The sequence below is a fragment of the Gardnerella sp. DNF01205 genome (assembly GCF_049244135.1).
Classification (GTDB): domain Bacteria; phylum Actinomycetota; class Actinomycetes; order Actinomycetales; family Bifidobacteriaceae; genus Bifidobacterium; species Bifidobacterium leopoldii.
On sequence record NZ_CP058378.1, the window covers coordinates 1,210,151 to 1,267,821 of the forward strand.

The window sequence follows — 57,671 nt, forward strand, 5'->3', positions numbered from 1 at the left end:
AATCGCACAATCTTTCCATGATTTGTATCAAATATGTGTAAGCAAACAGTTGTAACTAAAAGCAAAATAAAAACGCCTAAAGCAACACCAATGACCATAGGAGCATTATCTGGCAAAAATGAAGCGACATTACCAGTGTTACTTTTTAAAAAGTTTAAGTCCGCAGGAAGAATAGTTTCATAACGAACATTTACTTTCATATATTCAATAACAGCAATAAGCAATGAAACACTTAGAATTATCGCACTTGATATCCAAAATCGGTTACTAATCAAAAGAATTAAACCGTATATCATCGCAACAACGAGCGCACTAAGAACAATAACAAAATTAAGTTCTCTCCAAGTTTTAGTTATTAATCCCCAACGTCCACCAGACATTGCAGAAGTCATCTCAACTCTTCCAGCGCGCTGCACACCCATTTGCACAATAATTACCGACATGCCGTCAATAACAAAGAAAAGAAATGCATACAGCCAATACGGAACTTTCAAGCGCAAAAATGACTTCATACTATCCTCAATAAATCACACACGTACTAATTATTACTAATAATGTGCAAGTTTACTTATTGCTATCGTCATAACTTTTTAACAATGCATTGAAACAAGAAAAATTGCGATTTTAATACTTAGGACTGATTACAATATATGTTTCGATATTTATTATTTAAATAGAATAAATAATAAAAAATAAAACAAATATTGAGGAAAATTTCAGATACTAGCATTACATTACTAGGTTGGGCAATTACCGTGCGTATATGTCGCTTAGATTGGTAACTGGTACGCAAATTAGACTAGAAAGTATAGGAGTCAAACATGCTGCAATTGGCAAAAGTGAGTCTTTTGCAAGGATGGCTACCAATAAGCCTTTTTAGCGTAAATGGTATTTCTTTAGTCTTGTTACTTTTTATGAAAACAAAACGCGGCAAGAAAATGTTCCACTTACTAATACAGCTTGCAATAGGTGTCATAACATTTTTTGTCGGTGGAATAATTGCTTGGCTTATTTCTGACGTGTTTCTTGTATTCGGAGTAAGTCTTGGATGGCTCGTTATTTTTTCTATTGCATGCGGCTTCGGGCTTATAGGTTTTGCAGCAACAGCACTTGTTTTCTTACACAAATGGAGGAAACTAGTTGCAGTAATAGCTATTATCTTGACGTTAGCAAGCACAGCTCTTCATGTAGACATGATTTATGGGGAATACACGACAATAGGTTCAATATTTGGAATGGGCGGTTTTCCAAAACTAGAAGTTAATAAGCAAAAATCCGCATCCTCTAGTATTAAGCAGTGGAGAGAGTTAGCAGCCCAACAAAAACTGCCAAAACTTCCTAAAAAAGGTATTGTTCGTTCAGTTTATATCCCTAACACTGCTTCACATTTCAATGCTAGAATAGCGAATGTATACTTGCCACCTGCTGCACTTGTTAAAAAACCACCAAAACTGCCAGTTATGGTCATGTTCGCAGGACAACCTGGTAGCCCTAATCACTTTTTTGCAGCAAGCGATATTGCAAATACTTTAGACAATTACGCGAAAGATCACTACGGTCTTGCACCTATTGTTGTAGCTCCTGACCAAAATGGTGAATCTTCGCATAATTCTCTGTGTGCAGATACACATGTGTTCGGCAAAGCAGAAACATATTTAATTAATGATGTTCCTAAATGGATACGCAAACATTTGCCAGTAAGCAAAGATCCTAAAATGTGGCTTATGGGCGGCTTCTCGCAAGGAGGCACTTGCTCAACGCAACTAGTTCCATCCCACCCTGATATATTTGGAAACATTTTTTCTGCCGGAGGGGAACTAGAACCAACGTATAAGAATCGCCAAGAAACAATTAATCATTATTTCAATGGAAACACATCAGAATATGAACGACACGTACCTAGTGTGATAATGCGTAAAAATGCTCCTTTGAAACAAAATTATTACGCTATTGCAGGCTCATGGGATACTAAATCTCAAGCGAATCAGGCAACCATTGCACTAAGCGCACATCGCGCTGGAATGAATGTTATAACCATGCTTTCTCAAGGCAATGGTCATGATTGGCACACAGTAAAAGCTGGATTAAAAATAGCAATTGATCAATTCTGCAAAAAAACAGGTATTTCAAGCACTGCGCCAAAACTTAATACCTACCCAAATGTACAAATTCTTGTCAACCAGCAAGTGAATCGAGACTAATATGATGCTGTCTTTCTTTCATAAACGCTGTAAGAAAAATGATTCTGATTCTAAACATTCAGCAATTCGACATACAAAAATATTGATGCACGATTTCATAGCTTGGATGCAACATAAAGTTTTTACATTAACACTTACGTGCATTTTTATTGTTATAAATTGCATACATTGGGTTGTATTAACGCTTATGCATTTTTATACTTATGGCACAAGCGCTACTCCTGCACAATTGTTTATGCGGCATCATCGCTCAAAAGGTCCAAGCCTATTCTTCGGGCACGGAAACGTCACAGAGCTGCTGATAAAAGTATGTCATTCGCTTATTTTCGTAAATAATATGCCATCTCTTATGGTTAATTGTTTACTTGTTGCCGTACTTATTGGCGTTGCAGAAACTCGTATAAGTAGACTTAATATTATTTATATTGCAATATTTAGCACACTTGTTGGCATAATTGTAGGATTAACAATCATAGGTAATCTTTCAATCATTATTCGAAACATGCATTGGATTACCAAGATTCCTATTCGACTATCTCCATTCACACTGTTTATTGGCGCTTTTATGGCTTCTGCATCTTACGAATCTATTTTGTGGCGCAGAAGAACTTTAGTAATTGGATACGCTACTACTTCAGCAATGCTTCTTTATAGTGGAAATCCTGGCGATTATTGCACTATTATTGCAGCCCTTACAGGGCACATCATCGGCAATATTATGAGCAAAACAAAAGGCGTTAAACGAAGTGTAAACTGGTGGGAAGGTACAGATTACGAAATTCGCAGGCTTTTTGCAGTAGCTCAGAGCATTATTGCATTAGGTCCAGTGTTGGCATTATCTTCGCGCTCTCACGCAGGAATTCTTACTACTCTTGGTTTGTTTATGTCACCGCAACTAGGCTCTAAAACATGGCTTACGCGATGCATGACAAATTACAGTACAAATAATTGTTTTCTTCATTCAGGTCTACATCACGCTGCAATTGGCGGATTATGGATTCGCATTCTATTACCAAGCATCACACTGATGATTATTGCGTGGGGAATGTTACGAGGGCGTAGACTAGCCGCATTAACTTCTATATTTATAAACGCACTAACTGTGCTATATGCAGGAATGTATTTCACTGTTTTGCCTTTAATTGCCACAAAACAAAATATTTTGGAACATCAACATAATGCTGTTGCTGTTGCTTTTATGCTTACAGCTCTCCCACCATTATTGCTTACTATTTTGTTGATAATTAATTTAAAGCATTTTTCTGTTCATACGAGCAAACTACAGGCACGTTTGGGACTAATAGCGATTTTTATAGCATTGTACATAACTGGCGCTGGATATGTTGCTTTTGGTCTTATGATACCTGAAGAATTTACTCCATCTGCTGATGTTTACCACTTATTGCGAGATTTACCAGGGCGCTGGATGCCTATGGGATTTGGAAACAGATCTAACGCAATGCTTCGCACTGAAACACCTCTATCTTCTTTACTAGCACAAAGCGTGGGCGTGATATTCTGGGCAATATTGTTTATTGTCTGCTTTACGTGGTTCCGCAGCAGCATCTCTACAAGCGAAAACGATAGAAAAAAAGCAAGCTCATTAGTAGAACTTGGCGGAAACACAATGAGCTTTATGACGACTTGGGCAAATAACCATTATTGGTTCTCTCAAAGCGGGCAATCTGCAATCGCCTATAGACTAAATTACGGTATTGCACTCACTCTTACAGAGCCTTTTGGAGATGAAAAAGAATATTCGCAAGATATTCGAGGATTTATTAAATTATGCGAACAAAATTCGTGGTCTCCAGCATTCTATGCTGTGCACGATAAAACGCGTCAAGAACTAGAAAAACTTGGATTTACTTCTATTAAAGTCGGAACAGACATGCTAGTAGACCCTAATGCTTGGCAGACGCGAGGGAAAAAATGGCAAGATATTCGTACAGCTATAAACAAAGCAAAACGAGATGGAATTGCCGACGTACTTACAACTTATAACGAAGCCTCTTGGGACATACAGCAACAAATTGTAGAAATTTCAGAAGAATGGGCAGAGTTAAAAGCTCTTCCAGAAATGAAATTTACTCTCGGTGGACTTGACGAACTTCAGGATAACCGCGTCAAAATTTTATACGCTATTAATGAAGACGGCAGGGTACTTGGAGTAACTAGCTGGATGCCAACGTATAGGAATAATAGAATCATTGGTTGGACACTTGATTTTATGCGTCACCGCACAGATAGTCCTAATGGGATTATGGAATTATTAATTGCTAGAATGGCAGAACGTTTAAGAGATGAAGGATTAGAAAACCCAGACTGTTCTGTAGAATTTATGAGCCTTTCTGCAGCACCTCTAGCTGGCATAAACGAAGACACATTGAACGAAAATGGTCAAAAATCTTCTAACGTTATTAATCATGCGCTAGAAATGATGTCTGACATTTTGGAACCAGCTTATGGGTTCAAATCGCTATATTTCTTCAAGAAAAAATTCCAACCATCCGCAAGTTCCGTATATGTCTGCTACATGGATTCTGCAAAATTAGCTCAGATTTCACTAGCTGTGACTCACGCCTATTTACCGGAAGCTAATCCTAAACAAATACTAGAAATGGTAAAATCGTTGCGTCCAAAAAGTAGCGAAGCGAACAAATAATTTGTTAAGTTTTAGATAAACTTCGGCGAGTTCTCCCTAGTGTTGCGTAAAGTAACAAGTGCACGTCAGGGAGGTTCATCGTGTCAGAAGTAAAGCCAACCGTCGCTGTCGTAATGGGATCCTCAAGTGATTGGGAAACCATGCGTCATGCTTGTGAAATTCTAGATAAATTCCAAGTTCCGTATATGAAACGAGTTATTTCCGCACATCGTACACCAGAATTAATGGCAGATTTTGCGCATAATGCTCGCTCAAACGGTTTCAAAATTATTATTGCTGGAGCCGGCGGAGCTGCCCACTTGCCTGGCATGATTGCGGCACAAACCACGCTTCCTGTTATTGGAGTGCCAGTACGCTCGCATGCGCTATCAGGCTGGGATTCATTGCTTTCAATAGTACAAATGCCAGGAGGTATTCCTGTTGCAACTACTGCAGTTGGAAACTCTGGAGCAACAAATGCTGGATTGCTTGCTGTGAGCATTCTAAGCACAACTGATAATCGTCTTGCTAAAGAACTAGCAGAATATCGCAATGAACTAAAAGAAAAAGTCGAGGAATCAAATGCCAACCTTATCTGAAGTAACTAATGGCGCTGTTGAACGTTTAATGCCAGGATCCACTATTGGAATTATTGGTGGCGGCCAGTTAGGGCGCATGATGGCTATTGCAGCTCGCCATATGGGTTTTCGTATTGGTGTTCTTGATCCTACGCTTGACTGCCCTGTGTTCCAAGTAGCAGATTTGCAGGTTGAAGCTAATTACGACGATCCTGAAGGCTTGCGTGAGCTTGCTGAACGTTGCGATGTATTAACTTACGAATTTGAAAATGTTAACGCAGACGCACTTGATAAAGTTCGTCATTTAACCGCAATCCCACAAGGAACTGACCTGTTACGCGTAACTCAAGATCGCGTCAGTGAAAAAACGTTCATTAATAGTCATAAAATCGAAACAGCTCCGTGGCGTGAAGTAAATAATTTAGACGACTTAGATACTGCTATTGACGAAATAGGCTTGCCAGCAATTCTTAAAACTCGTCGCGGCGGCTACGACGGTCATGGCCAAGATGTTTTGCGTACAGAAGAAGACGTTGCTAACATTCACCATCGCTCGGATCGCGGAGGAAAATTCCCTCCTTCAATTCTCGAGGGTTTCGTTGATTTTGCTTTTGAAGCATCGATCCTGGTTTCTGGAAATGGTAAGGATTTCGTAACTTATCCTCTAGTAAAAAACGTGCATCACAATAGTATTTTGCACATGACTTTAGCTCCTGCAGTAGTTGATCCTGAAGTTGAAAAAACAGCTCACGAATTAGCTTTGCGCTTAGCTAAAGGATTCGAACTAGCAGGAACATTAGGAATTGAGCTTTTCATCACTAAAGATAATCGCGTAGTAGTAAACGAACTCGCTCCTCGCCCTCACAATTCCGGGCATTATACGATTGAAGCTTGCGATATGGATCAATTTGAAGCACATATTCGCGGTATTGTTGGTTGGCCTTTAAAGAAGCCTAAGCTACTTTCCCCTGCTGTTATGGTAAATGTTCTTGGACAACATGTGGCTCCTACGCGTTCGCTGATTTTGGAACATCCAGAATGGCATATACACGATTATGGAAAAGCTGAAGTTCGTAAGAATCGCAAAATGGGTCATATTACTGTGCTATGCGATAATCCTGTTGACGCCGCTGCCGCATTAGATGCAACAGGCTGCTGGGACGACGAACTAGACTAAAAACGACGAAAGGATGCGAAATGTCTAGTGAGCCTATGCGTAGACATACAAAACAAAAAGAAATAGTACTCTCCTACTTACGCGAGTCTCGTAATTTTGTTTCTGCACAAGATTTGCACAGAATACTCGCCAAAGACGGGGAGATTATTGGCTTAGCAACAGTGTATCGTCAACTTAATTCTTTAACTCAAAGCGGCGAAGTAGACACAGTGCGTTTTAACGGTCAGCAATTATTCCGCATTTGCGACGAGAATACGCACCACCATCATTTAGTTTGCGAACGTTGCGGAAAAACTGTTGATATTGAGCCGCCTGACGACGAAGGCTGGATTCATAAAGTAGCTGAATCTCACGGGTATACTGTGGTGGATCATACGCTAGAAGTATTCGGCTTATGCGAAAGCTGCCGCGAAGAAGATAAGTAACCTGCACGCGTCTTATTGACGCGTGCAGACCTCACTTGCGTGCAAAGCACACCGTGCTTTGCACCCCGAGCAAGCTCGGCACTATGAAATCTTGAAATGCACTATGCGATTTCAAGATTTCATAGTGAACACGACTCACACAAAACTTACTCGTCCACACCTACGAATTCAGGAGAATTTCCTGCAAATATTACATACTAATCTGTTCTGCCTTCGTCTTTACTGACGAAGGCAGACCTCGCTTGCGTTGAAAGCACACCGTGCTTTCAACCTTGAGCAAGCTCGGCACTTTTAAAAAGCCCGAAATTCTTATAATTTCGGGCTTCGTAAAAGTGCCCCCGACGCGACTCGAACGCGCAACCAACGGATTAGAAGGCCGTTGCTCTATCCTTTGAGCTACAGAGGCAAACAAATGGTTATTATACCAAAAAACTACTATCAACGCGCCATAAAATTATAAATATCAAACGTTTATATAAAAATTGTTATTCAATAATCCACGCAAGTGACATCAACACTGCAAGGAAGAACACATTGACAATAGTATACGTGAGCAAATAACGCCCACGGTAATGCGAATACTGGTGTGTAATTCCCTTATAAGAAATAAGCGAAGCCATAGAAGCAATCAAAGTACCCATTCCACCAAGATTCGTGCCAATAATAAGAAGCTTCCACTGATCACAGAATCCAGAAAGCAGAATCGTCGTCGGCACGTTGCTAATAAATTGGCTTGAAGCAATAGAAACTTCCATCGGATGCGTACCAACCCACATTTGCGCAAGATCGCTAAATCCAGAAACTCGACGCATATTGCCAATAAAAACAAAGAACATAATAAACGTAAGTGGCAAAGCCCAATCTAAAACACGGAATACGTGGCGGTCGCAAACAAGGAAAGCTGCAACCATAATGAGCACCATAATCCAGTCAGGAATCCATCCACTAACACCACACAAACAAACAACAAACAGCAAACTATAAACAGTAACACGCCAGCGAGTAAAACTCATGCCGTAACCCATAACACGAATTTCATCAGGCTGCGGATGACCATGTGAAGGGGCCAACACGCTTTGCTCAATATCGTCACCATGCAAACCTGCAAACTGGTCAACTGTGCGCGACTTAAAGAATACGAATGCAAATACAATCATCAACAGTGCTGCTGTAATCGTATAAGGCGCCATAATCTTCAAAAAATCTTGCGTAGACATATGAGTCAACGCCTTTAAATACAGATTGTGAGCATTGCCAATAGGAGTGAGCATACTTCCAACATTGGCACCAATAGTCATAAGCGTAATTACAAGAATTGACTGCTTTTCAGCATTCGCCATTACGAGCACAGATAGTGCAAAAGGCACAAAAGTTACGAGAGCAACGTCGTTCGTAATCCACATTGCCGAAAAGAATGTTAACGACATAAGCACGAGCACCAAGCCGCGCTCAGTGCGCACATGCCTTAGCAAACGCGCACCAATAGATCGAAACACACCAATGCGCTGGAATCCGCACACAACCATCATAAGGCACACTAATTGCGAAATAGTGTTGAGATGAATATAACTCAAATATTGCGGATCTGGAGGTACCAAAAAACAGGAAATAACTGCCAAAATTGCGGCAACAATAAGAATGGTTTCACACTTGACCACATTCAACAGCCAGCGCTTCATCATTCCTCCGTAACGCAATAGACATAATGACTCTATTATACTAGAAACCCAGTCCCACAATCGGGTTAAATTCCCGACAAAATCGTTGCAATAACAATAAATTAGCAACTATTAATAGCGTGATTTAGCCTAAAGTAGCTAACATAAAATTCCGCCCTTTTTTATGACACGCGCATCGCAAAAATTGCGTTTAAAGACAAGATTGCGTATATCATATTAAAACAAAGAATTTGTTGTCTACACAAGAAGCGAATTATGGCAGAAATAAACAAAACAGAAGATCAAAAGCTTGAACAAAAACTTGCTCGTCAAATGCATCTTCGTGAAAACCACAAGCGCAATACTGCAGATTTAGTTGTTGAATGCTTGGTAAACGAAGGAGTTGAAGTAGTATTCGGTATTCCAGGTGAGGAAAATATTCCGCTTCTTGAAGCAATTGAGCGCGATGGACGAATTCGTTTTGTGCTTACTCGCCACGAGCAGGGCGCTGGTTTTATGGCAGCGACATACGCTCATATTACTGGAAAACCAGGCGTATGCTTGGCAACTCTAGGTCCTGGCGCATTGAATTTAACACTTCCTGTAGCTCAAGCAAACGCAAGCACCACACCGCTTGTAGCAATTTGCGCACAAGGTAACGTTTCTAGGCTTTATAAGGAATCTCACCAAATTATTGATTTGGTTGCACTCTTCCAGCCAATTACGCAATGGTCTTCTATGATGCTTGCTCCAGAATCTGCGCCAGAAATGGTTCGAAAAGCTTTCTCAATTGCCGGTCGCAACCGTCCGGGAGCCACATGCCTTGTTATTCCGGAAGATATCAGCGAAATGCCAGCACCTGACAACGCAAAGCCTCTTCCACTTCCACATCCGCTGCATATTATGCCAGCGCCAGACACTATTGAAGAAGCTGCGAAAATTATTAGTCAAGCAAAGCAACCTATTATTTTGGCTGGAAACGGCGTTGCGCGCTCTCACGCTGAGGATCAGCTTCTTGCGTTTGCTGAGCAGCTTAATGTGCCAGTTGCAACTACTTTCGAAGGTAAGGGCGTTTTCCCAGATAATCATCCGAATGCACTTGGCGTAGTCGGCTTCATGCATCGCGATTACGAGAACTTCGCGTTTGACACTGCTGATTTGATTATTGCTGTCGGCTTCTCAATTCAGCAGTTCGACCCGAAGAAAATCAACCCAAATATTGATAAAACTATTATTCACATCAATACTTTTGTGGAAGATACCGACGCACACTACCCTACTGCGCTGAATATTATGGCGAATATTGGCCAAACGCTTAAAACTCTTACAGAAGTATTAAAGACACGAAACATTACTTTTGACGTAAGTCACCCACGTATTCGACAACTACTTACGGAAGAATTACATTCTTGCGAAAACGACGAAAGCATGCCAATGAAACCACAGCGCGTAGTTTACGATATTCGCCGCGCTGTTCCTGAAGGCACGAAGGTTCTTGTAGATACAGGCGCTCTTAAAATGTGGATGGCACGATTGTACCCAACTATGCACCCGAATACTTGCATAATCGACAACAGTCTTTCAACTATGGCTTGGACGCTTCCAGGTGCTGTTGGAGCTTCGTTTATTCGCGATAATTCCGGCAAAATTAACACGAAACCGGTTTTGGCTGTGATGGGCGACGGAAGCTTTATGATGAACGTGCAGGAAATTGAAACTGCAGTGCGCGTTGGCAGCCGAATGGTAGTTCTTGTTTGGGAAGATAACGCGTACGGCTTAATCAAGTGGAAGATGGAGCTTCATGCAGGCGAGCACGAGTACGTTGATTTCCATAATCCGGACGTGCCAAAACTAGCTGAAAGCTTTGGCGCGCGCGGTCATGCTGTTAAAAAACCGGAGGATTTGTACAACATGCTTCGTGAAGCGCTGGATCAGGAAAGCGGCGTCGACGTGATTTCTTGCCCAGTTGACTACAGTGAGAATATGAAGCTTATTGAAAAGCTCGGCGATATTGACTTTAGTAACTGAGTTTCAATAAATTTTTGCAGACAAAAGGCTACGTAATCACGCTAGATTATGTGGTCTTTTGTTTGTTAGTACAGTTTTGTACAAAAGATTGCATGAAAGGCTACATGATTTGCGATTGCAAGTTTTTACGAGCAGCTTCCATTGAAGTAATTTTTCCTAGAAGCTCAAGCTTTTCCTGACCATCCTTGAGTTTCGCCATACGCACTCTAGCAGCACCGATTCTACGCATATAGCCGATATCAAGAAGGCGAATAAGCAGCTCGTTTGCATACTTACTTTCTGCACTCGTAGCTTTCCGCAAAAGATCTGAAGGAGATCCGTTTGAAACTTGCTGATTCTGTCGATTGCCGGTATCTTCCAATGTATCTGCAGGAGAAGGAAGCGGCAACGGCATTACAGAAAGTTCTGTAATAACGGATTCAAGCAAAGGACCTGCAGCTTTTGTCATCATATGCAGCCACAATCCTTGCGAAACATTGCCAACCGGCAATCCACCTGCAGCTACAAATGCTTGAAACAGCGTACGAAATACTGGTGTAATAAAATTATTCAAAGTCAATTGCGCAAACAATTTCTCATCAAAAGCAAGCGGAACTTGCAAAAGTAATGCCATAAATTGTTGTTCGCACATAAATACAGCATCATCCACACGATAATAATGCTGATTTTTAGCAGAACTTTTAATAATTTCCATGCGCGAAGCTTTAAAACCTGCATTACGATCGTCATTAATTTGCTGACCAAAAGTTGGAATAACGTTATGCTTTTGCGCATAAGCATCGTCGTCACGCACTTTCAAACGTCTACGTGCAGACTCAACTTCATTGCGCATAACAGCTAAATCAACGCCAATTGAACGCACGGCTTTGCGCATATACAAGTCAAGCAGCGAACGGTCTCGAATTTGCGCAATAAGAGGAGCGACAGCCTTTATAGCGCCCATTTGACCAGTAGTGTACGAAGTCTCAAAACGATTAATTACTGTGTCAATAACGAAATCGTATAGCGGACTTGCATGTGCAACAAGCGAACGCACAGCCTCATCACCGCGCTGAATACGCAAATCGCAAGGATCGAGATTATTGTCTGCTACAGCAACAAAAGTTTGCGTCAAAAACGCAGAATCCAAACCAAAAGCGTGTAGCGCAGCCTTTTGACCTGCAGCATCACCGTCGAAAGTAAAAACGATGCGCGAACTTACAGACTGTCCATCCACCTTCAGTGGGCCAACAAGCTGAATTGCCCCCAAAGAATCGTCTGCAATAAGGCGGCGCACAATTTTTGCATGCTCAACGCCAAACGCAGTTCCGCAAGTTGCAACAGCAGTATCAATACCAGCCAAATGACATGCCATTACATCTGTGTAGCCCTCTACAATTACAACTTGACGCTTTTTTACAATATTTGCCTTAGCTAAGTCAATTCCGTACAGAACTTGCGTTTTTCGATACAGTGCAGTATCGGGAGTGTTAATATATTTCGCGCTAATAGAATCGTCATCATAAAGCTTTCTTGCACCAAAGCCAAGAGTTCGACCAGTCGAGTCGCGAATAGGCCAAGTTAAGCGGCCACGGAAATAATCATATATTCCGCGCTGACCGAGTCTAGCGAGACCAGCGTCGAGAAGCTCTTGACGCGTAAAACCTTTATTCGCTAAGTATCTAACTAAATTATCCCAGCCTTTAGGCGCGTAACCGCAAGAAAAACGCGCACTTTGTTGCGGAGTAAAGTTTCGCCCTGCAAGTAATTCGCGCGCAGGAGCTGCCTCTTGAGTGCCGAGATTTGAAACGAAAAACTTTTGCGCTTCTTCATTTGCTTCTAAAAGCCTGGCTCGCTTAGAACCGCGCGATTGAGAATCACTATTTTGCTCCTGCTTATAATGCATCTCAATGTGGTAACGATCTGCTAAAAACTCGACCGCTTCACGAAAATCAATATTCTCTTTTTGCTCAACGTACTTAAATACGTCGCCGCCAGCGCCGCAACCAAAACAATGCCACACTCCCAAGCTTGGTCGCACACTAAAACTTGGCGTTTTTTCATCGTGGAATGGGCAAAGACCTACAAAAGTGCCAGTTCCGGAAGGCTTAAGCGTCACTGTTGCAGACACAATGTCATACAAATCTGCCGCAGCGCGCACGCGCTCAATGTCTTCTTTCACAATCATTCCAACCATGCTATCTAGCTTATCGCAAATCTGCGGCGAGTGGTATTGCGCATATAATTTTAGTGTTTCAGCCACTTTTCACCGTTTTTCCAAAGCATAATACAAAAATAGGCGATGCGAACACAGGATATACTGCGTTACGCACCGCCTTAAAATCAATTACTTGATTACAACAGATACAAATGCAATTTATAAATGCAATTTATAAGCATTAATACCTAAAAATAACTAGAGAAAAGATTAGCGAATAAACTATTTAGTGACGACTCTTGCAAAGAACAGCACCAATACCGGCAAGCATGGAAGCAGTGACAGCAGCCAAAACTACAGAAGAACCAGTATTAGGAAGTTTAGCAGTCTTATTGCTATCAATCTTATTGCTATCAGTCTTATTGTTATCAGCTTTACTATTATCGACACGATGCGGAATAGAAGTATCTACAGATTGAGTGTCAGCCGATTCAGAATTTTTTTGAGAATGTCCGAAGTAATCAATAGCAGCTACAAACCTATTGAGCGCGCCATCAAACTTTGGATGGTGCAAACTAAGATAATAAGATTCAGCTTCATCTGCCTTATTCTGAGCTGCGGCTTTTTCTTCTTCTGTAGAAGCGTTATCAACTTCATCTAAAGCTGCAACCCACTTAGCCTTAGCTTCGCAAATCTCATGATTTACTTCCAACAATGCTTTAGCTTCGGCGTACCCCTTAGCATTCGTATCGCCTGCGGAAACGATTTCATTTGCGCGAGACAATACTTCCAAAATCAAATTATCAACATCTTCTTCTTGACTATCATTGGAATAATCATCAGCCATCGCTGGAGTAGAAAAAGCTAATCCGGATAGCAAAGTTGCAGCAGCAGCGAATACTGCGATAGCTTTCTTGTTTAACATAATTTTCCTTTCTTCTTCCTTCTCACGTACAGCGTGCGAAGAATTTTGCACTAAAATATGTTAGTGTAACTTTGGGTCAAACATGTGACCTATATCACAAAATACCCCCCCCTAGAAAATGAATGAAGTAGAAGGAAAAATAGAACAAAGCTATATAATTTTCAGGCTAAATTAATGACAGCAAATTTGCGAGAATTCACCATATAACTGATGCAAAACCGTCGAAAACACATAATCACTTGGTGAAATAAACAAAACGAGACGAAACTGTCGAAAACACCAAATCAACGATAATATCGACAAAATACGCTACGAAATCAGCGGAAGACGCACAAATCGCAAATAGTTGCGCAAGCCGCATCTTCCGCAATCTTTCGTAATCTTTTGCTACTTTACAATTCCCGATCTTTAATGAAACCAGTAAAATCAAACGGCTTCTCAACTAGGTAGTAAACGTTTGAATCATCCGGAGCTGGAGCAAAAGGTATTGCTTTATGTTTAGAAGTTGGAACAAAAGGATTGTCTCTCATATCACCATCTTTTGAAGCAACTGTTATCTCTGATTTACTGTAATATTTAGGATCTCTGCGCAAAATAAACGGACGATCCATATCCGGTTTAGTCTTGCCTTTGCCTTTAAAGAATCCGCTTGCTTCTAGTTCGTCGAGCTTTGCACTAACCGGAACAAGCACAAAATACGCGCGCATCTTATACGTTATACCCTTATTTACTCCCGGCACATCAATAAAGTTATTGCTAGAATAATCTGGATAATTGCTATCTAAATCTTGGTAATCTTGGAATTGTCCGTTAACACACAACCCCGAATGCACATTGTATACCTTATTGCCACAATAAGGATCTCCACCATCGCGAAATATTTCAGTCATGCCAGAATCACCAAAAATCAATGTATTGTGCAAAGGAAGAGAATTCTTATCTTCATCACTATCATCAGTATCAATTGCATCACCCAATAATTGCTGTGTATACTGCCACATTCCGAAACTGTGTGCATAATCTTTATTATTTTCATCATCTACTAAATCATCCATAGCATGAGTGCCACGAAGAAGCACTCTAGTATTCTCGCCTATTTCTGTATCATAATTTGTAGGTTCAAACTCTAAGCAATCTCCAGATTTAGTGCACCATTTTCCAACAAATGGAACTAATGTAGAAACTACAGTTGCTTGATTACTTTCACCATATCCACGCTTGCTAGTAAACATTTTCTTAGTTTCAGAAGCATCAGCGCCATAGTAAAGCGTTATGTCGGTATCTCCCCTATGTGATTGCCCTAATCCAAGATTAGACCCAACAATTTTGCCTAAGTGTTTTCGGGATGAATATTTTGGTACAAGTCTAACTTTGAATCCTTCATCAGACATCATTTTGTACGCTTCGTCTTTATCTTTATCGAATAATTCAACAGGAACAGACCTGCCGCTATCAGGATATTTATCTTCTTCTCCAACGCCTATGAAGATTTCTTTATTTTCATCTAAAGGCTCGCCTGGCATTGGGTTAGTTGCAGCAATTTTTCCAGGATGAAGTGAGGCTACTTTGTAAACTTTTACTGGAACTCCCATTGATTTTAATAGAGGCGCTGCTTCTTCAACAGTTTTTCCAATCACTCCCTTTTCCGGAATTCCAGGACCTTTGGATTCAACGACCGTTACAACGTGATTTCCGTGAATAACTTGCCCAGGTTTTACGTTTTGATACCGAGCAAAATTACCTGGTTTACTTCCTCCGAAATCTTTTACTAAGTGAGTTTCAACACCTTTTTCTTGCAGTTCGCGTACAACATCTTGCGCAGATTGTGAAGTTTTTGCTTTAGGTACGACTATGCGTTCAGATGGCGCTGCTTTACGAAAATGCGGAAAAGTAAAGAAGAAGACTGCCGCCGCAATAATTGCAACCGCTGCTATAACGCATGCGCTTATAATAATTAGTTTGCGATTTTTTATAAGCGGAGTTGCATATTCAGGCTGAGCTATTTGAATTCCAGGCTGCATCACTTCCGTAGGCTGCTCTACTCCAGTAGGCTGCATCACTTCCGTAGGCTGAGATTGTTCAACGTTATTCCCGTATGAAACAGAAGCACCACAGTTACCACAGAATTTTTCTCCAGGAATAATATTATTCCCGCAATTTGCACAAAACATCGTAGCCTTCTCTCGTGCGCGCAACAATCTCATCTACAGAAAAATCTAATTTCTATACTACAGCTACTTGCGCAATTTTTTAATGCGACAACAAACGCCGTGAATATTCACAGCAAATGTTTCCACATAACGCCGAAACGGCAACAAACGCCGGGAAAATAACACGGCAAATGTGGTTAGACGCGGCCAAATCACAGTGATTCGCCAGGAATTGCACTCCAGTCGAAAGGTTCTTCCACAAGATAGTACGCGTTTGAATCGTCCGCAGCTGGAGCGAACGGAACCGCGCGACTACGCTCCGTAGGTACAAAAGGATTAACCCAATCGCTTCCTGCTTTCTGGTCCATGCGCGTTTCTTTGTATAGCTTAGGATTTCTGCGCAAAATAAACGGTCGTGTCAAATCAGGCTTATTCTCAACTTTTCCAACGAAATATCCGCTATTTACAAGCTTATCGAATTTCGCACCAACAGGCACAACTACCATAAAATCTCGCATTGTATAGTAGAAACCAACACCATTGCCTGGATCATCTTGAATACGGTGATATTCGTCTGGATCGTTATCTGGATACTGAACGTATTTTCCATTCAGGCATGCGAATCCAGCACCCATAATAAAAGTATCCTCACCGCCGCATTCTATAACTCCTCCACCAGAATACAGTTCAACAGCACCAGTATCACCAGAAATAAGGTGATTTCTCATCATTGAACTATTTGGAAGATTCTTATCAAATACAGCGTAATCCGTAGGATCTTGGCCCGTTGAATTTAGTGTAAGAACACCTTTCATATTTATATAATCTTTGTGGTCTTTATCAGGTATTCTACCGTTTTTATCAGCAATATCTGCCGGTATAAGTTCCGTAATGTCCTTCTCTTCCGTGTCTAATTCGGAAACTCCACTCATAAAACGCGGAATAAGATTTATGCAATCGCCACTCTTCGTGCACCACTTGCCAACAAAAGAGCCTGCTCGAGTTACAAGATAAGCCGTTTCGTCTCCGAAAGTCATCGGCTCAGTCACCACATCCTTAGCTTTGGACGCGTCAACACCATAGTAAAGCGTTACGGCTTTAGGATTGCCTTTAGTGCCCAAAGCTGGGTAGGCGCCAACGATTTTGCCAAAATACTTTGCAGACGAGAACTTCGGGCGAAGATCCACGCTGAAAGGCTTAGAAGATAGCATGTCCTTGGCTTTGTCTTTATCTAATCCAAACACGTCAACTGGCACGCCATCGCACTTTTCGCCAACCGCAATATTTATTACGCCGTCTTTGCCAACAGCATTTCCAGGCATAGGGCTAGACGCAACAATCTTACCGTCTGCAGTATCGGTGGAAGGAACGTGATGCAGTTTTACTGGAACGCCCATTGACTTCACAATTTTCTTAGCATTGTCCAGACTTGCGCCAACAACGCCTTTTGCAGGAACACCCGGGCCTTTAGATCTTAGAATTTTTACAACTGTTTTAGTTGACACTTTAGAACCCGGCTTAACGTTTGCGTATCGAAGGAAGTTGCCCTTCTTTTCGGCGCCAAACTCGTCTATAACTTTCGTGCGGAAACCGTTATTTTCCAGGGTTTTTGCAATATTATCCGCATTGTCTCCAGCTTTTGCTTTAGGAATTTCAGCGTAGGCTTTTGCACTGGTTAAGTTTGCGATTGAATTAGGATTTTTTACGCAATATAGAACAGTGCCTGTAATTACAAGCGCGATTGCAAGAATAATGCTCGTAATCATAATTATGAGTTGCTTGCGATTATGAAGAGGGTCGAATTTGAAGGAATTATGAGATTGCGACGAGCTTGATAAGTTGGACGAGTTTAATGAGCTGTATGAATCAGCTACATCGCTTTCAACAACAGCTCCACAAAAACTGCAGAACTTGTTACCTTCATCAATCTTATTTCCGCAATTTGCACAAAACATTCTCAACCTTCTTCGCACACTTTAGTCTTTACAACAAATCTACACTCACAGCTCACCCAGAACAAAGCACTTAGCAAAAGCACCTAGCACAAAGCCGCGTGAAGAGTTGTAGCAGAACCGTCTGTAAGACTTGCCACCTGGTCGATTGCAACACGAAGACGCTCATCATCGTTAGTGCACTCGTTCCAATCTCCCACGAATACTTCCTCCATTGCATCGTGCGAGCGCGGCGACTTGCTCATAAATACTTCTACTAAATCTGTCAAAATTTTCTGTTCGCGCTTATAAACTTCACGCTCGCGAGGAGCGATTATAAAGTGCACAGCTAAGCTTTTCAGCATCACAATTTCGTAGGAAGTATTTTCCGGAATCACAAGGTTTGCGCGGTAGCGAACAAGCGGACCGTTGCCATAACGCTCACGCGTAGCGTGCTCAACAGAGCTTGCAAAACGACCAATAAGAGCACTAGTAATATTTTTCAACTGCGCTAGCGCTCGACGAGAACCGTCGAAAGAATTAGGAAACATGTGAAGCGAACGCAAACGTTTCAAAGCATCCAAAAGTTTATCTACATCCCAACGTTCACCATACCATGCATGGGTTTCTTCAATAACTTCATCTACAACTTTTGAATCCGCAACTAAAGCAGGGTTAAAAGCGCCAGTTACAATCGCATCCTCAATATCGTGCACACTGTAAGCAATGTCGTCTGAAAGATCCATTATTTGACATTCCATTGGTTTTGCTTCGCGTGGAGCACCAATTTTCAGCCATTCAAACACATCTCGATCATCCGGATACACACAGAATTTCAAATCACGCTCGCCTTTATCGTGCGCTTTTGCTTCTTCTAATCCCCACGGATACTTCACTGCAGCATCTAATGCTGCGCGCGTAAGATTTACTCCTGCACTTCTACCGTTTTCGCGAAAAACTTTCGGTTCTAAGCGCGTAAGTAAGCGAAGAGTTTGTGCGTTTCCTTCAAATCCACCAATATTTTTCGCTAATTCTGCGAGCGCGCGTTCTCCGTTATGGCCAAATGGTGGGTGCCCTAAGTCGTGCGATAAGCAAGCGCAATCAACAACATCCGGATCGCATCCAAGCATTGCTGCAATTTGCCTACCAATTTGCGCAACTTCCAAAGTATGTGTCAAGCGAGTTCGAGCAAAATCATCCGAACCCGCAACTAAAACCTGGCTTTTTGCACCCAATCGACGTAGCGCAGATGAGTGTATGATTCGCGCACGATCTCGTTCAAAAGGCGTTCTCACACGAGTGTGATGAGGCTCACTCGCCCAGCGCTCAGTATCATGCAAATCGTATTCGCCAACGATCTCATTATCCGATGCAATTACTTCGTTGCACATACAGCACCTCTTTTATTTGCAATTAAGGCTAATTTAACCTTCTAAAAAACCAAGCAGCAACAAGCTATATAAGACTTTTTGCGTCCAATTTTGCAATATCGCTAGAAGATAGCACTTCGTAAGCATTGCGGTAAAGCCGCGGCACGCGAGGTCCGATTCCAGTCATGATTTCGTAGCTGATTGTTCCTGCAGCTTCTGCCCAATCGTCGGCAGTAGGCTCAGCAAATTCCACACCTCTTCCAGGACCAAAAAGCGTTACAGTATCGCCTTCTCGGACGCCTAACTCTGCAGCATCGCCTTTTAAATCAACTATGAACTGATCCATGCAAACTCGCCCTGAAACATTCAAAATTCGCGCACCTTTATTGGTTTCTACTCTAACCGGTCCGCCCTGCTTATCAACATGACGCGCACCTTGCATATCAAATCCGGAAGCAGATCGCAAAATTCCGTCAGCGTAACCAAGCGGCACAATAGCAGTACTCGTATTATTTGGAGTTAAATACGTGCGCCCGTAGGAAATTCCATGCCCTTCTTCTACAGCTTTTACAGTGCCAAGTTGCGCTTGAAGCGTCATAGCTGGTTGCAATCCATAAGTTTGAGAATCCCCCATTGCAGGATCCGGCTCGTATCCATACAAACCAATTCCTGGTCTAACAAGCTCAAAACGAATTTCTGGACGATTAAGCGTTGCAGCAGTATTCGCTAAATGGCGGATTTTAGGTGCCACAGATGCTTCTTTCATGCGATTTGTAAACTCGTGGAATTGTTGGATTTGCCGGTCGGTTGCATCTACAAATTCTGGAACATCAGGAGAATCTGCCACAGCTAAGTGACTCCATTGGCCAATAACCTCAATTACGCCTTCACTAGAGTATTGTTGCAATTTTTCTAGAGCGGCACTAAAACCTTCTGGCGTAAAACCGTTTCGTCCAAAACCAGTATCGACTTTTACGTGCACGCGAGCAGGTTTACCTAACTTTCGTGCAGCAAAAGCTACAGCATCAAGAGAGTCAACAGAGCCTACTGAAATATCGATATCTGCTGTAATCAGATCTGCAAATCTCGTAGTTGGAGCGCTAGTAAGCCAAGTGAGAATATGGCAACGGCTAGAATCAATACCAGCTGCACGCAAACGCAACGCTTCGTACGGTTGAGCTGTGCCAAGCCAAGTAGCACCTCCAGCCAAAGCCGCGAGCGCACTAGGAACAAGCCCGTGACCGTATCCGTCTGCTTTTACGACTCCCATAACTTCCGGCGCATTCTGACTAGGCTGCAAATCTTGCGAAACGCGCGCAACCAAAGTGCGCATATTGTCTCGAAGCGCCTTCAAATCGACGATTACTTGCCCAGGGTATACGCTTAACGCGCGAGCATAGTTTGCTTCTAACATTGCCGCATTACGTGCACTATTACTTGCCGCATTACTTAAATCTGTACTCATAACTCACCTAACTGATTTAGTATGCTTTTAATGCTACATGCTCTTTTGCATACTCTCCATAAGCTTTTTAAGAACACATGCGCATTTCATATGACATGATTAAGTGTTTGCACCCATTGGTATGCAATACGTACTGCACTGTGCGCACGATCTGGAATAACGACCAATCCACAACGACTAAACCCTGCACGCGTAATTACTTTTTGCATAATCACGTTATCTGGATGCGTATCAATGCGTACATTATTATAGTTTTGCTGCACCCAATGCAAGCACGCTGTTGCCATTTTTGGTTTTATTCCCGAAGATGCTAAGCGGTGAATTGTTACATAAGAGGAAATATCATCAAGCCATGCACCGTCAATACTGGCATACACTTCATCAACACCTTCGCATAATGCGAATTGCGCTAAAATACGCTCGTTATGCGATTCTGGATCCTCGTCAACAATCAAATAGAAACGTTTTAAACGAATATCCTCAATAACACTTGAAACAAGTGGAAAACTATTCCCCCACTGATGAGGATTGCCTGTAACACGCATAAATTTGCGAGCATTTTCATAAATATGCTCAATATTTCGCAAGTCACCAAGAGTTGCTTTTCTCAATGTTATATCTTCCATGCCAACCTCTAAAAGAAACCAAATAAAATCACGCAAAATTAGCTAATTATTACTTACACAAGTTTGCGCTCAAAAGGATCCGAACTAATTCCCTTCGCTAGAATATCTTTACACCATTGACTAGCACCAAATAAACTGTGGTCTCTATAGTTGCCGCAAGATTCAATAGTTGTTGCAGGAACATCATCCCAGGTGGCATTAAACGCAATAAACTCAAGAGATTCCTTTAAAGCGCGCGCCACATCTTCTGTGCTGTGTTCGCCCCAAGTTAGCAGATGAAAACCAGTTCTGCAGCCAAAAGGCGAGCAATCAATATAGCCATCAATACGCTCACGAAGTAACACTGCAATCATATGCTCAATTGTATGCAAAGCTGCAGTAGGAATCGCTTCCTCATTAGGCTGCGTTAAACGAATATCATAGTTGGAAATAACATCCCCATTAGGACCTTTTTGCGTATTGATATAGCGCACATAAGGTGCTTTTACTTTAGTATGATCTAGTTCAAAACTTTCTGGTCTAGGTCTAGACGCATCCTGCTTATTCATAAGTATTCCCTTCACTTAACTACACAATAAACAACGTACTCTTTAACGTAGTGAGTACTTCTATAGTAGACGGTAGTTGCCTAATTAGTTGAAAGATTTATTAGTAGAAAGATTTATTTACATGATTGCTGCGTTTACAAGAGCACGAGTGTAGTCATTTTGTGGATTATTGAGCACATCATTTACACTGCCACATTCCACAACTTTTCCTTCATTAAGAACAATAACTCGCGTTGCTAAATGCCGGATCATACCCAAATCATGACTTACAAATATGCATGACATGCTTTTACGCTCGGAGCGAATGGATGCAAAAGCGTCTAAAATGCGAGTTCTTTCCGCAACATCAATTGCACTCATAGGCTCGTCAGCAAGCAAAACTCGAGGATTATTGATTAATGCGCGAGCAATACAAACACATTGCGCTTGACCGCCAGAAAGCTCGTGAGGATGACGTTCCAAAAAATCTTCAGGTTTTAAGCCTACTAATTTCAGCATTTCACAAACACGCTGCTCAATAGTTGCATCGTCTAATTTAAGCGATTTTTGCCATATTCTAAGAGGCTCAGCAACACTTTTTTGAACTGTCCAGCGTGGATCCAATGCGGCAAACGGATGCTGAAATACAAGCGACGATTCGCGTCTCATAAGCGTACAAGCATTTTTATTTACTTCTAATAAATTGGCATTATTTACAATTTCACCGCAATAAGTAACGTTTCCTTCAGAAAGAGTTTCAAGCCCCAACATAGCGCGTATAAGAGTTGTTTTGCCGGAACCAGATCCGCCAATAATCGCCAAAGATTCGCCGATATTAAGATTTAAATCTACGCCTCTTAACACTTCAGCACGAGTTTTTGCGCGACCTAAAATAACGTGAATATTTTTTGCATTTATAAGCGAATTTTCTTCACTATTGCCAATACGGGAATTAAATTTCTTAGAATCAACGTTTGCAGAACCAGTATTTACAGAACCAGTATTTGCAAAATCAACATTTGCAGAACCCACTTTTACAGAATCTAAATTTTTAGAACCTAAATTTTGCGCTCTAAAAGTCAACTTTTTAGCAGCACTCACTAATTGTTTAGTAGAAGAAATACGCGGATTATCAAGCAAATTCTTAATATTTTCACTATCGACCACACGCCCAGAATCAAGCACATAGCAACGATTAGCAGCATGCGAAAGCACAGAAAAATCGTGCGTTACAAAAAGCATTGAAGCGCCCATATCATCTACAAGTGAAGCAAGCATTCGCACAACTTCACTTTGTGTAACCGAGTCAAGCGCGGTAGTAGGCTCATCAGCCAAAATCAAACGCGGAGAAGTAATCAAAGCTGTAGCAATACCAACTCGCTGCTGTTGACCTCCAGAAAGCTCAAACGTGCGTTTAGATGCGAGATTTTTCGACAACCCTACTTTTTCAAGCATCATGCATACTCGATTGTGAATATCGTCATCATCTAGATTGTAATGTATTCGCAAAGGCAAAGAAATTTGTTTTTCAACGCTTAACATTGGATTAAGCGCTCTATTAGCCTGCTGAAATACTACACCAACGTATTTTCCGCGAATAGAAGCTAAATTTTCATCTTTTGCTTTCACTGTTTGAAAATTGCCAAGCATACAAGAGCCTGAAATTTCAGCATTTGACGGCAATAATCCAGTTATAGCTCGAATTAGCATAGATTTGCCAGAGCCAGAAGAACCAACTAAGCCAACACGCTCACCGTCAGAAATCTCAATTGATACGTTGTCAAGAATTAGTTTTCCGCCAAGTTTTAGCGTGAGATTTTGAATATTTAAGCTCATTTTTCCCCTACTTTATTCGTACTTTTTGATGAAGGATCTAAAACTTTGCGCAATACGTCACCAAAAAGATTAAGAGCAACAACAACCACAGTCACAATCAAACCCGGCCAGACAACCGATAAAGGATTTACGTGAATTAACGAAACAGAAGTAGCCAACACGCGCCCCCAGCTAGGAACTCCAGAAGGAACACCAATACCCAAGTATGTTAAGCCACTTTCAGCCAAAATAACAGTTCCTGCAGAAAGAGAAAGCTCAACAAAAGCAACAGGAATAATATTTGGTAAAACATGATGAATAAGAACATATTTACGCGAGGAACCTTGCAAAACAGCTGAAGTCACATAATCAGATTGCAACGCAAGCTGCGCACTAGGTCGTACAATACGTGCTAAATTCAAGCCATAGCCAGTTCCACAAGCAATAACAATCACAACAACACTAGCTCCAAACGGAACTGCAAGTATAAGCGCAATTAAAACAGTTGGAATAGAAATCAATGCGTCAACAGACATAATGCTTATTGTGCGAACAATTTGTGAACTAGAAATCATAAAGCTCAAAACAATAAACCCAATACAAGTAGCAACTAGAACAGTAGAAAAAACGAGAATCAGCTCAATTCTTGAACCTGCCATAAGCCAACTAAGCATATCTGAACCAGTGCCGTCCGTGCCAAGCCAATGCGAAAAAGACGGCTTCTGCCATACTTTAAAACCATTAGTTTCTAAAAGTGAGTACGGAGTCCATAAAAGCGAAAGCAAAGCAACAAAAAACCATATTGCAAACGTTAAACACACAAATTTACCGAAAGTAGCATTCCATATGCGCTTAAACAAAGTAGATTTTACTTTGATACTTTTTTTAGACATATTGCACATAAAAACTCACCTTATTCGCATGTTAGATTCAACAATAGGAAATTAATTCAAACTATCTTTAGATAACCTAGGGTCAAGTAGTCGATGGGTAATGTCAACTACAAAGCCGATTAGTAAGAACAGCGCAGCAAGCATAAAAAGCTCACCTTGCACTGCAATTAGATCGCGCAAACCAACATCTCGAACCATTCCCGTACCAATACCAGGTAAGGAAAACAGGTTTTCAATAACCATCACGCCCATAACCATATGAGCGAAAGTTAAACCAATAACAGATACAAGTTGAGGAAGAGCAAGTCGCAAACCAACACGCCACACAACTTGTTTGCGAGTCATTCCGCAAGCCATAGCTTGAGAAGCTACTTCACTTTTAACAATATTTTCAACAGTTGCAGCAGTGTAACGCATAAAACTAGATCCAACAATAAGTCCTACTGTAAGAGCCGGAATAAGAAGAGACGCAAAAGCTTCAGGAAATTCGCTCCAGCCATCTGTAGGGAAACCTTGAGTTGGCAACAAACTGAACACACCAATACCGCGTCCTAATAGCAAAATAAGTAGCATGCAACCCCATAATGCTGGAACAGAGCCTGCTGTAATAGCCAAAAAGCGCATAATTGCCTGTGAAAATTTGCCTTCATGAGTAATTTGCAAACATCCAAGTGAAATACCAACTACTAAAGCAATAAACAGACCCAAAAGAATCAGTGGAAAAGTAATAGAAGCACGCATCGCAATAGTTGAACTTACGGAACGACCAGTTAACATGGACACGCCAAAGTCACCGCGGAAAACACCACAAATCCAGTCAACATACTGCGTAAAAAGTGGTTTATTAATACCAAGTTCTGCTCTAAGCTCCTCTGCTTTTCCGCTAGGAGCGTTTAAGCCGGCCATAACTTGCGCAACATCGCCCGGAAGTACACGTAACGATATGAAAATAACTACAGAAATACCAAGTAAAGCAAGAGTAAACAGCAATACTCTGTAGCAAATCATGCGAAACATAAAATGCCTCCTTTCTATGTTCTTCTAGTCGAAACGCACCACAAATACACAAATTCGGGCACTAGTGCAGTTTGCGCGCTGCGCGAGTGTCTCATTTTGCATGTTTTGGGACACTCGCGCAGATTACGCTCGCGCGCGCTTTGACCGAGCTTGAAATCAACAGGATTTCAAGCTCCTTCAAAGCGTGATTTGGCTCAATTGTGAAGCACGGTGTGCTTCACATGCCAAATCAGCCGAACGGCTATGCCGTGAGGAATATGCGCGAAGACAGGTCGTCAGCGCACACAAACCACAACCAAATTCCCAATGTGCCCACATGTGAGTCTTCCCTGCCTTCGTCAATCGAGACGAAGGCAGACCTCGCTTGCGTTGAAAGCACACTGTGCTTTCAACTTGAGCAAGCTCGGCGCTCCGAGTTGCCTTCGCGCGCTACGCTCTATGCGCGAAGGCAGGTCGTCGCGCACAGCTAACACAAAATCAGTTAAGTCGCAGGTTGTATAGCGGCAAAATCTCTTGATTCATGTCAAAAGGCATTCCTTCAAGATTCTTCACTTTCGCAGTTACAACGCGATAGTTAAACAGCCAATCAGCAGGAGCATCCTCGCTAATAATTCGCGCAGCTTTAGCAAGCAATTTATTTGACTCTTTAGGATCCGCACAAAGCATAGCTTTAGCATACAAATCCTGGACTTGCTTATTGTCGTAACCGTAGTAATACGTAGGATCCGCCCACTGCCCAAAATCGTGACTCTCATTGTGATCAACCATCGACAAATCATACTGCTTATTCTTATAAACATCTTGAAGCCAAGTAGTAAACTCAACAATATTAACTTTCAAATTGATTCCAATAGGCTTCAATTGCGAGCGCAGCTGATCGCCAATTTGCGTGCCGTAAATATTCGGATAAGTAAGCGTCAAATCCATAGGATGAGATTCGTCAAATCCGACTTCCTTCATTAACTCCTTAGCGCGCTGCAAATCATGAGGATACAGCTTAGTTAAATCCTCATAACCAGGGTCAAGAGAAGGAATTGGACCACCAAGAGCTAAATCCGTGCCGCCACGAGATGCAATAATTTGCTTGTGATCAATCGCGTAACGAATAGCTTTGCGCACGCGCTTATCCTTAGTACGTTCGCCTTTCATATTCATAGCTAGAACAAATTTATCTGTGCCATTACCTGCACTGACATCGTAACGCTTGGAATCATCTTTAAAAGGCTTAGCAAGTTGACCAGAAATAGGAGCTAATGCTTGCACAGAACCGGAAGAAAGTGCGTCAACCGCTGCGTTATCGTCAACAAAATAGCGAACTACTATCTTATTAGTTTGCGCACGATGAATACCTTTATAACGCGGATTTGCTTTTAAAACAACACGATCATTTGGCACAAATTTGTCAATTAGATACGGTCCAGAACCGACTGCTTGAGTTTTTGCATCATACTTTGCGCTTTTATCAAAAACTAAACCTGAACGACTGCAAAGTGCCCACAAAAGCTTAGCATTTGGCTCTTTAAGAGTGATTTCAAACGTGTAATCATCTTTTGCTTTAGCAGACTCAACTTTTCCAACCATGTTAGAGCCGCGATATTTTTTAGCAATAAGCTCGCTAAACGACCATTCTGCATCATGCGCAGTAAGCTTATTGCCGTTAGAAAATACAGCACCCTTACGCATGTGGAATGTGTAACGCAAACCATCTTTACTTACTTCCCAGCTTTGAGCTAACGAAGGAACTACCTGGTTAGTAGCATTGCGAGCAACTAAGCCTTCATACACGTTACCAATAAGCAACTGGTCGAGTGAGGAACCTGATTGATTACGGATATCAAGATTCGTAGGAGCTAACTTTAGACCTATAGATATAGTTTTGTTCGAAATTTCCGATACTGAATTTGATTTATTTGGTTTATTAGATGTAGTAAGAGTTGCAAAAATTGCACTAAACACTACTACCAAAACAATAGCTAAGCTAAATAGCCAGATCTTGCCCATTTTGCGTTTCGAGCCTGAATAAGCATATTTTTCAGCTTCATTCAGCGAAGAGTCAGTGCTCGCAGCGAAAGAAGTGCTTTTATTAGTCTCATTGTTAGTTTTACCGGAGAATTTTTCAGTCGCGCCGTTTTCTTCGTGCACGCTTTCCTCAGGTTTGCTGTTAGCCATACCATAAACCTTTCTTAATGGCATATAAACATTATTTATTTATTATTATTTATTTTTTTATTTATTCTTTATTTATTTTTGTCTTATAGCTCGCCGCTTTATTGGAAATGCACATTTGCAAACATAACTATTTGCATACCACATAAACCCAAATACAAGTCGACTGCATTACTAATCGTAGTCGATTGACAAGCCAGTCTCACCTATGGCGCGTCCAAAAAATCAAATCATATTTTGTATATTTTTGTAATATTTTTATACCAATACATATGAGATATATCCTACGAATGTGGTTAAATTCCAACAGAACGTAAACTTGCAAACGTACGCAATAATCGACATAAGATTAAAGCGTAGAAGCGCGCAAATTCACGAAATATTAAGATGCATACACGTATCTCATATGTTAAAGCTCATATGTTAAAGCTAAAGCGAGGAATGATGGCTGAGAACTTGAATACTACGGTAACTGTGAACGAATCCTCGGATCCGCAAAACAAAAGCGGCGAAGACCGTACAGCATTGAACCGTCAACTGGCACAAATGCTTAAAGGCGGCGTGATTATGGATGTCACCACCCCAGAGCAGGCGCGAATTGCTGAGGATTCTGGCGCGTGCGCAGTTATGGCTTTGGAACGTATTCCTGCTGATATTCGCGCAGCCGGCGGCGTTTCTCGTATGAGCGACCCAGCAATGATTCACGGCATTCAAGAGGCTGTGTCTATTCCTGTTATGGCAAAATGCCGCATCGGTCACTTTGTTGAAGCACAAGTGCTTGAAGCTATCGAGATCGACTACATCGACGAAAGCGAAGTGCTTTCTCCAGCCGACGACGTGTATCACATCAATAAGCGCGATTTTGCTGTGCCTTTCGTTTGCGGCGCTAAGGATTTGGGCGAAGCTTTGCGCCGAATTAACGAAGGTGCTTCCATGATTCGCACTAAGGGCGAGCCTGGAACTGGAGACGTGATTCAGGCTGTGCGTCACATGCGCATGATGAATTCCGCAATTCGTAAGCTTACAAGCATGCGCGAGGATGAGCTTTTTGAAGAAGCCAAAAATTTGCGCGTGCCTTTCGAACTCGTAAAATACGTTGCACAAAACGGCAAGCTTCCTGTTGTTAACTTCGCAGCCGGCGGCGTTGCTACCCCAGCCGACGCTGCTTTAATGATGCAGCTTGGTGCCGAAGGCGTATTCGTTGGCTCCGGCATCTTTAAGTCTGGAGACCCAGCAAAGCGCGCTGCCGCAATCGTTAAGGCTGTAACTAATTACAAGGATGCCAAGATGATTGCTCAACTTTCCGAAAACTTGGGCGAAGCTATGGTTGGCATTAACGAGCAGGAAATCAAGCTTTTAATGGCTGAGCGAGGCGAGTGATTTTGTCAAACTCACCTACCAATACTGATAACTCCGCTCATACTGTAGCAGTTTTAGCTGTTCAAGGTGCTTTTCTTGAACATCGCTTAATGCTTGAAAAATTAGGCGCGCACGTTATTGAACTTCGTCAAGCGCGCGACTTGGAGCAGTCTTTTGACCGCTTAGTACTTCCGGGCGGCGAAAGCACTGTGCAAGCTAAGCTTCTTCGTGAGCAAAATATGCTCGAACCTTTGCGCGAGCGCATTGCAGGAGGGATGCCTGTTCTTGGCACTTGCGCAGGTTTGATTTTGCTTGCGAAAAACGTGGAAGGTGACGAAGTAAACGGTTTTGGCACTTTAGACGTAACAGTTAAACGCAATGCTTACGGACGCCAGCTCGGAAGCTTCCATTGCGAGGCTGAATTTGGTGAGCTAGGCAATGTGCCGATGACGTTTATTCGCGCGCCTTACATTGCAGAAGTAGGCTCTAATGCCAAAGCTCTTGCAACTGTAGATGGTCATGTTGTCGCCGCGTGCCAAGGAAAGCAAATCGGCACATCCTTCCACCCGGAGCTTGACGACGATATGCGAATCCATCAGCTTTTCCTGGATTTGTAATCGAATTTGCAAATAAAAACGTAAGTAAAGCGCCAGTTAAAGCGTAAATCTTAAATAAGTTACATACAAACCTTCGCAAGTAGCAATATTTGCGGAGGTTTTTTATTCTGAACATTGACACAGAACGAAAACTATCCTGCCTTCATATTTATCGACGAAGGCAGACCTCCCTCACATTTGGAGCACAACACAACCCAAAGCCCTCCAAGCACGAGCAAAATTACCCACGTTTGGAGCAAAAAACAACAAATAAACGATATTTACTATTAGCGCAAGTTTCGCTGATAAATCGAAGCCATACCTTTGAAAATAAGATCCGGATCGTAATAATCAATCGATTGCACGTCATTTTCAAAAAGCCTACCCAAGCCACCAGTAGCAACTACCTTAAATGGCTCGTCTATTTCAGTTTTAAATTGTGCAATTGTACGCTCAATTCCACCCAAGAAGCTGTAATATAATCCAGCTTGCATTGCGAGTTTAGTAGATTTTGCAAGAACAGACTGCGGTCTAGCTATTTCCACTTCTGGAAGCTGAGCCGTGTTATCCCAAAGTGCCGCAGCTGCAGTACGAATACCTGTGCAAATAAGTCCGCAAGTAATAGCACCACTTTTATCTATATAGTTGTAAGTTGTTGCCGTACCAAAATCAATAACTAGTACAGATCCTCCATACTCACTAAACGCACCAACGCAATCAGCTAAACAATCCGCGCCAAGAGTTCTTGGCTCATCAATACGAATATTCATACCGGTTTTAACACCAGGACCTACAATCATAGGATCAATATGAAGAAATTTGATAATACTAGCGCGGAATGAATGCATAACTTTCGGCACAACAGAAGCAACGATAACATCTTCAACATCGTTTATTGTAAATCCGCTTAAATGCAAAAATTGCGCAATCATAATGCCATACTCGTCTGATGTATGATTAGACTTTGTTGTCATACGATAAGTGCCAACAATTTGGTTATTTTCCAAAAAACCCAGCACAATATTCGTATTACCAATGTCTACTGCTAATAACATGTGTGCCTACTTCCTATATTGACATTTACGGATTAATTAAGTTAATCTGCAATCACGCGCGCACGTATTGTATGTGTATTTATACTATCCTATTGTATTTATACTACTTTTGCTAATGATCTTACTTTTACGCAAAATTAAGCTGCTTTTACGAAATCACTTAATTTTAATACGTTACGAAATTATCTAACTACAAATCCTTGATTGTAACCATATTCTTGAAGATCTTTTTCCCACAATAAAAGACCATCTTTTAAAGAAATACGTTTACCAGGATCATCTGGAAGCCACAATTTACTTCCATCATCTTGAGTAACACCAGCATCAATCATGGCTTGCACGTTTAATCTAGCTAAAGATTTAACACTCCAGTCATATGCTTGACCCATAGTTGCTCTAAAATCACTTCGCGAATACACTTCAAAAGGCAAATACCTGTATCCCGTATCCACGCGATTAGCGGCATCTGCAAATACACGATTAAACTTCTGGCCGCCAAAATAAGGTATATCAATGCCTCGTGAATCACGAATAGTAGCTCTATCTAAAAATGACTTATCTCTAAGCGTAACAACATCTGCAGGAAACGCTCCACCATTGACACGAGTACGAATTCCATGCATATCATGGCATACAAAATTCACAAATCGCATTGCTGCTTCAGGCTTACGACTCGATTTAAGCACAGATAACGAAGAACCGCCCATTTCTGCATTACGCTTTTCTCCGTGCATAGTTGGCACATTCGTCACCTTCCACAATCCTGCAGTTCCAGGCACATTTTCCAGAAGCAAAGACGGCATCCAGGCTCCTGAGAAAACAGAAGCAATCTTACCAGCTCCAACACCGTTCTTCCAGCGTTGACTCCAAGTTGTAGTTCTAATGTCAATCAATCCTTCATCAATCATTGATTGCCAGAACTTTGTAAACTCTTCAGTACCCTTATCTTTGCTCAATCTAACAGTAACTGTTTTCCCATCATGAGAAGTCATAAACGGGTGTCCACCTGCAAGCCAAATCATAGCGTTATAAAAACTTGCGTCACCTGAGTCTGCTGCAATATACACACCGATATCTTTAAGCTTACGAGCAGCGTGACGGTAATCTTCCCAAGTGTGTATTTTTGTGGCATCTACACCAGCCTGCTTAAACACGTCATCATTATAAAACCAAGCCATTGGGCCAGAATCCATCGGCAAACCGTAAACACGTCCACCAAGTTGCACAGAAGACCATGTTCCAGGAGTATAGAATGTGCGAGTATTTTTCACACGATCAGTAATATCTAAAAGCTGTCCACTTACAGCATATTGCGGAAGAGCAAAATATTCTAATTGAACAATATCTGGCATACCATAGCCATCTTGAATAGCACTATTAAGATTGCTATATCCGCTAGTATCTTTTACAGTTACATGAACATCTGGATTATGTAATTCAAATTCTTCAGCAAGTCGTTTCATGCTTGGTTCCCAAGACCAAACACTAATTTGAGTTCTAGAATCTTTAGTTCCGCATCCGCAAGAAAACAGCAAAGAAAAAACACAAAGTATCGACAGAAGCAAGCGTCCAAAATGATTGCGTTGTTGCAAAATTCTTGCAAATGCAGACATAAGATTTGCCATCCGTTACTTTATGTTACTCAACGTTGTTATGCGCTTACTCAACAGTTACAGACTTTGCAAGATTACGAGGCTTATCAACATCATAACCTTTTAACTTTGCCATATCCATTGCAAATAATTGCAATGCAACTACATCTACAAGAGGACTTAGCAAAGTCGCACATTTAGGACGCCAGAACACAATATCTGCATAGCGAGAAGCATCTGGATCACCCTCTTCTGCAACAGCTATAGTGAAAGCTCCGCGCGCTTTAACTTCTTCAATTCCAGAAATAACTTTCGCATGAAGCACATCACGACCGCGAGAAGATGGCACAATCACAACTACCGGCTCACCTTCATCTACAAGCGCAATAGGACCGTGCTTAAGCTCACCCGCAGCAAAACCTTCAGTAAAGGTATACGCAATTTCCTTAAGCTTCAACGCACCTTCTAGCGCAACAGGATATCCAACATGTCGACCTAAGAAAAGGAAAGATTTAGCTTCCAGAGTATGCTCAGCAGCTTTCATAATTGATTCAGATTGTGTATCAAGTACATGCTGAATTTTATCCGGCATCTCTTTTAATTGCGCAACGATTTGCTGAATTTCGTCGCGATACATAGTGCCTTTTACTTGCGCCAAAAACAGACCAAGCATATAGGCTGCAACTATTTGCGCAACAAAAGCTTTAGTAGATGCAACTGCTATTTCTGGACCTGCATGCGTGTAAAGAACTGCATCAGATTCGCGCGGAATGCTAGAACCTTGCGTATTGCAAATTGCAAGAACTCGACTACCTTGCTCGCGCGCATGGCGCAAAGCCATAAGCGTGTCCATTGTTTCACCAGATTGCGAAATAGCAACAACCAGCGTGCGATGAGTCAAAATAGGATCACGATATCTAAACTCATGCGCTAATTCAACTTCTACAGGCACACGAACCCAATGCTCGATAGCATATTTTGCAACCAATCCGGCATAACTTGCAGTTCCGCAAGCAACAACAATAATTTTATCTATTGAACGCAAAACATCTTGGCTAATATGCACTTCATCTAGCACAATATTTCCTTGCGCATCAAAGCGACCTCGCAAAGTGTCAGCGACAGCATGTGGATCCTCATGAATTTCCTTATCCATAAAGGAATCCCAACCGCCTTTTTCTACTGCAGAAGCATCCCAATCAACCGTAAAACAAGTAGGATTTTCAACAATATTATTGTCAAAATCAGTTAGAAGCAAAGATGCCTTGCCGCTGCCATCTACATCTCCAATGCACACAGCTTGATCTTGACCAACTTCCAAGACTCGATCCGTATAAGCAACAAAAGCTGCAACGTCAGAGCCAAGGAAATATTCACCGTCTCCAAGACCTACGACCAAAGGCGAATCGTGACGAACAGCAGCCACAATACCAGGCTGACGAACGTCAACAGCAAGTAATGTGAAAGCTCCTTTTAACATTTTTGCAGTACGACGAAGAGCTGTGAATAAATCAGGCTTACCAGTTTCGTTTACAATATCATTCGCAATTTTGCCAAGTAATTTTGCAGCAACTTCAGTATCTGTTTGAGAAGAAAATTCGTATCCTTCTTCGTGAAGCTGCTCTTTTAATACAACAGCATTTTCAATAATGCCATTATGAATAAGCGCGATTTTGCCATCTGCACTAGTATGAGGATGCGCATTAATGTCACAAGGAGCACCATTAGTAGCCCAACGAGTATGACCAATAGCTGCACTCGCCTCAGGCATAGGGTTTGCATCAATATCATTGCGAAGAACAGATAAACGACCAGCTTTCTTTCTCACAGTCGCACATTTCATCCCAGGAGCAACTAAAGCTACGCCCGAAGAGTCATATCCGCGATATTCTAGACGCTCTAACCCACCTAAACAAACTTCTAAAGGTTTTGCACAAACTTTTCCAAAACCTGCGTATCCTACAATGCCACACATAATCTTCTATTGTACGTTATGCGAGCGAGTGCACGCCAGAGAAGCACACAAAAACTATGCAAAACTACATAAATAAGATACGTTTCTTACGTAAATTACAATACGTGATTTAGGAAATCTTTAAAACGATCAGTTTGCGGATTAGTAATAATATCTGCACTACCCTGCTCAACTATGACACCGCCATCCATAAACACAACCTGATCTGCAACCTCACGCGCAAAACCAATTTCGTGAGTTACTACAATCATAGTCATGCCATCTTTAGCAAGATTTCGCATAACGGTTAACACTTCACCTACAAGCTCTGGATCTAGCGCAGATGTTGGCTCGTCAAATAGCATAATTTCCGGTTTCATAGCAAGAGCGCGAGCAATTGCAACGCGCTGCTGCTGACCGCCTGAAAGTTCTGCAGGATAATGGTTCATACGCTCATCCATGCCAACTCGCTTTAGTTCTTCAATAGCTAAATCGCGCGCTTCTTGAGCTTTCATATGCATAACATGAACAGGAGCTTCCATAACGTTCTCTAAAGCCGTCATATGAGGGAATAAATTAAAACGCTGGAATACCATGCCAAGCTTCGCACGCTGTTGAGCAATTTCTTTGTCGTTAAGAGCCTGCAGACATTTCTCACCTTTATGCATTACTTGCTTTACACCGATGCGCTCGCCATAAATACTTATACTTCCTGCAGTCAAAGTTTCTAGTTGATTAATTAAACGCAATAACGTCGATTTTCCAGAACCGGACGGACCCAAAATAACTGTTACGCTACCTGGATTCACTGTCATATTAATACCGTTAAGTACATGCAATTGACCGAAAGATTTCTGCACGTCGTTAATAGCAACCGCAGGAAGATTAGATTTTGCTTCTACCATTTATTCACATCCAATTTGTTTGTTTCATGCAAAATTTAAAGTTTACAAAGAAAAATATTTAAAATTTAAGCTATTATGCGTTTATTTAGGCATTAAATCCGAGCATAGCAGCATCATTTCGTCCTTTAACATTTTTCCGTTTAGCATCTAATGATTGATCGCCGCGCTGATCAGAATCAGTATTAAGTTGAGCATGCTTTACAATATCTCTTGCTTCAAAACCTTTAGCAAAATGCTTCTCGAGCATGTATTGCAAAACCATCAAAATGGAAGTAATAATCAAATACCAAATACTCGCAACAAGAAGAAGCGGAATTGGTTTATAGATACGGTTAGCAATAGCATTTGTAGCAAATTGCAATTCAAGAGTAAACGGAACTGCAAGAACTAACGAAGTCGTTTTTAGCATACCGATTGTTTCGTTACCAAGCGGAGGAACAATAATACGCATTGCTTGAGGAAGAATTATACGCCTCATAGTTAAAGCTCTACCCATTCCAAGAGCCTTAGCAGCTTCAACTTGTCCACTATCGACAGCTTCCAATCCTGCGCGAACAATTTCCGACAAATAAGCCGATTCATTCAAAGACAAACCAACTACAGCAGCAGTAAGAGAAGTCATAATTACATTAGAATCAATAGACCAAAATTCTACAGAAGTAAAAGGAATACCAATACCAATTCTCGGCACAAGAACCGCAAACATGCCCCAAAATACAAGCTGCGTATAAATAGGAGTACCACGGAAAAACCAAATAAAGAACCAACTTACGCCACGAAGCACAGGATTAACTGACTTACGCATCATCGCTAAGCCTACAGCAAACACGATTGAAATTACCATAGCAATTAGCGTAAGAAGTAACGTCCAGCCAATACCAGAAAGCACATTATCGCTTATTAGATATATTCCAACTACTTCCCATTCAAAACGAGGGTTAGTAATAATACTGTAAAGAAGCGAACATGCTATTACAGCTACAATGACTCCGGCAATAATAGGTCCTGGCTTTTTTACCGGCAAAATACGTTCAGAGTTAGCTACTCCGGACTTGCTCTTAGCAGAGTTACCAATTAAAGAATTCAAAATATGCTCCAATAAGTACGTTTATACAAAAACAGCAAAGTAAAGAAACAATCTGAGCCGAGAATTAAATCACGACTCAGATTAACGATATCATTTTAGATAATTATTCGATTATTTGATAGCTAAAGTTTTATAGCTAAAATTTCATAGTTTTGGATTAACTACAGACTTTTCAATAGCAACATCTTCAACGCCCCACTTCTTCAAGATATCCTTGTATACGCCGGACTTCATAAGCTTATCAATGCCAGCTTTTACAGCCTTCAGCATCGCTGCGTCACCCTTTTTAACAGCCGCTCCCATTGGTTCAGAATCCTTGCTGTTTTCCAAAATTTCAAGCTTTCCAGGATTCTTAATTGAAGCGTAACCTGCAACAGGAGTATCTGCATACATAACATCAGCGCGACCGGAAAGAAGTGCGGTAGTTGCGTCAGTTTGCTCCTTGAAGCTCATGATTTCAAGAGGCTTATTCCCTTTAGCTGCGCACTGTTTCTTTGCTTCTTCCATAATAGGTTCGCCAACAGTTCCAGTTTCCAAAGTTACTTTCTTGCCACAAAGGTTCTTTGGATCTACTTTAGTAGGATTTCCCTTACGCACTTCAAAAGACAAGCCTGCGTTGGCATAAGTAATAAAGTCTACAGACTTCATACGTTCAGCATTTACTGTAAAACCAGAAATACCGACATTATATTTGCTTCCTATTGCTGGAATGATTGAGTCAAACTGAGCATGCATAATTTTTGCTTTTAAGCCCATGACCTTTGCAAGAGCCTTCGAAAAATCAATTTCGTAACCTACAGGAGTTTTACCGTCTGCAGCAAAGAATTCTGCAGGGGCATAACTTACGTTTACACCAACAGTTAACTCTCCTGTTTTTGCAACTTCTGCTGGTACCAATGCTGCAACAGCATCATCTTTTTGCACATGACTTATATCATAGCTACGAGCAATATCAGGGTCTGCTTCTTTAGAATCAGCAGGTCCACATGCAGCAATACTGCCAATCATTACTAAAGATGCAACAATAGCAACAGGCTTCATAGATTTAAACATAGTTCTTCTCCTCATGTATGTACTAAGAATCTATAATTTGCATTAATGTGTATAACTATACACGATAACCCTACAAATTCAACAGCCTTTTATACGATTATTGAATATACGAAGATACTCATGCAGTACATCTGCACAATAATTATGCTTTTCATAAACAAAAACTGCATATTATTCGCAATAATGTATAATATGTGCGTGTCGTATTGTCGCACTTTCTATCCCATGCGAAGCGCACATGTGTTTCAAAAACGTATAAAAAGAAACATCAACTCTTAATCAATACTACGAGAACGCAGATTACGGTAACGCATTTCACGCAAAGCCTCTCGCTTATCTTGTTCCTCACGCAAAGCCTGACGCTTATCAAATTCCTTTTTACCGCGCGCTAAAGCAATTTCTACTTTTACGTAGCTTCCCTTAAAATACAAACGCAAAGGCACAACAGTGTAGCCTTTCGCCTCAGTTTGCCTAGAAAGCTTAGCAATCTCAGCAGCATGAAGCAGAAGCTTACGCTTGCGCTTAGGAGCATGATTATTCCATGTGCCGTTTAAATATTCAGGAATATTTGCTCCTTCAAGCCACATTTCACCACGACGATCAATATTCACAAATGATTCAGCTAAAGAAGCACGCCCTTCGCGAAGTGACTTAACTTCAGTACCAGTAAGAGCAAGACCTGCTTCATAATAATCTTCAATTACATAATCATGATGCGCTTTACGGTTTTGTGCCACAGTAACAGTGCCATCTTGCGCAGGCTTATTTGCCATAATTCCCCTCCAATACACATCACACACAAAAGAAACTTGCCATAAGATACTACTATCTTATGGCAAGAACAATAAGTCGTAAATCTTACAACGTTTTCAATTTCAATAAATTGAAAACTATGAAGTGCTTATATTTAATAATGAATGTACTCATAATCGCCTGGATTATAAATAGTTTCATAAGCAGGGAATGTTGCAAAACCAGTTCCACCTTCAGAAATAAGAACTGATCCATCAGCATTCACACGTTCCACAACCGCAACATGTCCATATTGCCAATCAGCATTCCAATTACCAACACGTTGGCCACGAGCAAACACCATAACAGCACCAACATGTGGAATTCTATTAACTAAATATCCAAGCCTACGAGCAGTATTCGCCCACTCAGCACCATTACCCATGTAGGAGCCAACAGGCAGACCAAGTTGCGAACGACGCAAATAAGCCCATAACGTGCATTGACGAGCAGGATAAGCAGAACCACCAACAGTGTTTCCAGTATTATGCCCGTAGCAGAACTTAGAACCTTCTGCGCAATTTCCAGGAACAGTATAATTCATACCATTAGCAGCGCCATTAGAAAGTTGCATCGGAGGAAGGTAAACATTCTTCCCAGAACTTCCATTCAATTGCTGACGATTACCAGCATTCGGATCGGCTTTAGCGAATGACTTATTAGCAAGAGCACGCGCTTGAGCATCGATGGCAGTTTTCATTGCTATAATTTCTGCAGCCTCACGCGCAGACTGAGAAGTCAAACTACTCTTTTGACCTTCCAGCTGCTTACGAATCTCTTCACCATGATCTCGCAAACTTTGCAAGGACTTTTTGCGATCATTGGCAGCTTTCGCAGCGATTTGAGCACTTTGCGCTTGGGCATCCGCCTGCTGCTTTAACTTGGTTATTTCTGCTTCAATAGCAGCCAAACGCTGACGACGATTCATAGAAGTATTCAACTTGATAGCAGCATCATTAGCAGCGTTTGCTTCACTTCTAGCAACAGCAGCCTCGGATTGTAACTTTCCAACAAACTGTTCTGTAGTAGTTGATTTAGTCACAATATCCATAACATTAGATGCCTGAGAACCATGGAAACTCTTACGAGCAAGCTGTGCTACAGCAGCCTTAGCATCATCAAAATCTTCACCAGTTTTTTTAATTTTCTCTTCCAAATCACGCTTATCTTTTTGTGCAGACTCTAAACGCTGCTGCGTTGATTCTACAAGACTGCGCGCCTGAGAAGCTTGCTCTTCTGCTTGTTGAGCAGCTCGTATTTGATTTGGAATTTTATGCTCATTTAAATCATTCAATTCAATGATCTTATTTGCAAGTTGTTTACTTACGCCAGCAAGTTGGCGCTTCAAATTCTCGTTTCGTTGTATTTTGCGCCTATATTCCTTCATGTTGACAGCACTTGCTGTAGACGCATTAAATAATGCACCAGCAACACCAGCAAACATCATTGAAATAGCAACTATTAAACTCACTACAGTATGAGTGCGTCGAATTGCATACATGCTATGTCGATCTTCGCTCATATCACTTCCCTTTCAACATCACTATTGCGAATTATACCGTAATGCAAGGAATCACGCGAGTTTCTACTTCAAATCTTCTAAAATAGTACTTTTATAATACTCATACGAAAATAACGCAAATAATTACACACCTATTATTTTGCATTTTAAGCTTTTAAGTATCGCCTCAAAGCAATAGCAGAAGCAACTATAGATAACACTACTGCACCAGCTACAAGTATTGGAACGCATAGCCACACAGTTGTTTGAGTAACAAATGGCATCCAACGCACATTCTGCGCAAGCCAATCAGTTACAAAAATTTTAACTACTAAACTTAGCGCAGCACCAGCAAGTAAAGAACCTACAAACGACGCGAACGCTCCTTCAAGAATAAACGGCATACGAATAGTCCAGTTAGAGGCACCAACTAAGCGCATAATTTCGGTTTCTTGACGACGGCTAGCAGCAGACATTCGAATCGTAGTGCCAGTAAGCATAATAGCTACAACAACCATAACCGCTGCAAGCACAATTGTCACAACAGTAGCGCGATTAAGCACACTGAAAACAGGATCAAAAATCTGACGCTGATCAACAACTTCTTCCACACCATCGCGTCCAGAAAGAACTTCTGAAACAACCTGATATTTCATAGGATTAGTAAGCTTCAAGCGCAACGAATCTTGCATGTCTGCCGCAGTTAAAGTACGTCCTTGATACATTCCGTTAGGATATTGCTTTAAGAATGTGTTTTTATAAAATTCGTTGCGGCTAACATAAGTGATATTTGAAACATCATCGCCTAATTCTTGGTGAATAATATGCTCCAATTTTACAATTTCGGCACTAGTAGGCGCTTTTCCAGAAGCACAAGAAGGAGATTGGCTAGTTCCATCCGGGCACAGCCAGGCAACCACTTCTACTTTGTCATACCAGTCACCTTTTGCCTTGGTAATCTGCGCTTGCATAAGCACTGAAACACCAATAAAAAGGAAAGAAATGAACGTTACAAGCATAACCGAAAGAATCATCGAAACATTACGACGCAAACTAATGCAAGTTTCGGAAAAAATAAATCGTAAACGCATTACTCTGCTCCTTCAGTTTTATTAATGTCATTATTGCTATCGTCAACACTAATGTTCTCATTATTAGTATTTTCAGCTGCAACAGGTGGCTTAGGCGGAGCTGGAGGCATAGGAGGAAGCTGAGATTTACGCTCAGATTCAGCATCGGATTGCAACTTACTTTCTGCTTCTGATTGCAACTCATCGCTGGTTTCGGATTGTGATTCTCCGCTCACTTCAGAGTTTTCAGTAGATTCAGTAGATTCAGTAGATTCAGTAGATTCATTAGTTTCATTAGTTTCAGCAGTTTCGTGAGATTCGGCAGTTTCATAGGATCCTTTATTATCTTCCGAAATCTCAACTTCTGAATCATTCTCTTCAACATCTTCATTATCGTTTGCAGAAATCAATCCACGTCCCCAAGTCATTGTTGTTTCCAAAGACTGGAACACTTCGCCATAACGACCAGTCCTGCCAGAATGGACAGACTGAGCCAAACGTGCAATTCCTTCATTCTCTGAAGTATCACTCTTCAACGATTGCGTTACCATGTCAACAACTTCACGCGCCTGAGCAGCACGTTGAGCTTTTTTAGAAAGCCTCTTATGACGTTCAGTATGCTCAGATTGAGCAATTGATTTTTGAGCATCACGATCTGATTGATCTTGAGAATTTTCAACAGTTTGTTGTGCTTTAGAATTATGTTCAACTTCACTATCCGGGAAATACAATGCAGAATCATATGATCCTTCACGCTCATCACGCACAATTTTGCCAGCATGAAGCTCCACAACGCGCTTACGCATTGAGTTCACAATTTCCTCATTATGCGTAGCCATAACAATCGTTGTACCAGTTCGGTTAATAGCATCCAAAACTTCCATAATTCCAAGAGAAGTAGTTGGATCCAAATTACCAGTAGGCTCATCTGCAAGAATAATTTGAGGGTGATTGACATATGCGCGAGCAATTGCAACTCGCTGCGCCTCACCACCAGAAAGCTCATGTGGGTAATTATTTTCTTTACCAGTCAAACCAACCGTTTCAAGAACACGAGGAACAAGTGAACGAATCGTAGACCGACTCGTGCCAATCACTTCCAAAGCAAAAGCAACATTTTGGTAAACTGTTTTATTATTAAGCAGCTTATAATCCTGAAAAATAAAGCCAAGAGATCTACGATACTGCGGCACCTGTCGGTTAGAAAGTCTGCGCAAATCGTTACCGGCTACGTGAATTTCCCCACCATTTGCTTCTTCTTCGCGAAGCAGCAAACTAAGCAATGTAGTTTTACCAGAACCGGAAGCGCCAACAAGAAACACAAAATCTCCGCGATCTACATGCAAAGACACATCGTCTAATGCAGGACGTGTACCTCGAGGATATATTTTTGACACATGATCTAATGAAATCAGCGACATTGTTTCAATTCCTTCCGAAGATTATGTGTAATTGTTGGTTTTTAGTTCTAGTTTTAGTTTTTTAAGATTCTGCTTCAGCTTCTTTTTGAGCTGCGACTCGCTGCTCGTGACGCCAACGAATGCCAGCTTCAATAAAACCGTCAATATCGCCGTCAAAAACAGCCTGAGTTTGCGAAGTTTCGTAGCCAGTGCGCAAATCCTTCACCATCTGATAAGGGTGAAGCACGTAAGAGCGCATTTGATCTCCCCAACTTGCCTTAATATCTCCAGCAAGTTCCTTCTTTTTTGCAGCTTCCTCAGCATGCTTAAGCACAAGCAAACGCGATTGCAAAACTGCCATTGCAGCAGCGCGGTTCTGAATCTGGCTTCGCTCATCTTGCATAGAAACAACCAAGCCGGTTGGCAAATGCGTAATACGAACAGCAGAATACGTAGTGTTCACGCCCTGACCTCCTGGCCCTGAAGCCTGGAAAGTATCCACGCGAATATCCGAATCCGGAATATCAATATGATCCGTAGCTTCAACAAGAGGAATTACTTCAACAGCAGAAAAACCAGTTTGGCGACGTCCTTGATTGTCGAATGGCGAAATACGAACCATTCTGTGAGTGCCACCTTCTACAGAAAGACGACCATACGCGTACGGGGCATCCACTTGGAAAGTGGCTGATTTAATACCAGCTTCTTCTGCATAAGATGTGTCCATCATCTTAGTTTTATAGCCGTTTCGCTCAGCCCAGCGCAAGTACATACGAAGAAGCATTTGAGCAAAATCAGCAGCATCCACACCGCCCGCACCAGAACGTATCGTAACAACCGCAGAACGAGCGTCATACTCACCGTCAAGAAGAGTCTGAACTTCCATATCGTCCAACTCGTGAGCAATATTTCCGAGCTCTTCTTGAGCCTCATTCATTGAATCAGCATCGCCTTCTTCTTCACCAAGCTCAATTAAAGTCTTAGTATCTTCAATACGCTGTTCAACAGCTTGCAAACGCTTCAATTGAGACTGAGCTGCAGAAAGCTTACTCGTGACTTGCTGAGCATGCTCAGAATCGTCCCAAAGTCCAGGCTCTGCAGCCTGCTTTTCTAAATCAGCAATCGTAGCCTTCAACGAATCGACATCTAGTGCTTTAGAAATCAAAGAATACTTTGCTTCAACATCATTTAACGCTTGGGAAAAATCAAATTCCGCCATTTACTTAAAGTACCTCTTTACATACCTGTTTTACGCAATTACTACTCGCAAAATACTTACAAAATCAACTATTGATAAGTTTAGCGCACGGTCAAAATCTCAGGACCGTTTTCCGTAATTGCAATCGTATGCTCAGTGTGTGCACCGCGAGAACCATCAGCAGAGCGAAGAGTCCAACCATCCTTAGGGTCCTGGTAAATTTCGTCAGTAGTCTTTAAGAACCATGGCTCAATTGCAATCACAAGACCTGGGCGAAGCTTGTAGCCATGGTGAGCAGTTCCATCGTTAGGAACATGCGGATCGCCGTGCATAATATGACCGACTCCGTGACCGCCAAACTCAAGATTTACGCTATAACCATACTCGTGAGCAACGCAACCAACAGCTGCAGAAATATCGCCAAGACGGTTGCCAGGCTGAGCCATATTAATACCAGCCTCAAGAGCTTCCTCAGTGCACTTAATTAAGCGTAAATCCTCAGGATCAGCATGCTTTCCAACCACAAAACTAATAGCGGAATCACCAACCCATCCATCGACGTTAATTGCCAAATCAAGGGTCAACAAATCGCCGTCTTTAAGGTTATAATCAAAAGGAACTCCGTGAAGGACAGCATCGTTTACAGAAGTGCAAATATAGTGTGCAAAAGGACCTGTACCAAAATCAGGAGCGTAATCAACATAACAAGAAGACGCACCTTTGCGGCTCATAATTCGCTGACGAACGAAGTCATCAATCTCAAGAAGATTCGTGCCAACTTTGGTCATTGCTTTCAAGTCTTTAAGAATACTACCGACGAAGCGACCTGCAGGCTTCATCGCTTCAATTTCAGATGGAGTTTTAAGTTCAATCATGCTTCAAGACTAACGCGCAGGCACGAAAATAAAGCAAAATATAGCGAAAATACTAACTAATAGTGTCGCTTAATACTTGTAAGCTAATCACATGTCTAACAACAATGAAAACAATAGTAATAATAGTAATAATAAGGAATCGCAGAAGGAAATTTCTGCTGTAGATTTCGACCCTGCCTCCTTCTCGTCGGCTACTCGTCCACAAGACGATTTATTCCGTTACGTAAATGGTCCTTGGATTGACACTTACACTCTCCCAGAAGACAAACCAATGTATGGTGCTTTCCACAAGCTTGCAGAAGATGCAGAAAAGCAAATTCGAGATATTTTAGAAAACGAAAATTGCCCAGCCAAAAAGTCGCAAACCTTATACCGTAACTATTTGGATACCGCATCTATTGAAAAAGCTGGAATTACGCCAATTAAGGGCGATCTAGACGCTGTGGATTCAGCAGAAACTAAGGAAGATTTGGTTCGCACTATTGGCGCGCTTAATCCGTACGGCGGTCCAGATGCAATGTTTTATTTTGGAGTTTACGGAGATCCTAAAGATCCTAAGACGAATATTATGCATATTGAGCAATCGGGATTGGGCTTGCCAGACGAAGCATACTATCGCGAAGATAACTACGCTCCAATTCGCACTGAATATGTAAAAATGGTAGCTTCGTTGTTGAGATTGGCTGGTTACGGAGATACCGCCACTACCCAAGCTCAAGCCGAGCGTTTTTTGAATGTTGAAACTAAAATCGCGAAGCATCATTGGGATAACGTGGCAACTCGCGATTCTCAAAAAACTTATAATCCTTGCAATTATGCTGATTTGGCAAAAAATCTTGAAGCGCTGAATCTCGACGCTTTCTTAGATGCTGCACAAAAAGCGTACGAAACTTGCGAAGAAGCAGAACATCAACCAATCAATCTTCGTGAAGCTTTTAGCAAAGTAGTAGTTCACGAGCCAAGCTTTATAGAAGGATTGAATAAGATTTGGCAGGAAACTAACTTAGAAGATTTAAAGCTTTGGGCACGCGTGCACGTGATTTTGTGCTGGGCAATCTTACTGAGTGAAGACTTTGCCGAAGCTAGATTCGACTTCTACGGCAAGGTGCTTTCTGGAGCCACAAAGCAACGCGACCGCTGGAAGCGAGCAGTCGGAGTTGTTGACGATGCCTGCGGCGAGGAAGTTGGACGCGAATACGTGCGATTGCATTTCCCTGAGTCTTCTAAGGAATACATGCAAGGCTTAGTTGACAATCTTATTAACGCTTACCGCGAGTCGATTTCTCACAGCAGCTGGCTTGGCGAGGAAACTAAAGCGAAGGCTTTGGAAAAGATTAGTAAATTTGAGCCAAATATTGGTTACACAAACCATTGGGTTGACTACTCTGCGCTAAATATTAAGGAAGACGCTGATTTAGTTGAGAATATGCGCGAAGTTTATCGATTTGGCTTTGGTAAAAATACTGCAAAAGCCGGAAATCCTGTGGATCGCGAAGAGTGGCAGATGACTCCGCAAACTGTGAACGCTTACTACGATCCTCTGCTGAACGTAATCGTGTTCCCAGCTGCTATTTTGCAACCACCATTCTTTAACCCAAGCGCTCCAGACGCAGCAAATTATGGTGCTATTGGTGCCGTGATTGGTCATGAAATCGGTCACGGTTTTGACGATCAAGGTTGCGAATACGACGGCGACGGCGTACTTAACAATTGGTGGACTGAAGAAGACAAAACCAACTTCACTGAGCGCACTAAGAAGCTTATTGAGCAATACAATGCTTTCACACCAACGCAGCTTATTGTTAAGTACTCTCACTTGAAGAGCAAAGAAGAGCGCAATGCGATACCTCACGTAAACGGTGCTTTAACAATCGGCGAAAATATTGGCGATTTAAGCGGCGTGACTATTGCGCTTAAAGCATACGCTTTCGCCTTGCAAAAGAGCAAGGGACAAGAAATCAACGGAAGTGATGATGCTATTCGCGAAACCTTGCTTAACGCTCCTGAAGTAGATGGTTTCACTGCTTTGCAGCGATTCTTCTTAAGCTACGCGTTAGTATGGCGTTCCAAGGCTCGTAATGAAATTGCGGAACAGCTGCTTCAAATCGACCCGCACTCCCCAGCCGAATGCCGCACTAACGGCATTGCTCGCAACGTTGACTTGTTCTACGATGCTTTCAATGTTCAAGAAGGCGACGAAATGTGGCTCGACCCAAGCGAGCGCGTGCACATTTGGTAAAGCATCTCAAATTGAGCACAGAAAATAGAAAATAAGAAATAGAAAAGCCTGCAAGCGTTCTTTACTAATCGTTTGCAGGCTTAATTTATATAACCTTATAAGTTTTTATTCTTCCGCAGAGGCAGAACCTGCAGAAACAGCTTCTTCTGCAGCAAAATCTTGCGAAATAGTCTCATTTGAAACAGCTTCTTCTGCTACAGCAGGAGCATTATCAGCAGCATAATCATTATCAACAGCAGCATCAGCAACTTCTGCTACAGCTTCAGCATCAGCAACAGCAGTATCAGTATTAGCAACAGCAGTGTCTACAGAAGCAGCTTTTGTACGCGCATTTTTGCGTGACTTATAAAGTAAAATAGAAAATACAACTACAGCACAAAGAATAATTACCATTGCAATTACAGCAACCACCATTCCAGAAATACCAGTTTTTTCAGTATTTTTAGCGGAATCTTTACTATTTGCAATTTGAGAATTAACCTTATTGGCTAAATGCTTATTTTTTCCAAATGCTTTCTTTTTGCTAGATCTATCACCCTTATGTTTTTTCTTATTTTTATCGTCCTTCTTATCTTTCTTATCTTTTTTATCCTTGTCGTCCTTTTTATCCTTATCGGATTTAGCTGCCTTAGTATTATTCGCTACTGCAGCAGGACGCTGATAAACTTGAGGGCTTCCATAACCAATTTTGCCATCAGGATAGTCAATATCACCGTTATATTCCGACAAAGTTAAATCACCAACAATGCCGTACGGACCGCCTTGAGCTTCACCATAACCAAAGGAGATATTTCGTGGATTCAAAATTTGATACAAATGACCATTCTCGTCAGTAAAGGCACCACGAGTAGCGCGCAATGGTCCCTCTTCATTTTGAATCCATAAACGCATAGAACCAGCAAGATCTGTACCCCAGCTTAAGTTTTCACCCCAAGCTTTTCTACCATTAAAATCAGGTGCGCTTTTACCATCTGGAGCAAAATGACCAAATTTACCATGTTGAGCAGTCTCTTGTGCGCGACGATACGCATCCTCTTCATTTGCGGAATCGTATTGAATATTATTCACATAAGCTTGTTTAGTTAAACCGCAACGACTCACATAATCTTGCAAAGGAATTCCTTCAAAGTAAATACTACGATCGTCGTATAAACGCGAACGTGCATTACGAATTGAAGCCAGCACATAGCGCACTACATCAACAGATCGAACCCAGCCAACACTACGTGCAACGTTTTTTTGTTTAATAATCGGGTTTTTAATAGACAGGTTTGACGTAGACGAATTAGATGCTTCTTTGCTTAATTCTAACGAATTTATGCCCATCAAATTCATATTCATGGAGCTTTGTGCAGACAAGCACACAAAGGATACTACAGCAAGCAGGCTTATCAGCGAACATACAATATGCTTCACTACAGCACTTTTAACTATCGTATTCTTCGAATTCATTGAACTATTCGATTTAAAACTAAATGATTTAAATAAATTAGATGAGCATGAATTTACATGCATAGCTAAATTGCGCACCAATCCCTGCTTATTATTTTTCATAGTAAAAAACTCTTCTTCTGTTCATTCAATGCAACAAATATAGGTTAATAGTATCTCTTAATAAGGAATTATTGCGAAAATGCTTGCAATCTTGCTGTTTTACAAGTGATTTTATTGTCAATATTTTTAATAAATTGTGGTTAAAACATAGCTTTTAACCACAATAAAAGAATTTTCTAGAACAATTCTCGCAAAACATTCATAGTTGTTATTACTGCGGCATTTCCTTGTGGCTGCGAAGCTCAGGGGCAATGATGGCTCTGATTTCGGGGCTGAAATGGCTGCAGTCCAAATCGTGAAAGGATGATGAATATGGTACAACAACAGTCAACTGTGACTATTAGCGGATTTGTAGGCGCAGAACCAATAAGTTTTGGACGCAACGAAAATTCTCCTGCTTGTTCTCTACGAATTGCAAGCACACAATCTTATTATCGAAATGATGAGCAGCAATGGCATGAGCGTCCAACCACATGGATGACTGTGAAGGCGTATCGAACTTTGGCTTCAAACGTTCTTAAAAGCGTGCATAAAGGTGATGCAATTGTTGTTTCTGGAAATTTGAGTACTGAAAGTTGGACAAAAGACGGCAATGATTATAATCGCATAATTTTAGAAGCGGCTACTATTGGTCACGATTTAAATCGTGGAACTACTCAATTTACAAAGCGAAACGCTGATTCCGCTAAAAATGATCATACGAAAGAAAGTAATCAAGCACAGCAGAACAATAGGGCACAACAAAATAACTCTAACGCAAACATTTTGAATGATGAATTTGGGGGCGAAACTGATATTTAAGAAAAATAAAATCGCAACTCAAGAAATCCCTCAAACTCGCGCAACGGTAAGCAAATTAATATGAATAAAATAAAATAGCCGCCAAGAATCAACATTCCTGGCGGCAAATCTATTTATTCTCTATTTCGCAAATTAAGTATTTCCTAATTTACTGAAACTGAGATATCTACTACTTAATCACATGTATGTCATCAGAAGAAACCGATGGCTGACCATAAGGCAAATCACCACCATGATACATAATGCCATTAGGTTTCGTTGCAATAGTAATTCTCTTACCTTCGTATTGTTTGAAATTATTACTAGTTCCATCATTAGAGTCACTGATAAGCACAGCTACTTTATTAGCGAAAGTAATAGTTGGTCTTAAAGCACAATCCATAAAACCATTAGCCACTGTAACTGAAGATGGATTATCTAGCAAAAGAACAGTAAAGCGTGCATTATCATCATAAGTGTCTGGGAAGCCAGTAGTATCATCCTTATCAGCGCCAGGTAAGTTCTTAGCTTCTTCCTTACTTAAGGTCTTTATTGTTCCAGTGTAGACTTGGTAACCCTTTTCAATCCAATTCTGAACATTCTTATTATGCTCACGCACTTTTTGTGAATTCTCTTCATTATTCACTAATGCGTCAACGCCTCTCATGTCTGAAATTGAAATAAACGACGGCATTACTACTCTTGATAATTCATCAGTTCCTTGAACAACACCATCGCTTCCTAACGGATGCTCAACAGTTTCAGAACTAGTTGTGAATTTATGATGTTTATTTAGGCGATATATTGTTTTTGTCCAAGGCATATCTCCATCACTTGTAGCATCGGAACCAAATGGAGCAAGTGTAACTATTCCATCATGATTCTTGTTAAAATACAAAGTTGCATATGAATCGCTACTAGTGGTCAAATCTTCAGATTTTATAAGCTTTTTACCATCGTAAGAAGCAACACGAACGCCATATGTAGCGTCTATCATTCTAGTAGTATCAGCGCTGCGCGAAGACGCAATCACTAAATCTGGAATAGAATCTTTGTTTATATCCCATAGCGTGTAGTAATACTTCATGTCACTACTGTCGGAAGATTTGGTTTCGCTAAAATCTTTTAGAACTTTTTTATATTGTTTTCCAGCCTCACTAATTACGTTATTATGAGACCCATCAGCACTATTTACTCTTTTATTTAGATTCAAAAAACAAACTATTCCAGCAATTACCACAACTAATGCAACTACTGCCGAAATAATAATTGTTAATTTTGAATACTTACTTTTCTTATTCTTAAGCGCGTCTACAGGCTGCTCATAAACCTGAGTATACAGTTGCTGTTCTGATTGGTTATAAACTGCTTGCTGCGGATTATTTATTTGTTCTGCAGAAGTTTGCGAACCAATAGAAGAATCAATCCTCGCTCCACACTCATTACAAAATTGCTGATCATCACTAATTTGTGATCCACATTTTTCACAAAACATATGTGTAACTTCTTCCTATTACGTATATATAAAACAAGTGGGATGCAAACGCAGAGCCCACAAGTTATTAATATTTCTCACGATTCAAAATTACGCACCAAATTTTACTTATTCAAAAGTATTTTGACACGCTCTACAATGCGGCTTGCAGCTTCGTCAACTGGAACTGCTTCAACATTTGAGCCGTTGCGATCGCGGATTTCAATCGTACCGTTGTTCACGGTATCGCGACCTGCTACAGCAATCAGCGGCACGCCAACAAGCTCAGCATCCTTAAACTTTACGCCTGGAGAAACCTTTGGACGGTCGTCAAAGATTACTTCGATTCCCTGCTTACTAAGCTCTTCAACAACCTTTTCAGCAGCGTCGAAAGCAATCTGATCCTTGCCAGTAGCAACGACGTGAACTTGAGCTGGAGCAATTGCCATAGGCCATGCGAGACCAGCGTCGTCGTGATGTGTTTCTGCTAAGCATGCGATCACGCGGCTAACGCCGATACCGTAGCAGCCCATCCAAACTGGCACAGCTTTACCATTTTCGTTAAGCACACTTAGGCCCAAAGCCTTAGAATACTTTAAGCCAAGCTGGAACACCTGACCGATTTCTACACCGCGTTCGAAGCTAAGCGGACCGGAACCATCTGGGCTCATATCGCCGTCACGAACCTGGGCTGCTTCAACAACACCATCAGCTTCAAAATCGCGACCGTAAACAGCGTTGTAAACGTGCTTTCCGTCTTCGTCAGCTCCTGTAATCCAGGCGCTTCCCTTCGCAACGTGAGCATCCATCAAGTAGCGAACAGGATTTTCAATACCACTACCCTCTTTGCGAGCTTGAGGACCTAATACGCTAAAACCAATGTAGCCCTTAACAAACTCAGGATGAGACTTCAAATCATCCTCAGTTGCTTCTTCGATTTCTGCAGGAGCAAACTGAGCTTCAAGACGCTTCATATCTACCTGGCGGTCACCTGGAATACCAATAGCAACAATTTCGCGCCATGGCTCCTCATGCTCGCCACCCTCAGCATCAGCCGGGTGCTTAACAGCAATAATCAGATTCTTCAAAGTGTCGTCTGCTTGCCATTCGCGGCCATCTTTACGCGGATGCAAATCGTTAGAAACCTTAACCAAAGCTTCAATCGTCTTAGCGTCTGGAGTTTCGAGCGCTTCTGCTGCAGGAGTTGCAGAATAATCAATCTCAGACATTTCTGGAGTGGTAAGAGCCTCAACATTCCAAGCTTTTCCGGAAGGAGCAAGAGCAAAAGTATCTTCACCAATTGGCATTGGAGCCAAGAATTCCTCAGAATCAGAACCGCCCATTGGACCGGAAACAGCGTGAACAATCACGTATTTAATGCCCAAACGGTTGAAAATTCGAGCGTAAGCAGCGCGCTCTTCAACGTAAGCAGACTTCAAACCATCTTCGTCAATTGAGAACGAATAAGCATCCTGCATAATAAACTCGCGACCGCGGATAAGACCTGCGCGAGGACGGAATTCGTCGCGATACTTTGTTTGAATCTGATACAAAGTAACAGGCAAATCCTTATACGAAGAATACATATCCTTAACAAGGAGCGTGAAAACTTCTTCGTGCGTTGGAGCAAGAAGATAGTCAGCTTCATGACGATCTTTAAGGCGGAAGATGTTGTCGCCGTATTCTTCCCAACGGTTTGTAGCCTCATAAGGCTCACGCGGAAGAAGCGCTGGGAAGTGGACTTCCTGCGCACCGATACCGTTGATTTCTTCGCGAATAATCGCTTGAACCTTGTTTAAAACCTTGAGTCCGAGCGGCAACCAAGTCCACACACCTGGGGCAGATTTACGAATATAGCCTGCGCGCTGCATAAGTTTTGCGGAAGTCACGTCCGCGTCTGCAGGATCCTCGCGCAGCGTACGAAGGAACAGCTGAGACATACGAAGTACATTGGAATTCATGCGTTCCAATCTATTTGCGCATGAGGACATAAACACTTGTTTACACAGCTAAACAAACAAGCCAAAGCAGCGACAAAAACCCAGTTAAAACTCCGGCAAATGTTTCCCAAATACGCAAAAACGACAACAAACGCCAGAGAAAATACACGGCAAATGTTTCAAAAAAGCACCAAAACGCTCGCGCGGGTAACGCGCTCGCTACGAAACTCGCGTTGGAAGTCCCCCGGACTTCCAACTTAAGCGAGTTTCCGCTCCGAGTTGCCTTCGCGCGCTAAATCGCAGCGCTCAGGCAGGTCGTCGCGCAAATGTTCCACAAAAAATCGCACTAAAACTCGTCATCGAAGGAAAACTCTTCATTATCTGCGTAATTGACAGCGCCAAAAATGTCAAACTCTTGCTGATTTGCAGAATCGCCTTCAAACTTATCTGTCAAAAATACAGAAGCACCATCGCTAGCAAGCATCTCACTCGCACGTTTGGAAGCATCGCGCAAAGATCCATCTAGTAGAACGGCATCAACTGAAACGCTAAACGCGCGATCGTTAATACCTTCCAAATAAAGACCGCCCAGATTTTCCACGCGAGAAAGCGCAACATATCCCATTCCAGGAGCGAAAGTTCTACGCAAATCCATTACCGCACTATCGAGCGTCATACCTTGCGACTTATGAATCGTAATTCCCCACGCGCAACGAAGAGGCACTTGATTTACGCTAGCAAGTACAGTCTCACCGTCCGTCATTTCCCACGCAGCTGGCTTAAGAGTGACAATATTTCCGTTTTCAAACTCAACAATCGGCCAGCCACCTTTAGATTCAGGCACAAAACGCAACACGCGTCCAACAGAGCCGTTTACATACTGCTTTTCTTGGTCATTACGCAATGCCATCACAGCAGCTCCGACCTTCAAAACTAAACGCTCCGGAGCAAGCATATTCTTCTTTAAGCGTTCAACAAGATTTTTAGGTCCTGCTTCCGTTGCAACGAATTCGTGAGGCTCAGCATTAATTTCCGCAAGCTGCATATTATTTAAACCATCTGCTTGCGCGTTCGTTGGGAAAAGATGTACTGCAACTTCGTCATCTTGAGGATATTCGCCAAGACGGCTGGCCAACACTTGCTTATCGTCGTCACTTACTAGACCGCTACGAATATCTGTTAAAACATCAAGTAACTTACCGTCGTCTTGACGATGTTGCTCAGTTAAATAGCACACAACAGGTTTCAAAGCATCCCAGGCGAAAGATTCCGTAATATAGCCTTCCGGATTTTTTCCAGCTGCAGCATACTTTTCGCGCGACGAAATAAACTCCGGGCTCGGCTCGAACACGTCACGATTTCGCATAGAAGTGCTAACAGGAGGCAGCTGGAAGAAGTCGCCCGAAATAACTACTTGAAGCCCGCCGAAAGGAGCGGGATTTTTGCGCACTTTACGGCATACTTCGTCAACCATGTCGAAAAGCCACGCGTGTATCATTGAAACTTCGTCCAGCACGAGCACATCCGTGGCTTTTATGCGCTTTCCTCGCCTAGCTCTAATGGTTTTAAGAAGCGTATCCGTAAGTGCGTTTGCAACTCCAACTCCACTCCAAGAGTGAATGGTTTGACCGTTTAAATGAGTTGCTGCGATTCCGGTAGAAGCCGTTACAGCCACGCTTAAACCGTTCTTTCGCATTTCGCGAATAGCTTCGTTTAATACGTAGGTTTTACCTGCACCCGGAGCGCCGGTAATGAACGCGCTTGCACCAGCGTTGATTATGGTTAGAGCTTCGGATTGCTTCATTGGCAGTACCTTTTATTGCGTTTAGTAGTCGCGCTTTATTTAATAGTAGCGTTGTATTTAGTAGTCGCGCTTTTCTGCAGAATTTACGTCTTCTAGCGCCTCTCCGCGGCGTTCGTAGTCACGAAGCAAGCTCGTGCTTTCAATGTGCTGTGCGCCAGCTTTTGCTTGAGACTCACTTGGGCCTGGAGCTGGAACGAACATCATATCGCGGTAGTAACGAAGCTCGTCAATCGACTCAATAATATCCGCGAGCGCACGGTGACCGCCATGTTTTGCCGGCTTATTGCGGTAAACGTCCGGGTAAAGCCTGCGCGAAATTTCCTTCAACGTGCTTACGTCTATTACACGATAGTGCAGATTTGCCATTAAATCTGGCATGTAACGGTCGAGGAACTTTTTGTCGGAACCGACGGAGTTTCCAGCAAGATGAGCTTTTCCGCGAGCCGGCAGGAAGCGCTTTACGTATTCAACTACCTGCTTTTGTGCTTCTTCCAAAGGCAAACCATTCTTATTCCACTCGTCAACAAGTCCGGAAGAAGTGTGCATATTGCGCACAAAATCGTTCATATGAGCCACAGCAGCTTCGCTTGGCTTAATCACTAAATCAATGCCGTCGTCCAAAACTTTCAGATTAAAGTCGGTTGGAACTACAGATACTTCGCATAATTCGTCGTGGAAAATATCGAGTCCCGTCATCTCGCAATCAATCCAAATTAAGCGCGACTCTTCCGGCGTAAACGTAAGATCTTCCTTAGCTTCAGCCATTTTCGTTCCTTTCCTAATATTTTTTCGAACCCATCAGCCTACATCTTCCCACCGACTACTTTGAATTGAGTTGTACGAAATACTGATTTAAGCATCTAATAAATCCTGCATAAGTTCATCTGTGTTATTAAATGATTTTCCCTCATGGGCTTCAGCTTGACGACGAGCTTCGTCAGAAAGATCAACTGGTTCAGAGACTTTGTCAATATTAAAATTGCGAATTGCTTCATCCATACTTTTAAGAGTTCTAGAAGATATACTCTTTGGAATAGTAAGCTCACGAGGCTCTAATAAAATACAACCATTATCGCATTCTTTAACATTGTAATAAGGATATTTAGCCCCACGCAGAGTTACACGCTTTTTACTATCAAGACGCACGTCATAATCTTTTACTACTTCCACAAAATCACCTCATTTTTAGTGGGATATCCCACTAACTATATAATAATTTTATCTGTCTTGTCAAAACAAAAACGACGAAAAGCAGGCAAGTTTTGAGTAACTTGCGTAACTTTTCGCCGTTTAAAATAGTTGCGATTTATACGCGATTTAATCGCGCAACTTACGCACCACGCGACTTAGTTGTGGAAACCGCTGTAGTTTGGTGCTTCTGCAGTCATCACAATATCGTGAGGATGAGATTCACGAAGACCTGCATCAGTAATACGAATAAAGCGTCCGCGCTCTTGCATTTCCTTAATATTGTGAGCACCAACGTAGAACATGGACTGATGCAAGCCACCAAGCAACTGGTAAAGCACAGCGTTAAGTGGACCGCGATATGGAACTTCGCCTTCAACGCCTTCTGGAACCACCTTGTCGGAGCTGGTAACGTCTGCCTGGAAGTAACGATCCTTCGAATAAGACTTCTTACCACGAGGAGCCATTGCGCCAAGCGAGCCCATGCCGCGGTAAAGCTTGTACTGCTTGCCGTGAAGAAGAACCTTCTCACCAGGAGCTTCCTCACATCCAGCCAAAGTGCCGCCGAGCATAACGGTGTCAGCACCAGCAACCAAAGCCTTAGCAATATCGCCGGAATAGTGAATGCCGCCGTCTGCAATGCATGGAATACCAGCAGCCTTGCAAGCCTGAGCAGCGTCGTAAACTGCAGTAAGTTGAGGTACACCAACGCCTGCAACAACACGCGTAGTGCAAATAGAACCTGGGCCAACGCCAACCTTTACAGCGTCAACACCAGCGTCAATCATAGCCTGTGCGCCTTGGCGAGTTGCAATATTTCCGCCAATAATTTGCACGCCGTCGAAAGCCTTATCTGCCTTAATGCGACGAATCATGTCGAGAGCCAAGCGAGCCTCGCCGTTTGCGGTATCGACCACAAGCACGTCAACTCCAGCTTCCATAAGAGCGCACGCACGCTGCCAAGCATCACCAAGGAAGCCAATGCCAGCAGCAACACGCAAGCGACCTTGATCATCCTTAGTAGCATCCGGATACTGCTCAGTCTTCACAAAGTCCTTAACAGTAATCAAGCCTGTAAGCTTACCTTCAGCATCAACCAAAGGCAACTTTTCAATCTTGTTATCCGCAAGCAAGCGGTGAGCATCTTCCTTAGAAATATCGGAAGGACCAGTGACGAGATTTTCGCGCGTCATCACGTCCTTAACTTTCAAGCGATCGTAATCTTCGGAAGCAATAAAACGCATATCGCGGTTGGTAATAATACCAACTAAATGATTTTCGCTATCCACTACCGGAAGACCAGAAATATGGAAACGCCCGCACAATTTATCTAAATCGGCGAGCGTAGCATCTGGGTGAACAGTAAGCGGGTCGGTAATCATACCGGATTCACTGCGCTTAACAATATCAACCTGCGCAGCTTGATCATCAATAGAAAGATTGCGGTGAAGTACTCCAATACCACCGTTACGCGCCATGGCAATAGCCATATCGGACTCGGTAACAGTATCCATAGCTGCCGAAATAGTTGGCACTTTCATGGTAATTTCGCGAGTCAGACGAGTGGAAGTATCCACTTCGGACGGAATAACATCAGTTTCGTTTGGAAGCAAAAGGACATCGTCATAAGCGAGACCGAGCTTCTCGAAAATTGGTGGAACAGGAGCATACACGGATTTCGTGTTAATATCAGTTGTAGCCATAGGGTTACTATACGTTTTTGCTATGACGTTTGCCGAAACTCCGAACGAAACGCTACGAATTGCGAAGTTCGGGCAGGCGACGACGCAAGTACGGCATCATTGTGAGCACAGTAAGCAACGCAGCAGCAAGAATCATTCCAACAAGCACATACACAGCTTTAAAGAACAAAATCATAATAGAGCCAAACGCAATTAGCGCAGCCCATCCCCATAAAATCAGCACAGCACCCTGCACAGAATGTCCGATTCTAAGCATGCGGTGATGCAAGTGCATGCGATCCGGATGCATTGGCGACTGCCCTTTAGCAACACGCCTAAAAATAGCCAAGCACATGTCAAGAACCGGCAAAAACAGCACAAGAATCGGCAACAAAATCGGCATAAATACAGGCAAATAAATACTCGTATGCACAGCCGACGGATCCAAATGACCGGTCATAATAATCGACGCGCAAGTAATTAAGTAGCCGATTAGCATGGAGCCGGAATCGCCCATAAAAAGTTTCGCAGGATGCCAATTGTGCATAATAAATCCAACGCACATACCTACCATTGCAACGTCAATAAGAGTTGCCATTGATGCGTAGGATGGCGACGTGCGCGCGAGCATGTAGGAGTAGGTTGCGAAGGCGATTCCTCCAATTGCAACGATTCCGGAAGCCAGTCCGTCCAGCCCATCTACAAAATTTACTGCATTAATTGAAGCAACGATTAGTATTGCAGTTATTGCGATTGACACGCTTGGAGATGCCGTCACGAGCGAACCGAGCGGCAAAGTTACGATTTGCAACCCTCCCCACGCTACAAAAACAGCTATAA

At 42.0% G+C, this 57,671-nt stretch carries 44 protein-coding genes and 1 tRNA gene (2 of these 45 running past the window's edge); 10 read left to right on the forward strand and 35 right to left on the reverse strand.

Translation table 11 applies throughout. The features are described from left to right. A protein-coding gene (locus HXT47_RS05040; RefSeq protein WP_415688390.1) for an LTA synthase family protein crosses the window boundary here: on the reverse strand, nt 1-512 show its start. 1,558 nt of this gene lie to the left of the window's left edge; the window shows 512 of its 2,070 coding nt (coding positions 1-512); its start codon is at nt 510-512; its stop codon lies beyond the left edge, outside the window. A 309-nt stretch (nt 513-821) separates the two neighbouring features. Between HXT47_RS05040 and HXT47_RS05045 the strand changes: the two genes are divergently transcribed. The 5 genes from HXT47_RS05045 (at nt 822) to HXT47_RS05065 (ending at nt 7,025) form a co-directional block, all read left to right on the forward strand. Next, nucleotides 822-2,201, forward strand: a complete 1,380-nt coding sequence (locus tag HXT47_RS05045) for an alpha/beta hydrolase (protein ID WP_004118926.1) — start codon at nt 822-824, stop codon at nt 2,199-2,201. A gap of 1 nt (nt 2,202) precedes the next feature. Further along, on the forward strand, nt 2,203-4,866 hold the full coding sequence (locus tag HXT47_RS05050) for a bifunctional lysylphosphatidylglycerol flippase/synthetase MprF (RefSeq protein WP_421788950.1): 2,664 nt from the start codon (nt 2,203-2,205) through the stop codon (nt 4,864-4,866). Nucleotides 4,867-4,979: 113 nt separating this feature from the next. After that, nucleotides 4,980-5,444, forward strand: a complete 465-nt coding sequence (gene purE / locus HXT47_RS05055) for a 5-(carboxyamino)imidazole ribonucleotide mutase (protein WP_217430206.1) — start codon at nt 4,980-4,982, stop codon at nt 5,442-5,444. Then, complete coding sequence (purK, locus tag HXT47_RS05060; RefSeq protein ID WP_004106000.1) at nt 5,428-6,600, forward strand: 5-(carboxyamino)imidazole ribonucleotide synthase; 1,173 nt, start codon at nt 5,428-5,430, stop codon at nt 6,598-6,600. The genes purE and purK overlap by 17 nt, the downstream gene beginning before the upstream one ends. Nucleotides 6,601-6,620: 20 nt before the next feature. Further along, on the forward strand, nt 6,621-7,025 hold the full coding sequence (locus HXT47_RS05065) for a Fur family transcriptional regulator (protein ID WP_004106002.1): 405 nt from the start codon (nt 6,621-6,623) through the stop codon (nt 7,023-7,025). Nucleotides 7,026-7,358: 333 nt separating this feature from the next. Here HXT47_RS05065 and HXT47_RS05070 read toward each other — a convergent pair. Then, nucleotides 7,359-7,431, reverse strand: a tRNA-Arg gene (locus HXT47_RS05070). A gap of 79 nt (nt 7,432-7,510) precedes the next feature. Then, nucleotides 7,511-8,704, reverse strand: coding sequence for an SLC13 family permease (locus tag HXT47_RS05075; protein WP_032842435.1), 1,194 nt, complete (start codon nt 8,702-8,704; stop codon nt 7,511-7,513). Between the two features lie 312 nt (nt 8,705-9,016). On the opposite strand from HXT47_RS05075, the gene HXT47_RS05080 reads away from it, so the two are divergent. Beyond that, nucleotides 9,017-10,711: an acetolactate synthase large subunit gene (locus HXT47_RS05080; RefSeq protein ID WP_032835521.1), complete on the forward strand. Its 1,695-nt coding sequence runs from the start codon at nt 9,017-9,019 to the stop codon at nt 10,709-10,711. 100 nt (nt 10,712-10,811) lie between these two features. On the opposite strand, the gene dnaG is transcribed toward HXT47_RS05080, so the two are convergent. From dnaG to HXT47_RS05140, 12 genes are all read right to left on the reverse strand, one after another. After that, a complete protein-coding gene (dnaG, locus tag HXT47_RS05085; RefSeq protein ID WP_407645738.1) occupies nt 10,812-12,953 on the reverse strand; it encodes a DNA primase in 2,142 nt (713 codons plus the stop codon). Between the two features lie 181 nt (nt 12,954-13,134). Further along, nucleotides 13,135-13,773, reverse strand: coding sequence for a hypothetical protein (locus tag HXT47_RS05090; protein ID WP_421788952.1), 639 nt, complete (start codon nt 13,771-13,773; stop codon nt 13,135-13,137). 392 nt (nt 13,774-14,165) lie between these two features. Beyond that, nucleotides 14,166-15,944 (reverse strand): PASTA domain-containing protein, encoded by a 1,779-nt coding sequence (locus HXT47_RS05095; protein ID WP_032842446.1) that lies wholly within the window; start codon nt 15,942-15,944, stop codon nt 14,166-14,168. 191 nt (nt 15,945-16,135) lie between these two features. Further along, the gene (locus HXT47_RS05100; RefSeq protein ID WP_421788955.1) at nt 16,136-17,878 is read right to left on the reverse strand and encodes a PASTA domain-containing protein; all 1,743 of its coding nucleotides are present in this window, start codon (nt 17,876-17,878) and stop codon (nt 16,136-16,138) included. An 83-nt stretch (nt 17,879-17,961) separates the two neighbouring features. Then, complete coding sequence (locus HXT47_RS05105; RefSeq protein WP_004106024.1) at nt 17,962-19,245, reverse strand: deoxyguanosinetriphosphate triphosphohydrolase; 1,284 nt, start codon at nt 19,243-19,245, stop codon at nt 17,962-17,964. A 64-nt stretch (nt 19,246-19,309) separates the two neighbouring features. Continuing rightward, a complete protein-coding gene (gene alr, locus HXT47_RS05110; RefSeq protein ID WP_004118910.1) occupies nt 19,310-20,689 on the reverse strand; it encodes an alanine racemase in 1,380 nt (459 codons plus the stop codon). An 86-nt stretch (nt 20,690-20,775) separates the two neighbouring features. After that, nucleotides 20,776-21,315, reverse strand: coding sequence for a GNAT family N-acetyltransferase (locus HXT47_RS05115; protein WP_004119658.1), 540 nt, complete (start codon nt 21,313-21,315; stop codon nt 20,776-20,778). A gap of 53 nt (nt 21,316-21,368) precedes the next feature. After that, complete coding sequence (locus tag HXT47_RS05120; RefSeq protein WP_004118906.1) at nt 21,369-21,863, reverse strand: S-ribosylhomocysteine lyase; 495 nt, start codon at nt 21,861-21,863, stop codon at nt 21,369-21,371. Between the two features lie 117 nt (nt 21,864-21,980). Beyond that, entirely contained in the window at nt 21,981-23,678 is a 1,698-nt protein-coding gene (gene nikE, locus HXT47_RS05125; protein ID WP_004118902.1) for a nickel ABC transporter ATP-binding protein NikE, read from the reverse strand. Further along, nucleotides 23,675-24,559 (reverse strand): ABC transporter permease, encoded by an 885-nt coding sequence (locus tag HXT47_RS05130; RefSeq protein WP_004118899.1) that lies wholly within the window; start codon nt 24,557-24,559, stop codon nt 23,675-23,677. Before HXT47_RS05130 ends, nikE begins: the two co-directional genes overlap by 4 nt. A 42-nt stretch (nt 24,560-24,601) precedes the next feature. Then, on the reverse strand, nt 24,602-25,567 hold the full coding sequence (locus HXT47_RS05135; RefSeq protein WP_004106035.1) for an ABC transporter permease: 966 nt from the start codon (nt 25,565-25,567) through the stop codon (nt 24,602-24,604). A 477-nt stretch (nt 25,568-26,044) separates the two neighbouring features. Further along, complete coding sequence (locus HXT47_RS05140; RefSeq protein WP_421789408.1) at nt 26,045-27,736, reverse strand: ABC transporter substrate-binding protein; 1,692 nt, start codon at nt 27,734-27,736, stop codon at nt 26,045-26,047. Between the two features lie 543 nt (nt 27,737-28,279). Here HXT47_RS05140 and pdxS point away from each other — a divergent pair. Both pdxS and pdxT read left to right on the forward strand, forming a co-directional pair. Then, nucleotides 28,280-29,113, forward strand: a complete 834-nt coding sequence (gene pdxS / locus HXT47_RS05145) for a pyridoxal 5'-phosphate synthase lyase subunit PdxS (protein ID WP_064340158.1) — start codon at nt 28,280-28,282, stop codon at nt 29,111-29,113. Further along, a complete protein-coding gene (gene pdxT / locus HXT47_RS05150) occupies nt 29,110-29,709 on the forward strand; it encodes a pyridoxal 5'-phosphate synthase glutaminase subunit PdxT (RefSeq protein ID WP_004118885.1) in 600 nt (199 codons plus the stop codon). Before pdxS ends, pdxT begins: the two co-directional genes overlap by 4 nt. A gap of 266 nt (nt 29,710-29,975) precedes the next feature. Here the strand turns inward: pdxT and HXT47_RS05155 are convergent, their stop codons facing one another. The 12 genes from HXT47_RS05155 to map form a co-directional block, all read right to left on the reverse strand. Next, entirely contained in the window at nt 29,976-30,743 is a 768-nt protein-coding gene (locus tag HXT47_RS05155; protein ID WP_004107486.1) for a type III pantothenate kinase, read from the reverse strand. A 182-nt stretch (nt 30,744-30,925) separates the two neighbouring features. Further along, a complete protein-coding gene (locus HXT47_RS05160) occupies nt 30,926-32,356 on the reverse strand; it encodes an ABC transporter substrate-binding protein (RefSeq protein WP_064340159.1) in 1,431 nt (476 codons plus the stop codon). 46 nt (nt 32,357-32,402) lie between these two features. Beyond that, nucleotides 32,403-34,310, reverse strand: coding sequence for a glutamine--fructose-6-phosphate transaminase (isomerizing) (glmS, locus tag HXT47_RS05165; protein WP_004118863.1), 1,908 nt, complete (start codon nt 34,308-34,310; stop codon nt 32,403-32,405). Nucleotides 34,311-34,405: 95 nt separating this feature from the next. Further along, a complete protein-coding gene (locus HXT47_RS05170; RefSeq protein WP_004118860.1) occupies nt 34,406-35,194 on the reverse strand; it encodes an amino acid ABC transporter ATP-binding protein in 789 nt (262 codons plus the stop codon). An 85-nt stretch (nt 35,195-35,279) separates the two neighbouring features. Further along, a complete protein-coding gene (locus HXT47_RS05175; RefSeq protein ID WP_421788958.1) occupies nt 35,280-36,281 on the reverse strand; it encodes an amino acid ABC transporter permease in 1,002 nt (333 codons plus the stop codon). Between the two features lie 144 nt (nt 36,282-36,425). Further along, nucleotides 36,426-37,334, reverse strand: a complete 909-nt coding sequence (locus tag HXT47_RS05180; protein ID WP_004118845.1) for an ABC transporter substrate-binding protein — start codon at nt 37,332-37,334, stop codon at nt 36,426-36,428. Between the two features lie 275 nt (nt 37,335-37,609). Next, entirely contained in the window at nt 37,610-38,107 is a 498-nt protein-coding gene (smpB, locus tag HXT47_RS05185) for an SsrA-binding protein SmpB (RefSeq protein ID WP_421788960.1), read from the reverse strand. 134 nt (nt 38,108-38,241) lie between these two features. After that, nucleotides 38,242-39,648 carry a CHAP domain-containing protein gene (locus HXT47_RS05190; protein ID WP_421788962.1) on the reverse strand — a complete coding sequence of 469 codons (1,407 nt, stop codon included), beginning with the start codon at nt 39,646-39,648 and terminating at the stop codon, nt 38,242-38,244. A 146-nt stretch (nt 39,649-39,794) separates the two neighbouring features. Further along, entirely contained in the window at nt 39,795-40,718 is a 924-nt protein-coding gene (gene ftsX / locus HXT47_RS05195) for a permease-like cell division protein FtsX (RefSeq protein ID WP_004107457.1), read from the reverse strand. Beyond that, entirely contained in the window at nt 40,718-42,118 is a 1,401-nt protein-coding gene (gene ftsE, locus HXT47_RS05200) for a cell division ATP-binding protein FtsE (protein WP_421788964.1), read from the reverse strand. Before ftsE ends, ftsX begins: the two co-directional genes overlap by 1 nt. A gap of 61 nt (nt 42,119-42,179) precedes the next feature. Continuing rightward, a complete protein-coding gene (gene prfB / locus HXT47_RS05205) occupies nt 42,180-43,316 on the reverse strand; it encodes a peptide chain release factor 2 (RefSeq protein ID WP_004107453.1) in 1,137 nt (378 codons plus the stop codon). An 80-nt stretch (nt 43,317-43,396) separates the two neighbouring features. Beyond that, nucleotides 43,397-44,170, reverse strand: coding sequence for a type I methionyl aminopeptidase (map, locus tag HXT47_RS05210; protein WP_004107450.1), 774 nt, complete (start codon nt 44,168-44,170; stop codon nt 43,397-43,399). Nucleotides 44,171-44,261: 91 nt separating this feature from the next. Between map and HXT47_RS05215 the strand changes: the two genes are divergently transcribed. Continuing rightward, nucleotides 44,262-46,409, forward strand: a complete 2,148-nt coding sequence (locus tag HXT47_RS05215) for a M13 family metallopeptidase (RefSeq protein ID WP_421788966.1) — start codon at nt 44,262-44,264, stop codon at nt 46,407-46,409. 105 nt (nt 46,410-46,514) lie between these two features. Here HXT47_RS05215 and HXT47_RS05220 read toward each other — a convergent pair whose 3' ends face one another. After that, complete coding sequence (locus HXT47_RS05220; protein ID WP_410295083.1) at nt 46,515-47,861, reverse strand: CAP domain-containing protein; 1,347 nt, start codon at nt 47,859-47,861, stop codon at nt 46,515-46,517. Nucleotides 47,862-48,275: 414 nt separating this feature from the next. Between HXT47_RS05220 and HXT47_RS05225 the strand changes: the two genes are divergently transcribed. Next, nucleotides 48,276-48,764, forward strand: a complete 489-nt coding sequence (locus HXT47_RS05225; protein WP_004118831.1) for a single-stranded DNA-binding protein — start codon at nt 48,276-48,278, stop codon at nt 48,762-48,764. A 169-nt stretch (nt 48,765-48,933) separates the two neighbouring features. On the opposite strand, the gene HXT47_RS05230 is transcribed toward HXT47_RS05225, so the two are convergent. The 7 genes from HXT47_RS05230 to HXT47_RS05260 form a co-directional block, all read right to left on the reverse strand. Next, the gene (locus HXT47_RS05230; protein ID WP_231880158.1) at nt 48,934-50,238 is read right to left on the reverse strand and encodes a zinc ribbon domain-containing protein; all 1,305 of its coding nucleotides are present in this window, start codon (nt 50,236-50,238) and stop codon (nt 48,934-48,936) included. 104 nt (nt 50,239-50,342) lie between these two features. After that, a complete protein-coding gene (locus HXT47_RS05235) occupies nt 50,343-52,178 on the reverse strand; it encodes a proline--tRNA ligase (protein WP_004118825.1) in 1,836 nt (611 codons plus the stop codon). 325 nt (nt 52,179-52,503) lie between these two features. Then, nucleotides 52,504-53,961, reverse strand: a complete 1,458-nt coding sequence (locus tag HXT47_RS05240) for a PIF1 family DEAD/DEAH box helicase (protein ID WP_004107434.1) — start codon at nt 53,959-53,961, stop codon at nt 52,504-52,506. A 57-nt stretch (nt 53,962-54,018) separates the two neighbouring features. Next, on the reverse strand, nt 54,019-54,726 hold the full coding sequence (gene orn, locus HXT47_RS05245; protein WP_004118810.1) for an oligoribonuclease: 708 nt from the start codon (nt 54,724-54,726) through the stop codon (nt 54,019-54,021). 87 nt (nt 54,727-54,813) lie between these two features. Next, on the reverse strand, nt 54,814-55,131 hold the full coding sequence (locus HXT47_RS05250; RefSeq protein ID WP_082851852.1) for a hypothetical protein: 318 nt from the start codon (nt 55,129-55,131) through the stop codon (nt 54,814-54,816). Nucleotides 55,132-55,307: 176 nt separating this feature from the next. Further along, nucleotides 55,308-56,852: an IMP dehydrogenase gene (gene guaB, locus HXT47_RS05255; RefSeq protein WP_112928771.1), complete on the reverse strand. Its 1,545-nt coding sequence runs from the start codon at nt 56,850-56,852 to the stop codon at nt 55,308-55,310. A 52-nt stretch (nt 56,853-56,904) separates the two neighbouring features. Further along, nucleotides 56,905-57,671, reverse strand: the 3' portion of a protein-coding gene (locus HXT47_RS05260; protein ID WP_004107423.1) for an MraY family glycosyltransferase. It continues 337 nt past the right edge of the window; the window shows 767 of its 1,104 coding nt (coding positions 338-1,104); its start codon lies beyond the right edge, outside the window; it ends in the stop codon at nt 56,905-56,907.

Coding starts and splice junctions, on each gene's coding strand:
- HXT47_RS05080 (WP_032835521.1), top strand. CDS start 9,017: ATGCATCTTCGTGAAAACCACAAGCGCAATACTGCAGATTTAGTTGTT.
- HXT47_RS05095 (WP_032842446.1), bottom strand. CDS start 15,944: ATGTTTTGTGCAAATTGCGGGAATAATATTATTCCTGGAGAAAAATTC.
- HXT47_RS05120 (WP_004118906.1), bottom strand. CDS start 21,863: ATGAATAAGCAGGATGCGTCTAGACCTAGACCAGAAAGTTTTGAACTA.
- HXT47_RS05115 (WP_004119658.1), bottom strand. CDS start 21,315: ATGGAAGATATAACATTGAGAAAAGCAACTCTTGGTGACTTGCGAAAT.
- HXT47_RS05050 (WP_421788950.1), top strand. CDS start 2,203: ATGATGCTGTCTTTCTTTCATAAACGCTGTAAGAAAAATGATTCTGAT.
- ftsX (WP_004107457.1), bottom strand. CDS start 40,718: ATGCGTTTACGATTTATTTTTTCCGAAACTTGCATTAGTTTGCGTCGT.
- HXT47_RS05075 (WP_032842435.1), bottom strand. CDS start 8,704: ATGAAGCGCTGGCTGTTGAATGTGGTCAAGTGTGAAACCATTCTTATT.
- HXT47_RS05090 (WP_421788952.1), bottom strand. CDS start 13,773: ATGTTAAACAAGAAAGCTATCGCAGTATTCGCTGCTGCTGCAACTTTG.
- HXT47_RS05230 (WP_231880158.1), bottom strand. CDS start 50,238: ATGTTTTGTGAAAAATGTGGATCACAAATTAGTGATGATCAGCAATTT.
- HXT47_RS05130 (WP_004118899.1), bottom strand. CDS start 24,559: ATGTGCAATATGTCTAAAAAAAGTATCAAAGTAAAATCTACTTTGTTT.
- ftsE (WP_421788964.1), bottom strand. CDS start 42,118: ATGTCGCTGATTTCATTAGATCATGTGTCAAAAATATATCCTCGAGGT.
- orn (WP_004118810.1), bottom strand. CDS start 54,726: ATGGCTGAAGCTAAGGAAGATCTTACGTTTACGCCGGAAGAGTCGCGC.
- guaB (WP_112928771.1), bottom strand. CDS start 56,852: ATGGCTACAACTGATATTAACACGAAATCCGTGTATGCTCCTGTTCCA.
- HXT47_RS05065 (WP_004106002.1), top strand. CDS start 6,621: ATGTCTAGTGAGCCTATGCGTAGACATACAAAACAAAAAGAAATAGTA.
- HXT47_RS05215 (WP_421788966.1), top strand. CDS start 44,262: ATGTCTAACAACAATGAAAACAATAGTAATAATAGTAATAATAAGGAA.
- prfB (WP_004107453.1), bottom strand. CDS start 43,316: ATGGCGGAATTTGATTTTTCCCAAGCGTTAAATGATGTTGAAGCAAAG.
- alr (WP_004118910.1), bottom strand. CDS start 20,689: ATGAGTACAGATTTAAGTAATGCGGCAAGTAATAGTGCACGTAATGCG.
- HXT47_RS05045 (WP_004118926.1), top strand. CDS start 822: ATGCTGCAATTGGCAAAAGTGAGTCTTTTGCAAGGATGGCTACCAATA.
- HXT47_RS05190 (WP_421788962.1), bottom strand. CDS start 39,648: ATGAGCGAAGATCGACATAGCATGTATGCAATTCGACGCACTCATACT.
- HXT47_RS05160 (WP_064340159.1), bottom strand. CDS start 32,356: ATGTCTGCATTTGCAAGAATTTTGCAACAACGCAATCATTTTGGACGC.
- map (WP_004107450.1), bottom strand. CDS start 44,170: ATGATTGAACTTAAAACTCCATCTGAAATTGAAGCGATGAAGCCTGCA.
- smpB (WP_421788960.1), bottom strand. CDS start 38,107: ATGGCAAATAAGCCTGCGCAAGATGGCACTGTTACTGTGGCACAAAAC.
- HXT47_RS05140 (WP_421789408.1), bottom strand. CDS start 27,736: ATGGCTAACAGCAAACCTGAGGAAAGCGTGCACGAAGAAAACGGCGCG.
- HXT47_RS05240 (WP_004107434.1), bottom strand. CDS start 53,961: ATGAAGCAATCCGAAGCTCTAACCATAATCAACGCTGGTGCAAGCGCG.
- HXT47_RS05105 (WP_004106024.1), bottom strand. CDS start 19,245: ATGTGCAACGAAGTAATTGCATCGGATAATGAGATCGTTGGCGAATAC.
- HXT47_RS05170 (WP_004118860.1), bottom strand. CDS start 35,194: ATGGTAGAAGCAAAATCTAATCTTCCTGCGGTTGCTATTAACGACGTG.
- HXT47_RS05225 (WP_004118831.1), top strand. CDS start 48,276: ATGGTACAACAACAGTCAACTGTGACTATTAGCGGATTTGTAGGCGCA.
- nikE (WP_004118902.1), bottom strand. CDS start 23,678: ATGAGCTTAAATATTCAAAATCTCACGCTAAAACTTGGCGGAAAACTA.
- HXT47_RS05235 (WP_004118825.1), bottom strand. CDS start 52,178: ATGAATTCCAATGTACTTCGTATGTCTCAGCTGTTCCTTCGTACGCTG.
- HXT47_RS05100 (WP_421788955.1), bottom strand. CDS start 17,878: ATGTTTTGTGCAAATTGCGGAAATAAGATTGATGAAGGTAACAAGTTC.
- HXT47_RS05220 (WP_410295083.1), bottom strand. CDS start 47,861: ATGAATTCGAAGAATACGATAGTTAAAAGTGCTGTAGTGAAGCATATT.
- purE (WP_217430206.1), top strand. CDS start 4,980: ATGGGATCCTCAAGTGATTGGGAAACCATGCGTCATGCTTGTGAAATT.
- HXT47_RS05180 (WP_004118845.1), bottom strand. CDS start 37,334: ATGTTTAAATCTATGAAGCCTGTTGCTATTGTTGCATCTTTAGTAATG.
- HXT47_RS05135 (WP_004106035.1), bottom strand. CDS start 25,567: ATGTTTCGCATGATTTGCTACAGAGTATTGCTGTTTACTCTTGCTTTA.
- purK (WP_004106000.1), top strand. CDS start 5,428: ATGCCAACCTTATCTGAAGTAACTAATGGCGCTGTTGAACGTTTAATG.
- HXT47_RS05155 (WP_004107486.1), bottom strand. CDS start 30,743: ATGTTATTAGCAGTAGACATTGGTAATACGAATATTGTGCTGGGTTTT.
- pdxS (WP_064340158.1), top strand. CDS start 28,280: ATGCTTAAAGGCGGCGTGATTATGGATGTCACCACCCCAGAGCAGGCG.
- glmS (WP_004118863.1), bottom strand. CDS start 34,310: ATGTGTGGCATTGTAGGATACGCAGGTTTTGGAAAAGTTTGTGCAAAA.